Here is a 57671-nt window from a genome sequence, read left to right as displayed (position 1 = left end):
CATCGCCGATGCCGTGAACGCACCGGGATGGTCGGGCCAGCTGCTGTCGGTGCGCGTCAATGACTGGACCACCGAATGGACCTACGCCGACGTGGTGGAGGTTGTCTCTCGGGCCGGCCGCAATATTGACAACGTCCTGCTGCCCAAGGTGATAGACGCCTCGCATGTCACGGCGCTGGATCTGTTACTGACACAGGTCGAGCGATCACACGGACTTGAGGTGGGTGCGATCGGCATCCAGGCGCAGATCGAGAATGCCGAAGGGCTGACCAATATCGACGCCATCGCATCGGCAAGCCCACGTGTGCGGTCGTTGGTCTTCGGCCCGGCCGACTTCATGGCCAGCCTTGGCATGCGCACCCTGGTGGTCGGGGAGCAGCCTCCCGGCTATGACGGCGAGGCGTATCACCATGTGTTGATGACCATTCTGGTTGCCGCGCGGGCGCATGGAATCGACGCCATCGACGGCCCCTATCTCAAGGTGCGCGACGTCGCTGCCTTCCGGGTCGCGGCGAGCCGTTCGGCTGCGCTGGGCTTCGACGGGAAATGGGTGCTGCACCCGGCGCAGATCGAGGCGGGCAACGAGATCTTCAGCCCACGTCAGGAGGACTACGACAGGGCCGAGCTCATCCTGGACGCTTATGAGTGGCACACCTCGGTGGCGGGTGGCGCACGGGGTGCGGTGATGCTGGGAGACGAGATGATCGACGAGGCCAGCCGCAAGATGGCGCTGGTGATCGCGGGCAAGGGCCGCGCTGCGGGGATGGTGCGGCAGGCGCCGCCGTTCGAGCCCCCGGCGGGCTAGTGCGAGCTCGGGCTAGCCGCCCCCGGACGCGATGCCGATGACCATGATCAGCACCCAGAACACGATGACCGCGGCACCGATGACGATTCCGGCGATGGCCACGCCCTTGCCGTCCTGCGGCGAGGTCTTGAGCTGGTTGAGCGCGATGAATCCCATGATGACTCCGGCAATGGATCCGATTCCGCAGAAGACACCGACGATCGACGCGATCAATGATCCGATGGCCAGCGAGTTGGTGCCGCCGGTCTGTCCGTATGCGCCATATCCGTACGGGTCGGCGTAGCCGGGCGCCGGATATCCGGGATAACCACCGGCGGGATAACCGGGAGGCGGATATGCGCCCGGTTGTCCCGACTGATACGGGGGATAGGCCTGGCCGTATTGGGGATATGTCGGCGGTGCCGTTGGGTACGGCGGAGGCGCGGTGGGATAGGGGGTCGGGTAGGCAGGCGGATAGGCGGGATAAGACGGTGGAGCTCCGGGGGCCTCCCACGCCGGTGGAATGCTCGGCGGCAGCTGGCTGGCCGAGGAAACGGCATCGGCCGGCGGAGCGGACTTTTCCAGGGACGGGTATTCGTATCCGGACGAAGCGTCGGGGCCGGCGCCGGAGGATTCGTTACCCGGGGTAGTCATGGCGCAAACTTAGCGTATCGAGGTGGTTTCTGGCCGTGCTGCGGGTGGAAAGTCGCAGGTAGCGGTCAAAGGGGCACCAACTGTCGCAGTCGGGCGTTAAATAAGTGCTAGCTATGCATCACTGACTCTCCAGGAGGACCGAACTCGTGGGACAACCGCTCACACCCGGGCAACCACAGCGCTCGACGTCACCGCGTTCCCCATTGTCTTCGTCGTTGTCCTTGCCGACGCCGCCGAAAGGCTGGCCCATCGGTTCGTACCCGACATACGCGGAGGCGCAACGCGCCGTCGACTACTTGTCCGATCAGCAATTCCCGGTCGAGAACGTCACCATCGTCGGAGTGAATCTGATGCAGGTCGAGCGGGTGACCGGCCGATTGTCATGGCCCAAGGTGCTCGGCGGGGGCATGCTCAGCGGAGCCTGGCTGGGCTTGTTCATCGGCCTGGTGCTGGGGATGTTCAGTACAAATCTGGCCGGCTCACTCATCGTCGGACTCACCGTCGGGTTGGTCTTCGGATTGGTCACCGCCGCGGTGCCCTATGCGATGACGAGGGGCACAAGGGATTTCGCATCGACTATGCAGCTCGTCGCGGGACGATATGACGTGTTGTGCGAGCCTGCGCAGGCCGAATCCGCGCGCGACATGTTGGCCAAACTAGCTATCTAGACTCCGTCGGCTCGTGCCGGACGGTGCTGGCCGGCGACGTTGCCCGCGCTCTTGATGATGGGACGCGCGCACCGAACATGTTGCATGTCACCTGGTTTTAGCTCTACGGTTGCCGCGCGGGACGGGTGTGCCCGCCGTGCCGGCACACGGAAGTGCCGAGGCGCGTCAACGGACCAGGAGGCGGTCGTGTTGGAGTCGTCGGCCGGATGGTTCCGACGGAAGAGTGTGGCGCTGGGCTCGACCCTGCTGGCCGGCCTGACGCTGGCCTCGCTGACGGGATGCGCCCGCTCCGACGACGACATCGTCATCCGCTTCTACACGCCGGCCAGTGAGGCCGGGACCTTCACGGCCGCTGCGCAGCGATGCAACAAAGAACTGGGCGGCCGGTTCACCATCCGGCAAGTCAGCCTCCCGAAGCGGGCCGACGAGCAGCGGTTGCAGCTTGCCCGCCGATTGACGGGCAACGATCGCACCCTGGATCTGATGGGTATGGACGTGGTGTGGACCGCGGAGTTCGCCGAAGCAGGTTGGGCGCTGCCGCTTTCCGATGACCCGGCAGGCGTCACCGAGGCCAACGCGCAGCGCGACACTCTCGCGGGCCCGCTGGCGAGTGCCCGCTGGAAGGACAAGCTGTACGCCGCCCCTTTGAGCACCAACACCCAACTGCTCTGGTACCGCAAGGACCTGGTAGCCGAACCGCCCGAGACGTGGGATCAGACCGTGCAGGAAGCCGAGGGTTTCGCACGTTCGGGCGGGCCTAGTTGGATCGCGTTGCAGGGCAAGCAGTACGAAGGTCTGGTGGTGCTCTTCAACACCCTGCTGGCCAGCGCTGGCGGCTCTGTTCTGGCCGATGACGGCAAGACGGTTACCCTGACCGATACCCCGGAGCATCGCGCGGCCACGGTCACCGCATTGCGGATCATCAAATCGATCGCGACGGCAGACGGTGCGGACCCTTCCATCACCCAGACCGATGAGGGCACAGCGCGTTTGGCCTTGGAACAGGGTAAGGCCGCCTTCGAGGTCAATTGGCCGTTCGTGATGGCCAGCATGATGGAGAACGCAATCAAGGGCGGGGTGCCGTTCTTGCGTCTGGACCGGCGACCGGACCTGACCGGCGCGATCCGGGAAGCGGGGCGCTTTGAGCCGAGCGATGAGCAGTTCACCGCCGCATATGAGGCTGCCAGTGCTGCACTCGGTTTCGCCCCGTATCCAGCGGTAGTCGCCGGTCGGCCCGCCAAGGTCACCATTGGTGGACTGAACATCGCGGTCGCCAGGACAACGCGATATAAGGCGCAATCCTTCGAGGCGTTGAACTGCTTGCGCAGCCGGGAAAATCAAAAGGTGACGGCGATCGAGGGCGGCTTGCCCGCGGTGGACGCTTCCCTGTACGACGATCCCGAGTTCCAGGCCAAATACCCGGCGTACGCGATTATCCGCGATCAGCTCGCCAACGCAGCGGTGCGTCCGGCCTCGCCGTATTACCAAGCCATCTCGACGCGAGTTTCGGCGGCCTTGGCGCCGATCACCGCGATCGATCCCGAGCGTACCGCCGACTTGCTGACCGATCAGGTGCAGAAGGCCGTTGACGGACGGGGGCTGATCCCGTGAGTAATTCGGTGAACAACGCTGCCGCCTCCGACGGAAAGAAGGCCGAGCGCCGCCTCGGTCTGCTGCTCATCGCGCCCGCCGCGATTCTGATGCTCGCGGTTACCGCGTATCCCATCTGCTACGCGGTGTGGCTTAGCCTGCAGAAGTACAGCTTCGCCAGCCCGCAGGACCGCAAGTTCGTGTGGTTCGACAACTACGTCACGGTGCTGACCGACAGGTATTGGTGGAGCGCCTTGGTGGTCACACTGGTGATCACGGTGATTTCGGTGGTCATCGAGCTCGTGCTCGGGCTGACCCTCGCGCTGGTGATGCATCGGACGATCTTCGGCAAGGGTGTGGTGCGCACCGCCGTGCTGATCCCATACGGAATCGTCACCGTGGCAGCGTCATACAGCTGGTACTACGCATGGACGCCGGGCACCGGATATCTGGCGAATCTGCTTCCTTCGGGCAGCGCACCACTGACACAACAGATTCCATCGCTCGCGGTGGTGATCCTGGCCGAGGTGTGGAAGACCACACCGTTCATGGCACTGCTGTTGCTTGCGGGTTTGGCCTTGGTTCCCGACGATTTGTTGAAGGCCGCCCAGGTCGACGGCGCCAACGGCTGGAGCCGGCTGATCCGCGTCACCATCCCGATCATGAAACCCGCGATTCTCGTCGCGCTGCTGTTCCGCACGTTGGATGCCTTCCGGATCTTCGACAACATCTATGTGCTCACCGGTGGCAGCAACAACACGGGATCGGTGTCGATATTGGGGTACGACAATCTGTTCAAGGCATTCAATGTTGGGCTTGGCTCGGCGATCAGTGTCCTGATCTTCCTGTGTGTGGCCGTCATCGCCTTCATCTTCATCAAGGGGTTCGGCGCCTCGGCGCCGACGGCGGATGACGAGGGGGCAAGACGGTGACCCGCACGAAGCCGGCGCGTGTTCGGCAGTTGTCGGGGTGGGCGATCGCCGATGTATTGGTGCTCTGTTACGCGCTGGTACCGGTGCTGTGGGTGCTGAGCCTTTCGCTCAAACCCACCTCGACGGTCAAGGATGGCAAGTTCTTCCCGTGGCCGGTGACGCTTGATAACTACCGTGGCATCTTCAGCGGGAACGTGTTCACCTCGGCGTTGGTGAATTCCATCGGCATCGGGCTCATAGCGACGGTGATCGCCGTCAGCGTGGGCACCATGGCCGCCTACGCGGTGGCCCGGCTGGACTTCCCCGGGAAGAAGGCGCTTGTCGGTGCGGCTCTGCTCATCGCGATGTTCCCGCAGATCTCGCTGGTGACACCAATTTTCAATATTGAGCGCTCCGTCGGCCTGTTCGACACCTGGCCTGGGCTGATCATCCCGTACATCACCTTCGCGTTACCCCTGGCCATTTACACACTGTCCGCGTTCTTCCGCGAGATCCCTTGGGAATTAGAGAAGGCCGCCAAGATGGATGGCGCCACACCGGCACAGGCCTTCTGGAAGGTTATCGCCCCGTTGGCCACGCCGGGCATCGTCACGTCCGCGATCCTGGTGTTCATCTTCGCCTGGAACGACTTGCTGCTGGCGATCTCGCTGACGGCGACGGACCGTTCCATCACCGCCCCGGTCGCCATCGCGAACTTCACCGGCAGTTCGCAATTCGAGGAACCCACCGGATCGATTGCCGCGGGCGCCATCGTGATCACGGTGCCGATCGTCATTTTCGTGCTCATATTCCAACGACGGATCGTTGCCGGATTGACCTCCGGTGCAGTGAAGGGTTAGCGATGGCTGAGATTGTGCTCGACCAGGTGTCCAAGACGTACGCGGATGGCTCCGCGGCGGTACAGGACGTCAGCCTGAACATCGCCGATGGCGAGTTCATCATCCTGGTTGGGCCGTCGGGGTGCGGTAAGTCCACGACGTTGAACATGATTGCCGGACTTGAGGACATTTCCTCGGGTGAACTCACGATCGCCGGTGAGCGGGTCAATGAGAAGGCGCCCAAGGACCGCGATATCGCGATGGTCTTCCAGTCGTATGCGTTGTATCCCCACATGACGGTGCGTCAGAACATTGCCTTTCCGCTGACCCTGACCAAGATGAGCAAGGCCGATGTCAACGCCAAGGTTGAAGAGGCTGCGAAGATTCTGGATCTGTCCGACTATCTGGATCGCAAGCCCGCCAACCTCTCGGGCGGCCAGCGACAGCGAGTTGCGATGGGCCGTGCGATCGTTCGCAGCCCGAAGGCGTTCCTCATGGACGAGCCGTTGTCCAATCTCGATGCCAAACTGCGGGTGCAGATGCGCACCGAGATTGCGCGACTACAAAAGCGGTTGGGCACCACCACCGTGTACGTCACACACGATCAGACCGAGGCGATGACGCTCGGGGATCGAGTGGTGGTGCTGCGCGGCGGGAAGGTGCAACAGGTCGGCGCACCCCAGGAGCTGTACGACACACCGGCCAACTTGTTCGTGGCCGGTTTCATCGGTTCACCGGCCATGAATTTCTTTCCGGCGACGCTCACCGATATCGGGGTGCAGCTGCCCTTCGGCGAGGTGACACTCGAGGCGGGCGTGTACGCGAATGTTGCCGCCAAGAAGGCCGGCGTCCTCGGCGGCGACGTGATCGTGGGCATTCGGCCCGAGCAGTTCGAGGATGCCGCCTTGGTGGACACCTACAAGCGGATCACGGGGTTGACGCTCACGGTCAATGCCGATGTGGTGGAGTCGCTGGGTTCGGACAAATATGTGCATTTCACCACGGAGGGCGGCGCCGCCCATTCGGAAGAGCTGACTGAACTCGCTCAGGAGGCAGGGTCGGCCGGGGTAGGCGAGAACGAATTTGTGGCAAGGCTTTCGGCGGCGTCGAAGGTCGTGGAGGGGCGGCCGATCGAGCTGATCATCGACACGGGCAAGCTGGTGATCTTTGATGCCGTGTCCGGAGAGAATCTTTCCCTGGCCGCTGTCAGCGAGTGAGCAGTGCAGGAATGAACTCGGATGAAATTGTCCGCCGGGTGCGTGCGCATCTGTTCGGTCACTTCACCACTCTCGGTGCGGGGGAGCCCGATTCGGCCTCAGTCACCTTTCTGGGGTCAGAACCCTACGAGCTGCTGCGCTATGGTCCTGATGGCGCCGGTGTGTCGCATTTTGTGTCCGTGGGGGCATCGCGGTACTCGATGAGCGACCCGGGGGAGATGCTGACCTCGGACGAACTGGGACCGCGTGCCGAGGTGCTGATCAGCCTGCGTGGCAGCGTCTTTCCTGGCCTCGCTCGATCTCTTGCGGTGCTGGCCGCTTCGCCCGCGGTGGAAGGGCTGGTGCTCACCGAGGACGCGCTGGTCGATCTCGGTCAGCCACTCTGGGACGATCCGGGAAGGCAGGCGTACACCGCGGTACTGCTGCAAGCCGGCGACATCCCGGATCTTCCTTTGCCCGAACCGCTCTCGCCGGTGCGGTTTCTGGCAGCGGTGCCCATCACCGCTAACGAAGCGGCCTGGGTGCGGCTCAAGGGAGCCGATGCGTTGAGGGATGCGTGGCGACAGGCCGACATCGATGTGATGGACCCGTCTCGCGCTCACGCGCAGCCGTCGTAAGCCCGGTTTACAACCAGCGGTTGCGCCGCAATGTGCGGTACACGAATGTGCAGGCGCTCACCATGACCAGCAGCACCAGCGGGTAGCCCCACGGTTGATGCAGCTCCGGCATGAAGTCGAAGTTCATACCGTAGATCCCGGCGATCATGGTGGGTACGGAGACTATGGCGACCCAGGCGCTGATCTTGCGCATATCGGTGTTCTGCTGCATCGCCACCTTGCCGACCGCGGCGTTCACCAGGGAGGTGAGCATTTCGTCGTAGCTCGATATCTGGTCGGCGGCATGCGTCTGGTGATCCAGTACGTCACGCAGGTAACGGCGGACTTCCTTGGCGATGAGGTCGTTGTGGTCCTGGGTCAGCTTGCTCAGTGCCACCGACAGCGGGCTGATCGCCCGGCGCAGCTCCACCACCTCACGTTTGAGCATGTAGATGTGTTCGATATCGGTGGCTGACCGTGGCGAAAAGACGTTCTCCTCCATCGAGTCGATATCGTCTTCCACCAGGTCGGAGACCTCGAGGTAGGAGTCGACGACACGGTCGGCGATGGCGTGCATCACGGCGTACGGGCCCAGCCGCATGTGGTCGGGGTCGGCGTCCATCTGTGCGCGCACCTTCGCCAGGCCACTGTGGTCGCCGTGGCGCACGGTGACCACGAAGTCGCCGCCCACGAAGATCATGATCTCGCCGGTCTCCACGATCTCACGGGCCGTCGAAATCGATTCGTGCTCAACGTAATTGACAGTCTTCAGGACAAGGAAAAGAGTGTCGTCGTACCGCTCCAACTTGGGGCGGTTGTGCGCGTGCACCGCGTCTTCGACGGCCAGCCGGTGTAACCCGAACGGCCCCGCGACGGCTTCCATCTGATGTTCGTCGGGTTCATGCAGCCCTACCCAGACGAATCCGCGATCCAGCGAGCGCACCTTCTCCAGTGCGGCGGTGGGGGTGTACTTCCCCGGCAGGCGCACTCCGTCGACATAGACACCGCAATCGACGATGGCACGGGCGAGAGGGACTGGGATGCGTTTGGCATCCGGTAGGGGTGGGCGCGCACGTACGGGCGAACGCAACGACGACGGATTGACCGACGGAAATCGCGCCATGCTGTGGGCTCCCTGCTCGCAAATCAATTCTGCGGAACCGTTCCGCGCGATGGTAACCCGCGAACCTGTGGGATGGCCTGACACACTGGGATCGTGACATTCGATATCGCGGTGTTCACCTCAGTGTTCATTACCCTGGTGGTCATTATGGACCCCCCCGGGTGCGGTACCGGTTTTTTTGTCGCTGACGGGCCGACAGCCCGCCGCGGAACGACATCGCGCCGCCTGGCAGGCTCCGGCGGTATCGCTGACTGTCATCTCGATGTTCGCGATCGGCGGACAGGCGATCCTGACCTACTTACATATAGGTGTGCCCGCGCTGCAAGGCGCCGGGGGCCTGCTGCTGCTCATCACCGGCTTATCGCTCTTGATGGGCGGCGCTACCAGTCAGAACGCCGACAGCGGGGTCAATGTGGCTCTCGTCCCGCTCGGGACTCCACTGATGGCGGGGCCCGGGGCCATCGCGGCGACCATCATCGCGGTACGTCAGGCACAGGGACAGGTGGGTACCTATCTGGCCATCGGTGCCGCAATTCTGTGTGTTCACCTGGTGCTGTACCTGACGCTGCGTTTCTCAACGGTGCTGATCAGGGTGCTACGAGAGGGTGGAATCATGCTGTTGGCCCGAGTGGCCGGCCTGTTAGTGGCGGCCATCGCGGTGCAGATGATCGCCGAGTCGGTACGTGGATTCGTGGCGGGCGCGTAACGGGCCGCTCACAGTTCCAGAGTCGCCAGGAGTGACCTTCACGGCGGCCAGTAGTCTCACGCTGTGACCGCATCCGACGTTGTCGTGACAGATGAAGAGATTTTCGAAGCACATATCGATGGGAAGCTATCGGTAGAGCTCAAGTCGCCGCTGGACACCCAGCGTGCACTGTCGATCGCTTACACCCCGGGTGTCGCACAGGTGTCGCGGGCAATCGCCGCCGACCCGAGCCTGGCCAAGAAGTACACCTGGGCGCATCGACTCGTCGCGGTGGTGAGCGACGGCAGTGCGGTGCTGGGGCTCGGCGATATCGGTCCGTCGGCGTCGCTGCCCGTCATGGAGGGCAAGAGTGCTCTGTTCAAGACCTTCGCCGGGCTCAACTCCATTCCGATCGTGCTCGACACCAAGGATCCCGACGAGATCGTCGAGACGCTGATCCGACTGCGCCCCACCTTCGGTGCGGTCAATCTCGAAGACATTTCAGCCCCCCGCTGTTTCGAAATCGAACGCCGAGTGATCGAGGCGCTGGACTGCCCGGTGATGCACGACGACCAGCACGGCACCGCGATTGTGGTGCTTGCCGCACTCATGGGTGCCTCGCGGGTACTGGGCCGGGACCAGAAGTCGCTCAAGGTAGTGATTTCGGGTGCGGGTGCGGCCGGCGTCGCATGCGCCAACATCCTGCTGGCCGACGGCATCACCGACGTCACGGTGCTGGATTCGAAGGGCATCGTGCATTCCGGCCGCGATGACCTCAATGAGTTCAAGGTGGATCTTGCCGCGCGCACCAACCCGCGTGGTCTTACCGGTGGGCAGGCCGAGGCACTTGCGGGTGCCGATGTTTTCCTGGGTGTTTCGGCAGGAAAGGTCGACGAGTCGCTCATCGCTACCATGGCAGACCAGAGCATCGTGTTCGCGTGCTCCAACCCGGATCCCGAGATTCACCCACACGTGGCGGCCAAGTACGCGGCGATCGTCGCGACCGGACGCAGCGACTTCCCGAACCAGATCAACAACGTGCTGGCGTTCCCGGGAGTATTCCGCGGGGCGCTGGACGCCGAAGCCACCAAGATCACTGAGCGGATGAAAGTGGCTGCGGCCGAGGCAATCTTCTCGGTCGTGGAGCCCGATCTGGCGCCCAACAAGATTGTGCCCAGCCCGCTGGATCCGCGCGTCGGACCCGCTGTGGCCGCGGCGGTCCAGGCTGTTGCACACGAGGTCGATGAGCCCCGTGCGCGAAGAGAAGCAGACAACGTCTAGCCGTCGATGTCCAAGATTCGCGCGTGGACGGCGGCGCTGCTGGTTGCGGTGTCCGTTCTCGCCGCCTGTTCGGAAAACCATGGCCCCGCGCCGTATTTGACGGTGGTGACGCCGAACGATCCGCAGTATCGGGTGCTCGCGCACATCTATGCGGCGGTGGTGAAGGCGACCGGTATTGACACCAAGGTGCGTGAGAGTGCTGATCCGGTAGCGGAATTGGATACGGGCATCGCGAGCGTCGCACCGGGATTCACCGGCAGGCTGCTCCGCCAGTTCGCGCCGCAACACCGGCCCAGCGGGGACGAAGAGGTCACCTACAAGGCCATGATCGCCTCGCTGCCCGCCGGTGTGGCTGCTGCCGACTACGGGACGGCCGCGGATCGTCCGGCGCTGGCGGTCACGACATCCTCAGGCGCCTCGTCGAAACCGACGCTGAAGGCTTTGATTCGGCACTGCGATCAGCTGGCACGCAGCGGGCAGGTGGGCCAGGTTCCGGTACCGGTGCCGCGCATCGGGCCGTGTGAGACCGGTGTGCCCCGCCAGTTCGACAGTGCCGGTGAACTTTTCGCGGCGCTCAAACGTGGTGAGATCGCGGTCGCCTGGACCAGCACCGCCAATCCGAACCTGCCCGTCGACGGGGTTACTCTGCTCGATGACGAGTCGGAGTGGCTTCCCGCCAACAGCGTTGTGCCGTTGTACCGGCGAAATGAGCTGACCGAACCGCAAGTGTTGTCGCTCAACAAGGTTGCCGGCGAGCTGACCACCGGAGAGCTGGCGGCGATGACTCGAGAGGTCTCGAGCGGCGCAGATGCCGAGCGTGTGGTCGACAGGTGGCTCAACGATCACCAGATACTGGTGCGCTAGCCAGCGGTGTTGATGTGCTGGCTAGCGACGACGGTTGCGAACCGGGTTACGTGGTCGCCGAGTCTTCACACTCCTCGAACGCCGCCGACGAACCAACGCGCGGGAGACTCAGCCCCGGGGGAATCAAAGCCCAGGGCTTGCGCCCATGATTCCGGTCAGTCAAGGGTGAAACGTGCGCGTATCTCGATGTCGCTGGACTGTGTTTCGGTCACCCCGGTGTCTGCAGTCGCGTAGGCGCGGATTGGCCGGCCGGTGCCAGATTCCACGAATGTCAGTGGAGCGTGGCCATTTTGGAGATGCTCGTCACCCCACTGTGCGATCGCGATAACCACTGGCAGCAGACCCTCGCCGGCCGGGGTGAGCCGGTATTCATCCCGGACCCGGGCGCCAGGTTCGCGATAGGGGGCTCTACTGAGGCAGTGCGCCGATTCCAACTGCTTGAGGGCACGAGAGATCGCCGGCGCTGATGTGCCGATTCGCTCGACGAAGTCCTCGAAGCGGCTGGTTCCGTAGAAGCATTCCCGCAGCACGAGGAATGTGGTTTTGGTGCTGAGTAGGTCGAGCACCATTGCAACAGAACAGCGTTCGGCGCGCCACCGATCGCGGTCGGCGAGCTGCTCTTCAAATGTCATCGCCATACCTTCAGTGTAGCTAACGTTTGCGTTATCCAGAAGTATGTGATTGAGTCTGCCTAACGATTAGATTACTCAGATGGGACGGTGGCCATGGCCGCGAGTAGGGACAGTGTGGTGTTCGTGACGGGAAGCAGTCCTGGCCTCGGCGGGGCGTTGGTTGAAGAGGTCCAACGCTGCGGAGCCGCGACGGTCTACCCCACGGCGGTCGCCGCACATCCACTACGCCAGCCGCCGCCAATACTCCGAAGACGCCGCCGCTAACGCCCTCTACAGCCAAATGTCCTGACACTGGCCCAATCCGGCCAAGCTCGTCTTCAACCACAAAGGCGTCGCCGCCTGCCAGAACTGCCCAGAGGGCGACATGTCCCTCGGGGGCTGGCACTAGCAGCACACCGAAAATCGCTGCTTAGCAGTAACAGTCACATATCCGCTGAGCGCAGTGGGACCTAACCGAAAGGCGGGCAACGATGTTGCCGAATCCAATGCAGCTGGGCGCGAAGGCGTTGACGAAGGCGTGGATCCCGTTGGTCATTGTCATCGTGGTCCTGGTGGGAGGGTCTATGATCTGGCAGTTCCACGGTGTCTTCGGATCCGGTCGACAAGCCGGCGCTGCGAACAAGACCGACAACATTGTCGCGACGCTCCCGAAGACCTTGTCCTATCAAGTGTTCGGTCCGGCCCGTGTGACCGGAAGGGTTAGCTACGTCGACGAGCACAATGTGTCCCGAGAGGCGCAATTCGTTGAACTTCCGTGGACACACACCTTCACCACCACCGCCCCCAGCGCGTACGCCAACATCGTCGTTCAAGGCGACAGCGATTCACTGGGCTGCCGGATCACAGTCAACGGTGCCGTACGCGACGAAGTTACCGTGCACGGCCATGACGTCATGGCCTACTGCCTGGTGAAGGCCGCATGAGCCGCCAGCACAGCGCCGCCGCCCAAGGCCCTACGCCACTGATACCGCGACTCATCAAGGCCCTCGCGGTCCCGATCATCGTGCTCTGGCTGGGCGCGGCAGCAGCAGTCAGCCTGCTCGTACCTCAACTGGAAGAAGTGGGCAAACAGAACGCAGTGTCGCTGTCGCCGCAAGACGCGCCGTCGGTCATCGCCATGAAGCATATCGGCGAACGTTTCGGCGAATACACCTCGGACAGTGTCCTCATGGTCGTCCTCGAAAGCGACACCCGCCTCGGCGACGACGCACGCCGCTTCTACGACGGACTGGTAAAGACCCTTGACGACGACCGTGCCCACGTCGAACACGTCCTGAACTTCTGGGGCGAGCGCGTCAGCGCAGCCGGCTCCCAGAGCGAGGACGGCAGAGCGGCCTACGTGCAGCTCAATCTGACCGGAAACCAAGGCTCCACACAGGGAGAGAACTCCGTCCAGGCGGTCCGAGACATCGTGGCCAAGTCCAGTCCACCTCCTGGAATTCGTGTTCACGTCACTGGGCAGGCCGCACTCGTCGCCGACGCCGACGAAGCCGCGGACCGGTCGATGAAGCAGATCACCGTCATCACCGTGGTAGTCATCGCCGTGATGCTGCTCTTCGTCTACCGATCGATCGCCGCCACTGTCATCGGCCTGCTGGTCGTGCTTGTGGAAATGAGTACAGGGCGAGGCCTGGTGGCCGTCCTAGGGCATTTCCACGTCTATGGGTTGTCGGTGTTCGCGGTCAGTGTCCTGACCTCACTGGCCATCGCCGCGGGAACCGACTACTTCATCTTCCTGCTTGGGCGCTACCACGAGGCACGCAACAACGGCGAGGATCGCGAGACTGCTTACTACACCGCCTTCGAGGGTGTGTGGCATGTGATTCTGGGCTCAGGTCTGACCATCGTCGGCGCATTGCTGTGCCTACACGTCACCCGACTCAACTATTTCAACAGCTTGGCCATCCCCAGTGCGCTGGGGCTGGTGGTTGTGCTCGTCATGGCATTGACGTTCGCGCCCGCCGTGCTGGCACTGAGCATCAAATTCCGCCTGCTCGATCCCAAACGGCGTGCCCAGACACGCAGATGGCGGCGCATGGGGACCATCATCGTTCGTTGGCCCGGACCAGTCTTCGTCGTCGCCATGGTTATCTCTTTGGTCGGCATCGTCGCGTTGATCGGATACCGAACCAGCTACAACGACCGGGATTACCTGCCCTCGGACATCAGTTCGGTGGTAGCCCAAACCGCAGCCGAGAAGCATTTCACCTCTGCTCGGATGAAGCCTGACATTTTGATGCTCGATGCCGATCATGATCTGCGCAATCCGCGCGACATGCTCGTGCTGGAGAAAGTCGCCAAAAGCATCTTCCGCGTACCCGGGATCGCCCGCGTGCAAAGCATCACCCGCCCGCTGGGTTCGCCCATCGAACACGGATCTGTTCCCTTCCAGATGAGCACTCAAGGCGTCGCGAGCCGAGAACTGTTGCAGTTTATCGGCACTCGTCTCGGTGACGTCCTTACGATGACCGACCGTCTCACCGAGATGATCGCGATCCTGCAACGCATGCACGGCCTTACTGTGCAACTGTCGGATGCCACCCATGCGGCGCTCGGCTCGACACAAGACATGCAAGAAACGACGGCGAACCTTCGCGACCGCATCGCCGACTTCGATGATTTCTTCCGGCCAATCCGCAACTATTTCTACTGGGAACCCCATTGCGCCGACATTCCCGTGTGCTGGGCCATGCGCTCAGTGTTCGACGGATTGGACCAGATGGATCACCTGGCCGACAACACCAAGAGCTTGGCGGAGAACTTCGGCAAGATCGACGCGGTGGCGCCCCAGATCGCCGCCCAGATCCCGCCGCTGATCGCCATCACCACCAGCATCCGGGACCTGATGCTCACGTTGCACAGCACCTTCTCGGGGCTGCTCACTCAACTGGAGCGCACGACCGACACGGCCTCGGTCATGGGCCAGGCGTTCGACGACTCCAAAAATGACGACATGTTCTACCTGCCCCCGGAGGTGTTCACCAGCCCCGACTTTCAGACGGGGCTGGCGCTAATGGTCTCCCCGGACGGCCATGCCGCGCGCTTCGTCATTACCCATGACGTGGACCCGGCCACCACTGAAGGCATCGCCCACGTCGACCCGGTACTGCAGGCTGCCAAAGAAGCGGTGAAGGGAACCCCACTGGCTGGGGCGACATTCTCCCTGGGTGGCACCGCAGCCACCTACCGCGACATTCAGGAAGGGGCCTTCTACGACCTGCTCATTGCCGCCAGCGCAGCGATCATCCTCGTTTTCATCGTGATGCTGCTCATCACCCGCGTGTTCGTCGCATCGATCGTGATCGTCGGCACCGTCGTCCTCTCTCTTGCCGCGTCCTTCGGCATGTCGGTGCTGGTGTGGCAGTACATATTCGGCATCGAACTGCAGTGGCTCGTCATTGCTGTGGCCGTGATCGTTCTGCTCGCCGTGGGATCGGACTACAACCTGCTCGTCGTATCGCGATTCAAAGAAGAAATCAGCGGGGGACTCAACACCGGTCTTATCCGCGCCATGGGCGCCACCGGCGGCGTCGTCACCTCAGCGGGCCTGGTGTTCGCTTTCACCATGATCGCGATGGTCGCCAGCGACTTGACATCGATCGGCCAGATCGGCACCACCATCGGCCTGGGCCTGCTCTTCGACACATTCATCGTCCGCTCGCTGTTGACACCCTCAATCGCCGCACTGCTCGGCCGATGGTTCTGGTGGCCCATGAAAGTGCTGCCCGTCCGCAGTCACAGAGGATCAACCGCGCCCCAGCCCGAGCCGCAGCGACCGCACCACGAGACTCAGACGTGACGGGGCAAACCCGAGGTGGACCTCAACGGTTCACGGTGCTGGGTCGGCGCGAGTCTGGGTGGCGCTAGCCACGATCGGGGTCTGCGTTAGGCGGGTTGAGGGAAGGAGGCGTCAATCCCGAGGAACTGCAGCAGTGCCGCGACCTTGTCGTCGAGTCCGAGGCCGACCCGGGTCACCTCGCCGATTCCGAGGCTTCCGAACGCTGTGCTGGGCTGATCGAGGCTGAAGACGGCGTTGCCCTCGGAGTCGCTGAAGATCAGCACCCGCAGTGGGGCGTACAGCAGGGCGCGTGGGTCATGGCGGAACATGCTCTCGGCGATGACATGGTTGCCCAGCAGATATTCGACCGCCTTGGTTGTGTGGCCGGCCAACGACATCATCGCGGTCGCCTCGATGGTCGCGTATCGCATCAGCTGGTGCGGGGCCATTCTCTCGACCGCTGACTGTACGTCCGACCACGACCCGCCGGTCTCGATGATCCGCTGGAAGGGCTGGGCATCGAACGCCGGGGCAGCATGCTCAAGTCGAGATCTGAAGTCGTCGAATGGTATTGCAGTGGAGATGTCGAGTCGGGTCATGATGTGTGACGTTGTGTGCACTCCCGAATCACTCACGCCAACCTCCTCCACTAGTGGTTCGTTCAATGAAAGTAGTAGTTCCACCGTAGAGTTCGTCGTCGACGTGCCGGTATCTGTGATTGAAGAACACTTACTTGGGGCGGCTGCTGGGGCGACGCTTATTCGGCGGCCCCCTAGAATATCTTGCGTAGGATCCTCAGCGTCCGCTCGCTATAGGGAGGATAGATCAGCTGTAGGTCTGGGTGGAAGGTCTTGCGCAGCACCGATTTCCTGTGACTTAGTGCTTCGAATCCCCAGCGGCCGTGGTAGGCGCCCATGCCACTGGGGCCTACACCGCCAAACGGCAGCTGCGGCACCAGGCAGTGCATGGCAACATGATTGATCACTGCGCCGCCGGACGGAATCTCGTCTATCAGGCGCTCACCCACCGCTGCTGATTTCGTAAAATAGTACCCGGCAAGCGGTTTCGGCCGGGAGTTCACGAATGAAATCGCATCGTCGAGGCTTTCGTATGCCAGTACCGGAAGTATGGGTCCGAAGATTTCCTCCTGCATGACTGCATCACTGAGATCGGGGTCGACGATCACGGTCGGCTCGATCGACAACGTCGTCTCGGTGACCTGTCCGCCTGTCGCGATCGTGCCGCGAGTCTGCGCGAGATAGGCTGCCAGTCTTGCGAATTGGCGCTCGTTGACGATCCGGCGGCCGTCTGCGCCCCCGTCCCGCTCGAACCGCTCGATTGCCGCGACGATCTTGTCCACCAGCTGATCTCGGATACGGTAATCAGCCAGCACGTAGTCCGGGGCGATGCAGGTCTGCCCCGAGTTCGCGCACTTGACCCAGGCGATTCGGCGTGCCGCGATGTCCAGGTCGGCATCAGCAGTCACGACTACCGGGCTTTTACCGCCGAGTTCCAGGGTCACCGGAGTCAGCGTCGCCGCGGCGGCGGCCATGACCTTCTTTCCGATTTCGGGGCCGCCGGTGAACAGTACGTGGTCGAAACCCTGCGCCAGCAGCTCCTGGGTGACCAGGGCGTCGCCCTCGATCACGACGACCGCCTCGAAGTCCAGGTATTCGGGAACCAACCGTGCCAGCAGGGCCGACGTGGCCGGTGCCAGCTCGGAGGGCTTGAGCACCGCGCAGTTGCCTGCGGCCAGCGCACCCACCAGCGGCGAAAGAGTCAGGTACACGGGGTAATTCCATGGGCCGATGAGAAGAACGGTGCCGAGCGGCTCGTACTGCACCCAGGCCGAACCCGGATACTGCACCAGTGATAGCGACTGTCGCCGCCGGCGCATCCACCGGCGCAGGTGCTTCAGGGCGTACACGGCCTCACCTCTGGTGGACGATATGTCGCCGATCCAGCTTTCGGCCCGGCTACGTCCGAGATCACTAGCCAGCGCGGCGGCGATCTGATCTTCCTGCTCGTCCAGTAGCCGAATCAGATTCCGCAGCTGCTTCTCACGCCACGCGCGGTCTCGGGTGCGGCCCGAGGCGAACTCGCGGCGAAGTTGTGCCACGGCATCGGGGATGTCGGGCACATTGGAGACCGCTGGGGTGGTAGTCGGTGTAGACATCTGTTACCTCCGAGAAGTTCCGTGCCGTCTCGGGCGACAGAATTGGACCGTGAATGAGCTGTTTCGTGCACGCAGTTCTGGCAGGAGAGACCCTGTGGTGCAGGGAAGTTCGCGCATGCGCTGGCTCAGGCGTCGTAGTCGACTGAGACAGCCGCCGTAGTGGGATGCGACTGGCAGGTCAGTATGAAGCCCGCCTCGACCTCGGCTGTGTTGAGTGCAAAATTTTGCTCCATCGATACTGCACCCAATGTGATCTTGGCTTTGCACGTGCCGCATGCGCCGCCAAGACAGGCGTACGGCGCGTCAATGTTGTTTTTCAGCGCGGATTCGAGAACGGTTTCGCCAGAGGTGAGTTGCACGGTGTGATCGGCCCCGGACACAGTGACGGTCACTTCGGAATTGGGGAAGTCACCGAGGTCTGTGGGTCGGCTCGTGGTGCGGAACAGCTCAAGGCGTATCCGTTCACTCGGCACCCCAACGGTCGCGAGGTCGTCGCGCATTGTGGTGACGAGATCGCTTGGGCCGCACAGGTACCACCGATCGATCGACGGGGGGTCGACGCCGAGCAGCCGTTGAATCATCGCCAGGTCGATGTGGCCGCGAAGAGAGGCGGGGTGGTGCGCGTCGGCGGAGCGGATGCGGAAGATGCGTAACCGGTCTGCGTATCGTGATTCGAGTTCATCAAGTTCGGTGGCGAACATGGTCGACTCGGCGGTTCGGTTGCCGTAGAACAGCGTGAAGCGGCTCTCGGTCTCGATCTCCATCGTGGTGCGCAGGAGCGACAGGATGGGCGTGATGCCGCTGCCCGCCGCTACGGCGACGTAGTCGCGGCGTGCCAGTGGATCAAGCGGTGCGCCGAAGCTGCCCGTGGGTGTCATCAGCTCCAGAACGTCACCGGCTCGCAGTGTTTCCACCGCGAAGGTCGAGAAAATCCCACCGGCGATGTGCCGCACTGCGATCGCGAGCTCACCCGATGTGGCCGAGACGCAAATCGAGTAGTTTCGCCGCACCTGCTGGCCACCGATGCGATGCCGGATGGTCAGATGTTGTCCCGCCTGGAATTGGAACTGATCGCTGAGGTGATCGGGAACGTCGAAGGTGACTTTGACGCTGTCTGGTGTCAGAGACTCAACGCTTTTGACGGGGATCCGGTGAGCATTGGCATGGCGTGCCGCCGAGGTCCGCGGCATTCGGACCGGGAGCAGTGTGGCGAGTTTGCCGTTGAGCCGTTTCCACTGGTGGTACTGCGTGGCATCGAGCTGCTGCCCGAAGACAGTGCTTATTGCGGCATCCCGCTCGAGGTAGGCGGCCTCGTTGCGTCGCCAGGCCGCGACGTAACGGTAGAAGGGCACTGAGGGGTGCAGGTGGTGCACCAGGTGGTAGTTCTGCGACAACAGCAACGGCGTCAGGATCCACTCGGCGCCGACGCGGTTACGGGTCGCCCGATAGCGGTTCTCGCGCTGGGTGTCCTCCAGGTCGTGGTGGGGTAACCAGTCGAACCACCACGCCAGCACAAACATGGCGACCCGCTCGGGAATCAGATAGATCACCGCGAGCATCCACAGATGCCCGGCAAAGGCGGCCCACACGATCACCGACACCGACACAATCATCAAGGCCCCGGTTTCCAGAACCTCAGCGTGTGGGCGCCGCCGCACATGACGCACCAGAAAACTGATGTACGGCAAGTCCATCGCAGGGAAGCGGGCGGGCAATTGCCACCAGGGCGCGGCGCTGACCCAGTGATCGGGATCAGACGCACCGTCATTGGTGTTGCGGTGGTGCTCGATATGGATGAACGCGAACGACTTGAACGAGATCAAAGGCGAGACGAAGAACATCGCCACGCGGCCAAAGACCACATTGACCCAGCGATGCGAGCTGATCGAATAATGCGAAGCGTCGTGCAGCACCGTGAACAGGACAAAGATGGCCGCAGAGCTTGCGGCGATGGTCACGATCGCCGGCAAAGCGTCAGTGAGGGCGGCCCAGGTGGACACCCCGAAAACCGCCAACGCCAACGTGAAGATGCCGACTATCGGCCAGGACAGCGCCGGTACCTGCTCTCCCGAATCAGGCAGGGCATAGTGCGGGGCTGCCGCCGGCAATTCGGGTTGTTGAGTCGTCTGAGTCGTCACTGACTACTCCTTCGCGCTTTAGGGTGCCTCGCAACCTACAAACGGCTGGTATCGGTCAACAAGACCCTCGCAGCCCTCTGCGGTGTGCTGTGAGCACATTCCGGCGCGGCAAGGCTCCGGTCAGTGAGGCGATGACTCGCGCAGCACCGAGGCCCCCAGCACGTCGCAGACGAGCAGGGCCGCATGCAGTTCGGCGATATTGGCCGTCGCGGGCCGTCCCCGGCGCTCTTCAGCACGGCGCACTCTTTGCAGGACGGTGTTGCGGTGGATTCCCAAGGTGCGTGCTGCGGTTGTCAGGCCGCCTTGGGCATCCAGAACAGCCAGCAATGCGTCACGCTCGCCCCGTTCTTTCGCGTCGTCCCGCGCGAGATCGCCAAGCTGGGCGGCAACGAAGGCCCTCGCCGCATCCAGGTCGCGAGAGATGGCGTCCACCAACGCAACATCGCTGAACTCAGTGATCGATGGCGCAGCACGCCCAGACAATTCGATGACCCGACGAGTACGTAGCGCCTCCACGTGTGAGGCGCGGAAGCCTACAACTCCCGGATGCGGCGAGCCCACGGCAACGTGTACGTTTTCGCATTCACTGGCAAGCTCCGTCGCCTTGGCCGTGAGTGAAGGCCTCGCATCCCCCGTGATCGACGCCCATCCCCACACCGAGAGGGGGCCATCCGGCAGCACGAGCGAGTGACTCGCGCCAAGGAACCTACCGACCTGTCGAGCGAATTTCTCAAGGTCGACATCGCGGTCGTCGACCCAGCACACAAAACCGATCTGCTTACCGGTGAGCCAGTGGCCAAGCACACGTTCGGAGCGGGCAAGGTCGACACGTTCCCCAGCCAGCAGGGCCCGCACGACATCGGCGCGCTCGGCTCTTGCCTGATTCTGGCGTCGGTCAAGCTCGGCGACGTACTCGGCGGCTACGAGACTGGAGATGCGGTCGATGTAGTGAAACCCGAATCGCTCCAGATCGACAAATGTCCTAAGCGCGACGGCAGGGTCCGCGACCCGGTCAGTGATCGAATCGGAAAGTCTCTCGGTGAAGAACTCATGACCGAGCCGATAGAACCGCAGCATCACATCGACGCTGTGCCCCCGTGATGCCATGGCTCGCGCGTGTTCGAGCGCCGTCACCGGCGCCTCGACAGCCGCAATGTCGATCCCGTAGCGGACCATCGAAAGTACTGCTTCAAGATTCGACGAGCACGACCCCAGTGTCAGGCCGAGAAGCTCCGAATCGCCACCGATTTCCGGGATCCGGTCAACCAAGTACGTGAGCATGTCGTCTGCCAGGCTGGACGTATTCGCCAGCAGAGATGCAGCGACGGTCCTTCCAGCGACCGCGCCGTCAGCCGGCTCCACCACGTCCATATCTGCACACTAACGCCCGGCTAACCGCCACAGCAGGAACATGGGGAAGCGCTATGGATGCACCTCCATGGGTCACAACATGCTGGACGGCGATCACCACGTTACGTAGCAGGCCTATGGGGATACGCACAGTCTGCGGGCCTACGGAGGGGCGAGTGTGCCTGGATTTCCGAGTCACTTCTCGATCATGGGCACCACGGTGGAATCCGCCTGGCGCAGTCGTACATTCAACCTCGCGAACTATCGATTTTGAGCCCTAGGCCCCAAATCCCGGAACTCCGGTGGTGGTGCCGTCGAGCGGGTCTGCGAGTCCCTGACCTGCCATGACGATGTCAGCAACCAGATTGTGACTTGACCCGAATATTTGACACGTGGTACCCAAATGTCACTATGGCGATCCCTCTGGGCCCCAATGTTGCGGCCACAGCACCTGTACGTCGTGACGAGTTATACCCGGGTGACCAGCCCGGATTACGGTTGCCGGGCGGAGTGGAGGGTTGGGCGCGGCCCGAGCTGTCCTCCGTCGTTCGGGCCTTTGACTGGATGTTCACCAAGTACCGTCTGGGTGGCGGTGGTCTGAGTGTCTACGTGGACGGTGAACCGGCCTTGGACATCTGGGCGGGCGCGGCGGCAGCGGGGCAGGGCTGGACGCGAGACACCGGCGCCCTCGTCTTCTCGGCGTCGAAGGGCATCGCCGCCACCGTCATTCACCGTCTGGTTGACCGGGGATTGTTGTCCTATGACGCACCGGTCGCGCGCTACTGGCCGGAGTTCGGGGCCAATGGCAAGTCGTCCATCACCGTGCGCCAGGTGCTCGATCACCGGGCCGGTCTTTCCCGGCTCGACGGGATCGCTTACCACGCAGAGGAAATCGTCGATCACGAGCTGATGGAGCAGCGCCTTGCCGCGGCCTCCGTCGATAGGTTCTACGGTAAGCGTGCCTACCACGCACTGACCTTCGGATGGCTGCTCGCGGGACTGGCACGGGCGGTCACCGGTAGGGATATGCGTGAGCTGTTCCGGACCGAGATCGCCGAACCGCTCGGGGTCGACGGGATTCATCTCGGACGTCCGCCGCGCACCTCGCCGACCAAGGCCGCCTCGATGTACCCCTTCCTGGACCCGGTGGCGAATATGCCCGTGGTGGGCCGGGTGCTGCCGACGGTCATACGTGCCATCGATCGCCTTCCCGGTTTCGAGGGTGCCATCGGCACAATGTACGAGCCGGGAATGGAGCGGATTCTCGCCGACGACGGCACGCTGAATTCGGCTCTGTACGACATGCAGGCTCCCGCCGCCAACGCGATTGCCACGGCGCCCGCGCTCGCCAAGATGTACGCCGCCCTGGCGGGTGGTGGCAGTGTCGACGGCAATGAGTTCCTTTCGCCGGAAACTGTTGCCGGGCTTGCTCGTAAGACCAATCTGACCATCGACCGCACCATTGTGTTCCCGATGGGGATGCATCTGGGGTACATGTCGCTGCCCATGAACGGATTCCGCGGCGGTTTCGGCCACATCGGCCTCGGTGGCTCGATGGGATGGGCCGATCCGAAGCGCAAGATCGCCGTTGGCTTCGCACATAACCGGCTGCCACTGACCATGGCGCTCGACCAGATCTCGTTTGCGTTCCTGTGGCCTCAGATCGTCAAGGCGGTCGGCTGAGGAAGTGCTCGGGTCGTGAAGGGCCCCCAATCGGTGACCGTTGATTGGGTACCTGTCTGATATCTGCTCGACCAGCCTTGTTCTAATGCCAAGTACCTGGTACTCAGTGTTACTTATGGCACAACCTCTTGGCTTCGATGACGCGGCCGCCGAACCGTCGCAACCCACGTCCCTTCCGTTCGCCTACCCGCCGCTGGAACGCGGTATGGAGCTGCCGCCGGGGGTGAATGGCTGGGCCCGCCCCGAGTTTGGAGGTGTGGTGCGGATCTTCTCGCTTGCCTTCACCAAATACCGCGTCGGCGGTGGCGCCATCTGTGTGTACGTAGACGGCGAACCGGTACTCGATCTGTGGGCCGGGCTGGCGCAGCTGGGGCAGCAGTGGACGCGTGATACCGCGGCGAATATCTTCTCGGCATCCAAGGGGGTCACCGCCACGATCATCCACAGGCTGGTGGATCGCGGCCTGTTGGACTATTCCGCGCCGGTGTCGCAGTACTGGCCCGAGTTCGCCGCCCATGGCAAGGGCGCGATCACGGTCGACGAGATCCTGTCCCACACCGCCGGGTTGTCGCGGCTTACGGGTATCGCGCGCAGCTATGAGGAGATGTTCGATCCGGATTTGATGGCGGACCGGCTGGCCGCGGCACCGGTCGATAGGTACTTCGGTAAACCGGCGTATCACGCGTTGTCCATAGGCTGGCTGATGGGCCGGTTGGCCAAGGCCGTCACCGGCAAAGACCTCGAAGAGCTGTATCGCACCGAACTCGCCGAACCGCTCGGGGTTGACGGCATCTATCTTGGGCGTCCGCCCATCGGCTCACCTTCCGGGTCTGCTGCCCTCACACCGTATTTGGACCGGGTCGCAAGGTCCGGCTTTATTCGCCGGACGGCCCCGCCGGTGATGGGGATGCTGGACAAGGTTCCCGGAGGCAAGGGGGCCGCGTCGACGTTGTATAGACCCGGCGCCGAGATGCTGCTGGCCGATGATGGGCATGCTAGCGCGGCGGTGATGGATCTGCGATGCGGGGCGGGCAGCGCCTGCTGTACCGCACCGGCGCTGGCCAAGCTCTACTCCGCCCTGGCGGGCGACGGCAGCGTGGACGGGATACGTTTGCTCTCACCGGAAATCGCCACGGGCCTCGGTCGCAAGAACAGCTACCGGATGGATCACACGCTGGGGCTACCGATGGGCTGGCACCGCGGGTATCACTCCCTGGTGGCGCCGATGATCGGTGGGGGATTTGGGCACATCGGGCTCGGTGGCTCCTTCGGGTGGGCCGATCAGAAGCGCAACATCTCGGTGGCGATTGTGCACAATCGGCTTCCCAGCACGATGGTCTTCGATCAGACCATCATCGGAACCTTCCTGCCGTCGATCATTCGCGCAGCGCGATAGCGCGAATGATCGACCCGGGGAAGCTACTTCTTCGTGGGCTTGGGTAGCACGTAGCGTGTGACCAGGGAGAAGATGTCCTGGTAGCGCGCTCCGGTGACCCGAACGATCACATCGAGGATCTTGGCGTCGGGGCCAACGAGCACGCGGGGCTTCTTCTTGCGCACGGCGGTGAGGATGATGCGTGCGGCGGCTTCGGGGCTGGTGTTCGCCAGGTACTTGTCGAACAACGCGGCCCCGGCCTTGACGTCGTAGCCCTCCGCGGCAGTGGAGTTGCGTGCGATGGCGGTCTTGATGCCGCCGGGGTGCACGCAGGTGACCGCGACGGGTTTCTTGCCGATGATCATCTCCTGGCGCAGCGACTCGGTGAACCCGCGTACCGCGAATTTGGCTGAGTTGTAGGCACTTTGGCCTGGCATGGACAGTACGCCGAACAGGCTGGAGACGTTGACGACGTGGCCGTCGCCGGAGGCGACCAGGTGCGGCAGGAAGGCCTTGGTGCCGTTGACCACGCCCCAGAAGTCGACGTCGATGATTCGTTCGATGTCCTTGAAGTGGCTTTCCTCTACCTCGCCCTGATACGCGATGCCGGCGTTGTTGTAGATCTGGTTGACCTTGCCGAAGTGCTCCTTGACGGCATCGGCATACAGCAGGAAGGCTTCGCGCTCAACAACATTGAGGCGATCGGAGCGGACCTCTGCGCCGAGGGCCTTGACCTGGCGTTCGGTTTCGGCCAGACCTTCCGCGTCGACATCGCTGATGGCCAACTTGGCGCCCGAGCGTGCGAGTTCCACCGCCAGCGCGCGTCCGATTCCCGAACCTGCGCCGGTCACCACGGCGACCTTGCCGTTGAAGCCTTCCATAGATGTCTCCTTGTTAGACGACTGTCAAATAGTCAGAGTAGTGGGTCAGCTGGAACGTTTGGGCATCAGGAACCGCTCGCCGAGTAGGAACAGATCCTGGTATCGCGAGCCCGTCAATCGGACCAAGACGTCAATCACCTTGGCATCCGGTCCGACGAGTACGCGCGGCTTCTTCTTGCGGACGGCGGTGAGGATGATGCGTGCCGCCGCCTGCGGGCTGGTTCGTGCGAGCAGATCGAACAACTTCGCGAATTCGGCATGGTCATAGCCCTCGGCCACCGTGGCGTTGCGGGCCACATTGGTCTTGATACCGCCGGGATGCACGCAGGTGACTGCGACAGGCTTCTTGCCGGTGATCATCTCTTGGCGGAGAGACTCGGTGAACCCGCGTACCGCGAATTTCGCTGCGTTGTAGGCACTTTGGCCCGGGCATGCCATGATGCCGAAGATGCTGGAGACGTTGACGACGTGGCCGTCGCCGGAGGCGACCAGGTGCGGCAGGAAGGCTTTGGTGCCGTTGACCACACCCCAGTAGTCGACGTCGATGATTCGTTCGATGTCCTTGAACTCGCTGATCTCGAAGTCGCCGTGGAAATCGATGCCGGCGTTGTTGTAGATCTGATTGACCTTGCCGAAGTGCTCCTTGACGACGTCGGCGTAGAGCAGGAAGGCTTCGCGCTCAGCGACGTTGAGGCGATCGGAGCGGACCTCTGCACCGAGGGCCTTGATCTGGCGTTCGGTTTCGGCCAGGCCCTCGTTGTCGATGTCGCTGATGGCCACCTTGGCGCCCGAGCGTGCCAGTTCCACCGCCAGTGCGCGCCCGATGCCCGATCCCGCGCCGGTTACCACGGCGACCTTGCCGTTAAAGCCGTCCATGAGCACTCCTGACAGATTTACGTTGTGAGGCTGACGTCAATCAGTGAGGGTAATGGATGGCGGCACCGCATGGTCAGGGCGGCCGCAGGCGCTCAGGTCTTGAGGCCGACACAGATCCAGTCGACGGAGATCAGGGGCGGCGTGATCGGCCGCGCCACCGGACGGTGCACGACGACATCAAACCCGGCGCGGGAGAACAGTCGCTCCATCTCGGCGGCCGTAGGGAAGTGTGCGGGTCCGCGTGCGCCGGTTCCGCGTCCCAGCCAGCGGCGCTTCCTCGGGCAGATAGTGGCGACGGATGCCATGCCGCCGGGGACGAGTACGCGGTAGAACTCCGCCAGCGCGGCAGGCTGGTCGAAGAAGTGAAATGCCGACGTAGTGACCACCGCATCGAGGGTGCCGTCGTCGAACGGGAGTTGTTCTGCGGGTGCCTTCTTCCACTGCACCTCGGTGGATCGAACCCGTGCCTTGGCGAGCATGCCATCGGACATGTCGACGCCGAAAACGGATGCCGGGCTCAGCTCGGCCTGGATACGTGACGCCAATATTCCTGTGCCGCAAGCGATATCTACGATGTGCTGGGCATTGTGCTCGCGTAGCTGCCTGATGGTGTCGTCTTGGGCAGGGCTGTAAACGTGGCGCTGCACGAGCGGGAAGTTGTAGACCTTCGACATCATGGTCCAGTACCGCGTGACCAGCTCATTGAGCGAGCGCCGTGGGGCGATAGCAGTCATCTGTGAAACCTAGGAGCGGTGCGGGAGGAAAGTCCGTGACTCGGCCCGATCTTTGTGAAAGATACGAGGCCCGTGCCCGAAAGCTATGACGGGCCCCAATAACCCGCGTGCCGTCCGATGAACCTTCGAGCAAACCTCCGAACTCATGTGCGGGACGGTAGGGTGCGCAGGGGTCTCGCAGATCGGGTTCGTGAGGGTACGGGTATTCCACGGTGCAGTGGGAGAAGGTTGGAGTCCGCTGATGACGGCGTCGCTCAGTGATCGGTTCATGCGCAAGCTGCCGGAGACGGTGCGCCATGCTGTGGACTGCTTCGCCGCCGAGGTGCCGTACTACGGAATGCTTCCCCGAGAAGTTCTCGACGGCGAGATCACCGAGTTCACCAAGCAGAATTTTCGGATTTTCGTCCGAGTCCTCCTGGAGTCGCGACCGCCTACCGAAGACGAATTAGCAGGGCCGATCCTGGCGGCGTCACGGCGGGCGCAGGAGGATATTCCGCTGGCGGCGCTCTTGGCCGCGTACAGCGTCGCCGCGCGGGTCGGCATCGAGACCCTCCGGGACCTGGCGGCCCCCGACGAGACCGGCGAGGTGCTAGCGGTCAGCGTGCAGCTGCAGCGGTATCTGCAGTTGATGGTGCCCGCGGTCACCACCGCGTATCTGGAAGAGCGCCAAGGCCTTCATGGTGCGACGACGGAGGCTCGCCGCGACCTTTTTGATGCGTTAGTCAAGGGGACACCGTGGATGGAGGCTGCCGAGCGTGCCAGCGTCACGCTGGCGCTGTCCTATGACGTGCTGTTCCTGTACATGCCGGAGCCGGCGGGGAACAGTGTGGTGGCTCGGCGGCGCGCCCACCGCGTGCAGGACATCGTCGATCTATATGCCCGTGAGCCCGTGCTCACCTCTTTGGACGGCCGCGGGGGCATCATCTTGCTGCCCGCCGTGGGCACGGTGGAATCGCTGCTGCCACTGTTCTCTGAGGTGGCAGGGGCGCCTGTCACGCTCGGCGTGTCCGATGCGGCCGATCCCGGTGAGATTGCGGCGGCCGCCGAGGAAGCACGTGAATTGGCGCTGCTTGCGCTGAGACTCGGCCGGGCACCCGGCGCCTACCGGCTGCCGGATGTGCTCATGGAGTACCAGATCACCCGCCCCGGTAGGGCGCGTGACCTACTCGCCGCGACTGTCCAGCCACTGGCGCCACACCCGCATCTGCAGCAGGCGCTCAGTGCGTATCTGCAGCATGAGCACGGGCGACAGCTTGCGGCCAAATCGCTGCATGTGCATCCGAACACCCTTGACTACAGACTGCGGCGGGTCGCCGAGCTCACCGGCCTGGATCCCGCACAGCCGTCGGCCGCGCGCACTCTCGCGGCAGCGCTACTGGCAGTGAAGGCGCGCTGACTTCGGTTCAGAGCCGCCCGGCAAGGAGCTTCACGAATGCCACAACCTGTCGGACGTACATGGTCAGGGCGCGTGGTGAGAGGACCGTTGACACCACCGTTCGGATATCGGGTCGCGTCGGTAATGTCTTGCCGCGCATACGCTCATCCAGCCAGCCGAGCGCATCATGGCCGCCGGACAGCAGCAAAAAGATCCGCTCGCTGGCCCGGTCGCGCCGGTAAGTGACATGTGCGCCACCGGCGATGTAGTCCTCGGCGAGTTGGTCGGTGCTGGAAACCGGCAGGAGTACGTCGTGGATCGAGTGGTAGAGGTAAATCGGCGCGGTGGGGGTGCGCAGCCCCAGCGTCATCGCGTCGGTAAGGGCGGCGATCTCCGGTGTGTCCATCACCTCTTCGAGGGGACGGTCGAAGATTCTGTTGAAGTTGAGAAATGGCCAGTACAGCAGAGCCTGGATGACAGTAAGGCGCTCGGCCTTCTCGACCATCCGGCGGCCTCTCTTGGTGAGGTGCTTCTGCAGGAAGTCTTGGATAGAGGGGCTTACCCGCATCATGGCCGCCAGCACGATGATGATGAGCCCCGAAGCGTACTGGCCGCTGAGATGGTGCATGAGGGGGCCGGGTTGCGGGGCGGGCGCGCCGATCAAGGCCCCCACGAGATTGAGTTCGGGCGCGTACTCGCCGGCGAGTTCGGCGGCCCAGGCGGTTGCGTTGCCACCGGCCGAGTAACCCCATACTGCTGTCGGAGTCTGGATGGACAGCTGCGGAATGCCGTCCTCGCCGGATGCGGCAATCGTGGCGCGCAGCCCGTCGAGCACGTGATAGCCGGGTTGTTTGGGCGCCATCCAGAGGCCCTTTGGTCCCTCGTGGTCGCTGATGGTCACTATCCACCCTCGTTGGAGTGCGGCCACTGCCAGCAGAAACTCGTTTTGTGACTGGTTGATACCGAAGGTCCGATGCTGCAGGTAATAGGAGGGGAATCTCTTGGGGGTGACGGCGTCGATCGCACTCTGGAAGGCAAGCAGCGGCGCCGCCACTGTCGCCTTTTTTGGGACGAGCACCGTTGTCACGGTCGTCTCGGGGGCCCCATGTAAGTCGGTGCTGCGATAGAGCACCTGCCATGCGTGCAGCTTCAGGGGAATGAGTCCAAACAACCCGATCCGAACTCGCCTGCGTCGTAAGGGTGTACCGGGTGCGGTTTTGTCCCAGCCCTCGGGTGGAACAAAGAAGGGGTCGTCCGGGGACGGCAGCGGCTTATCGAGTTGCATCGGCCAGGCCTCGATCGACTGAGTCGCCGGGGTCGACGTGGGCGCAGTGCCGGCAGTCATCTGGCTCCTGTCCTTGTTCTAGTCGCTCTCATCTTTCCTGGGGGAACGTGATCGGTAGTCGTGACGCCCATAGAAGTATCAGAGGATTCGCGCAGCGTATTCAACAAGAATGATCCGTGGTGACGAATCGGCACCGAATCGGGTTTAGCCACTAAGGCGCCAGTTTGACCTTGGGGTTCATCACCGATTAGGCAAACGGGCGAAGTCAACCTCGCGACTGTGTTCAGAATACACGGGCTGCCATCGTTGCTGACCAGGCCATTACCGGCCGACAATGTCGTCGTCGAAATTGAACGCCGAGTCGGTTTTTGGTTAAGTTCTCGCGACAATGGGTCGGCCATTGTTACGGTATTTACAGACGGCCGAGGAACAGCTTCAGGATTCCCCATTGCCAGTGCAGCTGGCTCCGCACCGCGAGGCGGGTCAGCGATGTCGAGAGCACGGTCCTCACGTCCGGTGTCGACGGCAATGGCTTGCCCTCCAATCGCGCGGCCAACCATCCGAGGGCGTCGCTGCCGCCGAGCATCGCCAGCAGAATATGTTCGGTGCTCCGGTCGCGTCGGTAGGTGACATGAGTGCCGCCCGCGATGTAGGCCTGCGCCAGCTGATCGGAGGCAGCAATCGGAAGTAGCTGGTCGCGGACGGCGTGGTACAGGTAGACCGGCGCGCTGGGTGCGCGTTGCCCCAGGCGCATCTCTTCGGTGACGCTGCTGATCTCGGCCGCCTTCATCAATTCTTCGATGGGCCGATCGACGAGCGTGTCAAAGTTCTTGAACGGCCACCGCAGGACCGATTCCGCGAGACTGACCTCTGCCGCCTTGGCGATGATCTGGCGACCGCGGCGGGTCAGGTGCCCATCGAGGAACGTGAGTGTGCCCGGGTGCGCCCGCGTCATCGCAGCTAGCACCGGCAGGATTAGTCCGGAGGCGAATTTGCCGCTGTGCTTTCGCACGAGCGCGCCGGGCTGGGCCGCGGGAGCGCCGAGCAGCGCTCCGGCGACATTGAGTTCCGGGGCGTAGACGGGCGCCATCTCGGCGGCCCAGGTGCTCGCTGTCCCGCCTCCGGAATACCCCCAGAGTCCGACCGGGGCATTGGCCGGGAGCCGGGGTATGCCATCTGCGCCTCCGGCATTCAGGGTTGCGCGCACACCATCGAGGACGTGATACCCCGGTTGTCTGGCCACCATCCATAGTCCTTGCGGCCCTTCGTGATCGCTCACCGAAACCACCCAGCCTCGCGCAAGTGCGGCCACCATGAGCAACAGTTCGTTCTGGGCCTGATTGAGGCCGAACGTTCGGGGAAGCAGGCCATAGGAGGGGAAGGCTCGTGGAGACACCGCGTCGATGGCGCACTGATAGGCCAGGACCGGTGACGTCTCCCGGGCATCGCGGGGCACCAGCACTGTTGTCACCGTGGTCTCGGGTGCGCCGTGGAGATCGGTGGTGCGGTAGAGCAGGTGCCACGCCTGCAAGCGCAGGGGGACGATGCCGAACAAGGCGATACGAATCCTCCTGCGCCGCAATATGCTTCCTGGCAGCGTGTCCTCCCAGCCGGGCGGGGGGAGGAAGAAAGGATCCTCGGGCGAGGGTCTGGGCTTGCCATGAAGCGGTGGCCATTCCTCGACAGGCAGCGTGATCGGTTCGATTGCGGGTGCGGGCTTGGCCGTCATGGGTGCAGCGTATTCAACACGCGCGCAACGAGGCAGGAGTCCGGGAATGAATCAGGCCCACCCCCTAAGGGGTGGGCCTGACGTTGGGTTCGCTCACTCCTACTCGGATGTAGGAGCGAACGCCTCGTCGATGATCTCCTGCTGCTCGACGGCATGCACCTTCGAGGAACCGGAGGACGGTGCCGACATGGCCCGGCGCGAGATCTTGGTCAGGCCGGTGAGGCGTGGTACCACCTCGGGCAGGTTCAAGCCGAAGGTCGGCCACGCGCCCTGGTTCGCAGGCTCTTCCTGCACCCAGATGTACTGGGTACCATCCGGATACCGGCCGAGGGTCTCCTCCAGTCGGTAGCGGGGGATGGGGTACAGCTGCTCGATGCGCACAATCGCAACATCGTCGCGCTTGTCGGCATTCTTACGAGCCAGCAGGTCGTAGTACAGCTTTCCGCTGGTCAGCAGGATGCGGCGGACCTTGCTGCGATCGCCGACGCCATCCTCATAACTGGCCTCTTCGAGAACCGAGCGGAACTTGCGGTCGGTGAAGTCCTTGATATCGCTGACCGCGGCCTTGTTGCGCAGCATGGACTTTGGCGTGAACACCACCATCGGCCGGGTGATGCCGTCCAGAGCGTGCCGACGCAACAGGTGGAAGTAGTTGGCGGGTGTGGACGGCATCGCCACCGTCATCGACCCCTCGGCGCACAGCTGCAGGAACCGTTCGATACGGCCCGAGGTGTGATCGGGGCCCTGCCCCTCGTGGCCGTGGGGGAGCAGCAATACCACCTCGGAAAGCTGGCCCCATTTGGCCTCGCCGGAGGAGATGAACTCGTCGATGATCGACTGCGCACCGTTGACGAAGTCGCCGAACTGCGCCTCCCACAACACCATTGCGTCGGGGTTGCCCACCGAATAGCCGTACTCGAAGCCGACGGCAGCGTATTCGGACAGTGATGAGTCATGCACCACAAGACGTCCGCCGGTGGGGTTGCCCTCGGCGTCGACGCCGACCAGCTTCAGCGGACTGAACTCATCGCCGTTGTGCCGGTCGATGATCACGGCGTGGCGCTGGGTAAAGGTGCCACGCTTGGAGTCCTGGCCCGTGAGCCGCACCACCTTGCCCTCGGCGACGAGAGTGCCAAGGGCAAGTAGCTCGCCGAAGGCCCAATCCACCTTGCCCTCGTAGGCCATTTCGCGGCGCTTCTCGAGCACCGGCTTGACCCGCGGGTGCACGGTGAAGTCCTCCGGCACCGACAGGAAGGCGTCGCCGATGCGCTGGAGCAGTGCCTTGTCGACGGCGGTGACCAATTTCTGCGGCAGCTGCTGGTCCTCTTCCACCGACTCGCTCGGCCGCTGCTGGTACTTCTCCAGATCGCGGACCTCGTTGAACACCCGCTCCAGCTGGCCCTGGTAGTCGCGCAGGGCGTCCTCGGCTTCCTTCATCGAGATATCGCCGCGGCCGATAAGGGATTCGGTGTAGGTCTTGCGTACACCGCGTTTGGTGTCGATGACCTCGTACATCTGCGGGTTGGTCATCGAGGGGTCGTCGCCCTCGTTGTGGCCGCGCCGGCGGTAGCAGACGAGGTCGATGACGACGTCCTTGTTGAACTTCTGCCGGAAGTCCACGGCGAGTCGCGACACCCAAACACACGCCTCGGGGTCGTCCCCGTTGACGTGGAAGATCGGCGCCCCGATCATTTTCGCGACGTCGGTGCAGTACTCGCTGGATCGCGAATGCTCCGGTGCGGTGGTGAAACCGATCTGGTTGTTGACCACGATGTGAATGGTGCCGCCGGTCCGGTAGCCGGGGAGGTTGGCGAGGTTCAGGGTTTCGGCCACCACGCCCTGTCCGGCGAATGCCGCGTCACCGTGCAGCATGAGTGGCACCACGGTGAAGCGGCCGCCGTCGGTGCCGACGTCGAGGACGTCCTGTTTGGCCCGCACCAGACCTTCCAGCACCGGGTCCACGGCCTCCAGGTGCGAGGGGTTGGCCGTCAGCGACACCTCGATGTCGTTGTCGCCGAACATCTGGATATAGGTGCCGGAGGCGCCCAGGTGGTACTTCACGTCACCGGAGCCGTGCGCGAGGGCTGGGTTCAGGTTGCCCTCGAACTCGGTGAAGATCTGCGAGTACGGCTTGCCGACGATGTTCGCCAGCACGTTGAGGCGTCCGCGGTGCGGCATGCCGATGACCACCTCGTCGAGGCCGTGCTCTGCACTCTGGTCGATGACGGCATCCATCATCGGGATGACGCCCTCGGCGCCCTCCAGTGAGAACCGCTTCTGTCCAACGTATTTGGTGGCCAAAAAGGTCTCGAAAGCCTCGGCGGCATTGAGCTTGGAAAGGATGTACTTCTGCTCGGCCACGGTGGGCTTATCGTGCTTGACCTCTATGCGTTCCTGTAGCCACTTCTGCTGCTCGGGCTCCAGGATGTGGGTGTATTCCACGGCGGCGTGCCGGCAGTACGCGTCGCGCAGTACCGAGAGCACGTCGCGCAGCTTCATGTACTCCTGACCCTTGAACCCCGACACCTTGAACTCGCGGTCCAGGTCCCACAGGGTCAGACCGTGGGTGAGTACATCCAGATCGGGGTGGCTGCGGAAACGGGTCTTGTCCAGGCGCAGCGGATCGGTATCCGCCATCAAATGGCCCCGGTTGCGGTATGCCGCAATCAGTTCCAGCACCCGAGCGTTCTTGTCGACGATCGAGTCGGGGTTGTCGATGCGCCAGCGCACCGGCTCGTAGGGGATGCCCAGCTCAAAGAAGATATCGTCGAAGAAGTCGTCGGAGAGCAGCAGCTGATGCACCGTGCGCAGGAAATCGCCGGATTCGGCACCCTGGATGATGCGGTGGTCGTAGGTGGACGTCAGCGTCATGAGCTTGCCGATGCCCAGATCGGAGATGCGCTCCTCGCTGGCGCCCTGGAACTCCGCGGGGTACTCCAGTGCGCCTGCACCGACGATGGCACCCTGACCGCGCATGAGGCGCGGCACCGAGTGCACGGTGCCGATGGTGCCCGGATTGGTCAGCGAGATCGTGACCCCGGAGAAGTCCTCGGCCGTCAACTTGCCGTCCCGCGCGCGCCGCACGATGTCCTCGTAGGCGGTGATGAACTGGCCGAAAGCCATTGTCTCGCAGCCCTTGATGGCGGCCACGACAAGGGTGCGGTTACCGTCTTTGCCGGGCAGGTCGATGGCCAGGCCCAGGTTGATGTGAGCGGGCGTTACGGCCGTGGGCTTCCCGTCCACCTCGGCGAAATGCCGGTTCATGTTGGGGAAGTCCTTGACGGCCTGGACGATGGCGTAGCCCAGCAGGTGCGTGAAGGAGATCTTGCCGCCGCGGGTGCGCTTGAGGTGGTTGTTGATGACGATGCGGTTGTCGATCATCAATTTGGCGGGGATGGCCCGGACGCTGGTGGCGGTCGGGATCTCCAGGGAGGCCGACATGTTCTTGACGACGGCCGCGGCGGCGCCGCGCAGTACCTGACTCTCGTCACCTTCCGCTGATGGCACCGGCGGAAGCGCAGGCTTCTGGGCAGCGACTGGTGCAGCTGCCGGGGCCGCCGCGGGTTTCACAGGCGCAGCGGCGGGCGCGGGTGTCGGGGCCGTACGTGCGGCAGGTGCAGCGGCTTGGCCGTTGGTGGCGTCGGTCGCGGGCTCGGCCACGTAGTCGGCGAGAAATTCGTGCCAGCTGGAGTCCACCGAGGACGGGTCTTCCTTGAATCGCTGGTACATCTCCTCGACCAGCCATTCGTTCTGCCCGAATTGGGGATTTGAACCGTTCACGGCAGTCTTCGCCTCGCTCCGTCTCGTTCGATATTCAGTCCGTTTAGCGACCGGTACCAGGCTAACGCGTCGCCAACGGGGGTGAGGTGTCACGGTGACATGACAGAGGCGACATCATCGGCGCCGCTGATGGCGGAAGGGTGGCCGCACCGTGAACAGCCACCCCTCTGCGTTGCTAGCTCTTGGGTGCGACAAGGCGTAACTGCACCGGCCATACGCTCGGGGGCGGCCCAAAGGCATGACGTGCGTTGGAGATTATCCGTTTGCCGATAAAGCGATTACCGCCGGCGCCGATGACGGCGCCGATCCCGGCCGGCAACAGCTTGCCGAACGCCATCGCACCGCGTTTGAGTGCGAACTTCTTGGTGAACCGCTTGAGCAGGGTGGCGTTGAGATGGCTGAGCGCGGGTACCGGCAGCGTCGAGGTGGCCTCGGCCAGCCAGCCTCCTCCGACCGTGCGGTCCTTGCCCAGCACATCCGAGACCGTCGTCTCACCGTCCTCACCCAGCAGGACCGCGAGGACCAGCGTGTGCCGGTGTTCGATCTTGGCAAGCTCGACGTCGTGCACCGCTGCCAGCGCGAGGGTGAACAGCGAGGTCGCCTCGAGGAACAGCACAGCCTCCCCGGCGGTGGCGGACAATGCGGCCAGAGTGCCTACTCCGGGGAATGCGGCAGCGGCGCCGACCGCCGCACCGCTGCCCATCACAGTCGCCAGATACCGCTTCTCCAACATCGTGATGATCTCGCCGGGTGCAGCGCTGGGGTGGGAGGTGCGTAACTTCTGGACATAGGCTCGGACCGCGGGTTCCTGAACCTTGGTGCTCTGGTCCAGGATGAACGAAAGAAGCTTGCCGGAGGCTCCGAGTTTGGTTTCCCTGCCCTTGCCGCCGCCCTTGCCGCCCAAAGCGAGCTGCCGCTGCGGTTCGGTGATGCGTGTGCTCATCGGTGTTCCTTCAGTGCGGTGGGCTGGATGGGTCCACATTGTTGTGAGCGAAGATTTGTTCTCACAGTAGTGAAGACGAATGACGAGCGCTTTTCGTTCCTTAAGGGGTAGCCCGGCGGGGTGTGTTTCCGGTAACTGGCAAGCTGTCGTTCGTCGACGGCCGTCAGTTGCGTACGGCACACGGCACGGCAGATCTTTTGATCTGGGGGAAGTGCTCGCATCGTCCCTGGGCATGAAATCGGTGAGATGCAGCTCACATTTGTTAGGAAAGGGAAGGTTTTGCCGCGTGCGTGCGCTGAAGACTGAGGTGACTGCTGCCCGGAGCGAGACGACCACGGATAAACCGGCGGATGCTCAGGCACCGGCTGGTTCGATCGTGGCCCCCACTACCCGCCTGGGCAGGGCGTGGCTCATCACCGTATTGGGTGCGATGGTTGCCCTCGGGCCGCTGACCATCGACATGTACCTCCCGGCCTTGCCCGATATCGGGACGGATCTGCACGTCAACTCGACCCTCACCCAGCTGACGCTGACCGGAACGCTGGTGGGGTTGGGGCTAGGGCAGCTCCTGGTGGGCCCGCTGTCGGACTCGCTCGGCAGGCGCCTGCCGTTGATCGCGGGAGCGGCCCTGCATATCGCGGCGTCACTGGCCATCACCATCGCTCCGAACATCGTGGTGCTAGGTGTGTTGCGGGCGATCGAAGGGGTGGGTGCCGCGGCGGCGATGGTTGTGGCGATGGCCGTGGTTCGTGACCTCTACACCGATAAGGCGGCAGCCACCGTGATCTCCCGGCTCACGCTGGTGATCGGGATCGCGCCAATCCTGGCCCCGTCGCTGGGTGCGGCCGTGCTGGTGCATGGCTCATGGCAGAGCGTGTTCGCCGCGCTGTCGTGTTTGGGGGTTCTGCTCCTCATCCTTGCTGTCGTGGCACTACCGGAGACATTGCCTCCGAGCGCGCGGCGCCCGCTGCGGGTGAGGGCAATCCTGCAGACCTATCGCGATCTGCTGCGCGACAAGGTTTTCGTGGTCTTGGTGCTTGTTGCCGGGTTGTCGTTGTCGGGTCTGTTCGCCTACATCTCGGGTGCGTCGTTCGTGCTGCAGGGCCAATACGGCATGAATCAGCAGGTATTCGCCATCGTATTCGGCGCGGGCGCCGTTGCTTTTGTCGCAGCCTCACAGTTGAACGTGGTGCTGCTCAAGCGATTCGAACCGCAGCAGATCGTGCAGTGGTGCCTGTCACTGGCCCTGATTCCGGCGCTGGTGCTGCTGGTACTGGCCGGCCTCGGTATCGGTGGGCTCGTCGGCTTCGTGGCTCCGGTGTGGGCACTGATGGCGTTCATGGGATTCGTCATTCCCAACGCGCCGGCCTTGGCCTTGTCTCGCCATGGCGAGGCGGCCGGCACCTCGGCGGCGGTGCTCGGTGCCTCGCAGTTCGGCGTGGGAGCGGTGATCGCGCCGTTGGTGGGGGCGCTGGGCAATAACGCACTCGCCGTGGCCGTCGTCATGATGATCGGGGTTGTGCTGGCTCTGGCGGGGCTGGCCGTCGTGAGAAATCGTGTCACCAGCTGAACCACGACGAGATTCCGTAGCCGTGCAGTCTGAATATCCCCGACCGTGGACGACGTTGTGGGTGGTGCTGTTCGGCCTGTTCATGATCCTGCTCGACTCGACGATCGTGTCGGTCGCCAATCCCGCCATCAAGACCGCTTTCGGTGCCGACTATTCGGCGACGGTGTGGGTCACGAGTGCCTATCTGTTGGGCTACGCGGTGCCGCTGCTGATCACCGGGCGACTCGGCGACCAGTTCGGGCCGAGGTCCATGTACTTGGCGGGGCTGGTGGTCTTTACCGCCGCCTCGCTGTGGTGTGGGCTCGCCGGATCGATCGGTTGGCTCATCGCGGCGCGGGTGGTGCAAGGAGTCGGGGCGGCGATGCTGACTCCGCAGACGCTCACCGTGGTGCAACGTGTGTTCCCGCCGCAGCGGCGCGGGACGGCGATGGGAGTGTGGGGCGCGGTGGCCGGTATCGCGACGCTGGTCGGCCCGGTCGCAGGCGGCCTGTTGGTCGATGGTTGGGGTTGGCAGTGGATCTTCTACGTCAACGTCCCGGTGGGCGTGCTGGGAATGATCCTGGGCGCCATCTACATTCCGCGCATGCCCACGCATCCACATCGAATGGATCTCTTGGGTATGACGCTCTCGGCTGTGGGCATGTTCGCATTCGTCTTCGCGCTGCAGGAAGGGGAGAGCTTCCACTGGGCGCCGGGGGTATGGGGGATCATGGCCGCCGGTGTGGCGGCCCTGGGCGTGTTCGTGTGGTGGCAGTCGGCGAATCGGGGTGAACCGCTGATTCCATTGCGGCTGTTCGCGGACCGTAACTTCTCGCTCGCCGGCGTGGGCATTGCCTCGATGAGCTTTTGCGTTATCTCCACCGGCCTGCCGATGATGTTCTATACACAACTGGCGCTCGGATTTTCGCCGACCAAAGCGGCGCTGACGCAGGCGCCTACAGCGATCGTGAGCGGGATCTTGGCGCCGGTGGCCGGCTGGCTTGTCGACCGGGTGCGTCCGTCGGTGTTGATCGGCGGTGGCATCGCGACGATGATCGCCTCGACGTTGTGGTGGACGGCGATGATGCGGCCGGAGACACAGATGTGGCAGCTCATGCTGCCCGCGGCGGGTATCGGTGCGGCCATGGCATGCATCTGGGGACCCTTGGCCACCACCGCGACGCGGAACCTGCCTTCCGCGGTGGCCGGCGCCGGGTCCGGCGTCTACAACACGCTGCGGCAGGTTGGAGGAGTGGTGGGCAGCTCCGCGATGGGGGCGTTGATGACAGCGCGGCTGGCGTCGAATATGCCCGCAATGTCGTCCTCTCCAGTCGATGCCACGCCAGACGGCGTGCTGCCGCCCGGGTTGCGCGCACCGTTCTCGACGGCGATGTCTCAGTCGATGCTGCTGGGTGTCGCTGCGCTGGTGCTCGGTTTGGTGGCGGCACTGTTCATGCGGCCGACCGGTTCACAGGTACGTGCCGTGTCCCTCGATCACGCTGTCGCCGTCGAAGATTAAGACCTCGTTGACGAGGCCGCCCTTGTGGTTTCGGTAGTTGATGACGACAGCCCTTGCGCCCACGTAGGTGCCGACGGGCTCGAAGTGCAGATCCGGGTTGCGGGTGAGGGCTTCGGCCCAGTAGTCGCGGATCGCCTTCTTGCCCCGAAAGATGCCCCCGGTCTCTGGCGCTATTTCGGCGCCATAGGCGGAGGTAAAGACCGCGTCCTCGTGGAAATGCGCCAGCACCGCCTCGATGTCGTGTGCGTTCCACGCCGCGTACCACTCCCGGCTGAACTTCTCGGGATCGACGGTGAGCGTCATGACTCTCGCCCGGCAGTGCCGCTTCCCTCCAGGCCGCGTCCGAACAACACCGCGGGGTTCAGGAACCCGGTGGGATCGAAGGCTGCCTTGACGGCCCGCATAGCGGCAATGTCGCCCGGGGTACGGGCCATGCCGAGGTAGTCGCGTTTGATTGTGCCGACTCCGTGCTCTGAGCTGACATTGCCGCCCAGCTCGGCGATGAGCGTCATCATGGGCTGATACAACGCGGTGGAGTCGGGGCAGCGCAACACATTTAAGTGCAGATTGCCCTCCCCGACATGGCCGAACAAGACAGGTATCGCGTCGGGGACCTTCTCCGCGATCAGTGCGGTGGCACGTCGCTCGAACTCGCCGATGTGTGTCAGCGGCAGTGCCACATCGAATTTCAGCGGCGGCCCGTAGGTTCCCAGCGCCTCGGCGATGGATTCGCGTACCTGCCAAAGGCGGTCACGGGAGTTGGCATCCAAACCGACGGCAGCCCGCTCGGCCACGCCGGCGGCGTCGAGTGCTTCGGCTAGATCTTCGGTGGGGTCGCTATCGCGGGCGAGTTCGATGAGCAGCAGCCATGGATTGTCCACGGGGCTTGGAATGCCCAACCTGGCGTCCATGAGCTCCAGTGCGGCAATTCCGCTGAGATCACGGAAGATCCGGCTCGACTCGACCAGCTGATCCAGGTGGTCGAACCCGGTGATCGCCGCGACGCTGTGTTTCGGGACCGGATGCAGGCGCAGTTCGAGTGCGGTGATGACGCCGAGGGTGCCCTCGGCGCCGACGAACAGGCCGGTGAGGTCGTAGCCCGTGTTATCGGCACGAACATCACTGTGGCGCTGCATGATTGATCCGTCGGGGAGGGCGACCTGCACGCCGATGACCTGCTCGCGCATATTGCCGTAACGCACCGTGCGCAGGCCGCCGGCGTTGGTGGATGCCATGCCACCCAGAGTGGCCGAGTCGCGTGAGCCGATGTCGACGCCGAATTGCAGGTTCTCCTTGGCGGCGGCTTGTTGTAACGCTGCCAGGGTGACACCTGATCCGGCGCGGATCCGGCGCTCGACGGCGTCGATGGCGCCGATCTCGGTGAGCCGCTCGGTGGATAACAGTACGTCCTCATGCTCGGGAACGGTCCCGGCGACCATCGACGTGCGGCCGCCCTGGGTGGTGACGGGGTGGCCGTGCGCCTTGCAAGCCTTCAAGATTGCGCCGACTTCCGCGGCGGAGCCGGGGCGGATCAGGATGCTCGCGGTACCGCGGTAGCGGCCGGTGTGGTCGATCGTACGACCGGCCAGCACGTCGGTATCGGTGCTGACGTACCGATCGCCGACTATCTGGACGAGGTCATCCACAAGCGAAGACATGGACCTCAGTGTGGCACGGCGTCATTGGTCCGGTCTGGACTTAGGGCCAAGAACGCCCCGAGCTCGACAAGCCCGTCGGGGGTGGCCGGCAGATATTCGGTCAGTGCCGGCGACCTTACGATCACCGCCTGGAACTTCGCTCGGCTGATCGCCACGTTCAGCCGGTTCCTGTTCAGCAGGAACGACATACCGCGCGGCACGTCATCGACGGCCGAGGCGGTCATCGACACGAACACAACCGGGGCCTGGCGCCCCTGGAACTTGTCCACGGTTCCCACCAGCACCTCGCCCAGCCCGCCAGCGGCCAGCGCGGCCCGCAACGCCAACACCTGCGCGTTGTACGGAGCCACCACCAGCACGTCGGACTGCGCCAGCGGCCGTGTGCCGGATTCGTCGGTCCAGTCCGCCCCGATCAGTCCGGTGATCTCCGTGGCGATCGCCTCGGCTTCCTGTGGACTGCTGGTCGCATTCCCCTCATGATCAACCAGCAGCGTCCGTACCCCGGGTTCTTGTCCGGCCAAGGTGCGCGCCGGTGCCGCGGACTCAAGTTCACCGTCGTAGGAAAGTTCCGAAACCCGTTGGCATAGGGCGGGATGCATCCTGTACGAGCGCTCCAAGAAGTATCCGCGGCCGACGGGTAGCGCGCCATGACCTTCCACGAGCCAGCCCAGCGCGGAGGTGTCCACCGGCTCCGGATGCACACCTTGCGACACCTGCGGCAGCTGCTGCGGATCGCCGAGCAGCAGCAGGTTCTGCGCTCCCCGTGCCACCGCAAGCGTGTTCGCCAGGCTGAACTGGCCGGCCTCATCGATGACCAGCAGGCGTAGTACCCCATCGGCGACGCGGGTGGTGTTCGCGAAATCCCAAGCAGTGCCACCGATGACGGCGCCCTCGTCGGCGTGGGATGCGATGAAGCCCGCATAGTCGTTATCTCGAATCTGAGTCCACGCGGCATCACCGCTGTACGGCGATGCCTTCTTGGCGACCCGCTCGGGCGGTACCCCCGCCGCGACTACCTGGTCCAGGAGGTGCTCCACGACGGCATGAGACTGCGCCACCACGCCAACAAGCCAGCCCTGCCTCACTACCAGTTCGGCGATGACGCGGGCCGCGGTGAAGGTTTTTCCGGTACCCGGCGGGCCGTGTACGGCCAGGTATGACGAGTCCAGATTCCGTAGTGCGGAGGTGATGGCCCCGGCATATCCACCGTCACCCACGGCTGGCAGTGACACACCACGGGGATTGCGGCGCAACAGAATATCGAGAGACGCGGTATGGGGTAGCGCGGGAAGGCCATGGGCAACGCTCGCGGCGACCTGCTCTATCGCGGCCTCCAGTGCCTTTGTCATCACCGGTGCGCCCGGCGCAAGAGCCATGGGCATCTCCGAGAACACCTCGCCGTTCTTCGGCGTAAGCTCTTGGATTGTCACGTCCACGGGGACACCGCCGGATTCGGTGATCTCCACTACCGTCGCCGAGCCGGCCGCCCGCCGATCGGGATCCCCGTCTCCGAGCCCGGCCGGCGCGGGCGGCTCATAGAGCGCGTAGACGCTGGCATCGAGCACACCCCCGGCGAGGTCACCCGTCAGTTTCACGTGTCGTCGCAGCTTGCGCTGGCTACCGGATTTATGCCAGTCCTCGACCAGCTCGGCGCCCTCGACGATGAAAACTCCGGCGGTATCTGCCCATTCGTCGACAGGGTTATTCAATCTGTCGAAGTGGCTCCACCAGAATGGTTTTCGCTCGCGTGTGTGATAGCCGCGTGCTGCCGACACCATGGCCGCCGCAGTTTGTTCGGCGCTGCGATCGGCCGGACCGCAATCCCCCACGAATGCTGCCAGTGCCATGTCAATCTCATCGGGCTCCGGCTCATCCTTGTCACCGGCAGCAGCGGGGGAGGACAGGTGGGTAATGCCGTGTTCAAAAGCCCGCACCAGCAGCCAATCCCGGAGCTTGCGGGTAGAGGCGCAGTCATAGCGGTTGTACTCGGCGATGGAGTCCAGTACCTCCTGCGCCACGGGGTCGCCGCTGTCGCGCAGCGCGCAATAGCGCGCGTATTCGTTGATCGAATCCACCGCGGTGGTGACGTCCCCAGAGCGCTTTCCGGATTCGATGAACAGCGGCTCTAACGCCTTGAGCCCGTAACCGCTGGAACCGGAGCGAATACTTTTGCGCACCACGGGATAGAGGTCGACCAGTACATTGTCGCGCAGCAGCTGGTCGAGCTGTTCCTCGCCGGCGCCGTACCGGCCGGCCAGGCGCAGCAGTGCAGTCTTCTCGTACGCCGCGTAGTGGTAGACGTGCATCCCCGGATACCGGCGGCGGCGTTTGGCCACCAGATCCAGGAAGGTGATCAGGGCCTTTCGTTCGCCGTGGCGATCGTGAGCCCAGATCGGCCGGAATTTCTCATTGCCGGACCGGTCGTACTCGAGCACGCCGAACAGGTACTCCAGCCCCCACTGCACGCCGTCCTCTGTCCACAGCGGGTCGCCTTCGAAGTCGAAAAATATGTCTCCGGGATTCGGGGCGGGCATTGTGCCCAGCGGGATCGGATCGGCCACCTCGAACTGTGGTGTGCCACTGTCACGTTGGCGGACCTGCAACTCGGCCTGCGCCACCAATTGCTGCAGGCTGCGCGCCGACATATCGGCGACGGGGCCGGGACCGGCGGCAAGCTCCGCGACAGTGCCCACCCCGGCTTCCAGTAGTGCCGCCCGCTGACTGATCCGCATGCCCGCGACTAGCAGCAAGTCATCGGTGCGCTCGACCTCCGGCTCGCACACGGGACAACGGAAGCAGGCGCGGATGTGCTCATCGGACCAATGCGCCGGAACACCGCCCGCCAGATGGCGATCGAGCAAGTTCTGCAATTGGATTCGCCGCTGGCGATACACGCCGACCAGGTCGGCCACGGGATAGTCAACGGCCGAACGGTTGCCCAGTATCAGCCGCACCTCCGGGGACACCGGTACACCCGTCGCCGTCAAACTGTCGGCGTAGGCCGCCAGCTGCAGCAAGGCCGTCACCTTGGCGCTGCGGGCCAGCTTCGTGTCACAGACGCGGTATGTCTGATTCTCCCGGACCACGAAGTCCGCGAAACCGACGAACCGGCCGTCGAACATCGCGGCCTGGTACACCACCGGGTGGCCGTCGTCTAATGCCCGCTTCGTAGCAGCGGCGACCGCATGGAGTCCGTCGAGCGTGAAGGTGGGAGGGAAGGGAATACCGGCCACCCCGGAACCGAAGCGCTTCCGCAGCTCGGCAAGGTAGTAGGCCTCGTGGGCGTCCCCCAAAGCCGCGGTGCGCGCCAGTAGTTCATCATCACGAGGGGGTGCCGGCCCCCATCCGAGCTTGGCGTCGAACGCCCGCAACAGGGCGTATTCACAGCGAGCAGCGGAGGCGAGATCCGAAGCGCTGTAGACGACCTGGCCGTCGAGGACGAACACCCGCTCACTGTAGGTGTTAGCACCGACGAAGATGCCCTACTGTGCGGCCTGTTGCACCTTTTCCACGCCAGATCCATTCCAGCGGAAAGACACCACACTCTCCAGACCGGGGATGCCGTTGGAGAAATTGAGCACCACGGTGTCCAGGGTGCTCGCCGACAGATCGATGGCGTTGTATCCGTAGGTGTCTGGGACGCCATGCGAGATCACGCCGCCCAGGTGGAAGAACACCGCCCGGGTGGCCGAATCCGCCGTGTGCGTGGCTCTGCTGTCAGTGGTGACGATGACCGCAGACAATGGGGCGCACTTGTTGTAGTTACCCGCCACGGGCACCGGATTCCACGTGGCCTCGCTATTGGGGGCCGGCGGTAGCAGCGCGATGGCCGCCCCGACGGCGGGATCCTTCAGGTTGACTGCGCAGTCGTCCTTGGTCGAGGGAGGGGGCTTGGGCTTGTGGGCCGATCCCACCGGCTCGGGAGCCGGTGAGGGGGACGCAATGGTGTTGGTTGGCGTCTTGGACACCGTGCTGTCGCCACCGGTGCATGCGCAGGCAAGTGCCATTACGGCCGGCAGTACAGTCAGCGCGGCCACCAAATCCATCCTTCGCACGGCCCCGCACACTACCGATATTTACCGAAGATGCCGTGGAGGCGGGAGTTGAGCGCGGTAGCGCCTAGACTTCTTGACGCCATGACCTCTACAGATATCCCTACGCCCGACACCGGCGATTCGACTGCACCACGCGCGGATGACGCCGTCACCTTCGCGGACCTACAGATTGCCCCCGAGGTGCTGCGTGCGGTGTCCGACGTGGGGTATGAAACACCCTCGGCGATCCAGGCCGCCACCATCCCACCGCTGCTTGCAGGCTCGGACGTGGTGGGCCTGGCGCAGACCGGCACCGGGAAGACGGCGGCGTTTGCCATCCCGATCCTCTCGAAAATCGACCTGACCTCGAAGAACACTCAGGCGCTTGTGCTCGCGCCCACCCGCGAGCTGGCCCTGCAGGTTGCCGAGGCTTTCGGCCGATACGGGTCGCATCTGCCCCGGCTGAACGTGCTGCCCATCTACGGCGGCCAGTCGTATGTGGTCCAGCTGTCGGGCCTCAAGAGAGGCGCCCATGTTGTGGTCGGCACGCCCGGGCGTGTCATCGATCACCTGGAGCGCGGCACGCTCGATCTGTCGCACCTGGATTACCTGGTGCTGGACGAGGCCGACGAGATGCTCACCATGGGCTTCGCCGAGGATGTCGAACGCATCCTGGCCGACACTCCCGAGTACAAGCAGGTGGCCCTGTTCTCGGCGACTATGCCCACGACCATTCGCCGGCTGACCAAGAAGTATCTGCACGATCCGGTCGAGATCAAGGTCGAGGCGAAGACCTCGACCGCCGAGAACATCACCCAGCGCTTCATCCAGGTGGCCGGGCCGCGCAAGATGGACGCGCTCACCCGGATCCTCGAGGTCGAGACCTTTGAGGCGATGATCGTGTTCGTCAGGACCAAACAGGCCACCGAGGAGGTGGCAGACAAGCTCAAGGCGCGCGGGTTTGCGGCGGCGGCGATCAATGGTGATATCAACCAGTCGCAGCGCGAGCGGACCATCAATGCGCTCAAGAGCGGTGCCATCGACATTCTGGTCGCCACCGACGTCGCCGCGCGTGGTCTGGACGTCGAGCGCATCTCGCATGTGCTCAACTACGACATCCCGCACGACACCGAGTCGTATGTGCACCGCATCGGACGTACCGGTCGCGCAGGCCGCTCGGGTACGGCGGTGTTGTTCGTGTCTCCGCGTGAGCGCCATCTGCTCAAGGCCATCGAGAAGGCCACCGGTGCCAGGCTTGCAGAGGAGGCGCTGCCGTCGGTCGACGATGTCAATGCCCAGCGGGTGACGAAGTTCCGCGATGCCATCACGGCTGCGCTCGCGGCACCGGAGATCGAGCTTTTCCGCAGGCTTGTCGAGGACTACGAACGCGATAACGACGTGCCGGTGGCCGATATCGCGGCAGCGCTGGCGGTGCTGTCCCGTGACGGCGAGCAGTTCCTGCTCAAGCCCGATCCGCCCCGCGATCCGCGCCAAGAGCGCGGGGAGCGCCCCGAGCGTGGCCCCCGCGAGCCACGCGGCCACACTCCCGGCCTGGCGACGTATCGCATCGCCGTCGGCAAGCGGCACAAGGTGATGCCCGGTGCCATCGTGGGTGCGATAGCGAATGAAGGCGGTTTGCATCGCAGCGACTTCGGGCACATCACGATCCGCCCCGATCACTCACTTGTTGAGCTGCCCGCCAAGCTGTCGCCCAAGACACTGAAGGCACTGGAGAGCACCCGGATCTCGGGTGTGCTCATTGAGCTGCGCCCCGCAGACGGTGCCGACGCTGCGCGGCCCGCCCGTAAGTTCACGGATCGCAAACGCCCGGACCACAAGCACACAGACCACAAGCACACGGACCACAAACGGTCGGAGGCGAAGCGTCCCAAGCGGTCCCCCAAGAAACCATGACGGCGGTCCCCGCGACTGACAGTGCCCCCGTCGTCCACGGACCTGGACGTGTCGCTGCGCTCACGGGTATCCGGGCGGTGGCCGCGACCCTCGTGGTGGCCACCCACGCGGCCTACAGCACCGGGAATTATGTCGTGGACGGTGTGTCGCCGTGGCGGGCCTATCTGCACCTGATGCAGTCCCGTTTGGAGATCGGTGTACCGATCTTCTTTGTGTTGTCGGGTTTTCTGCTGTTCCTGCCGTGGGTGCGCGCGGCCGCCGACGGTACTGCCTCGCCTTCGGTGAAACGCTATGCCTGGCACAGGTTTCGTCGCATCATGCCGGCCTACTGGATTCTGGTGGCCATCGCGTACATCTGGTATCACATCCGGGATCAGTATCCGAACCCCGGACACACCTGGCTGGGCCTGCTCCGAAACCTCACGCTCACCCAGATCTACACCTCCAACTACGGATATCGCTATATCCACCAAGGCATGACGCAGATCTGGAGCCTCGCCGTCGAGGCGGCGTTCTATGTCGCCTTGCCCTTCTTGGCGTGGCTGCTGATCAAGAAACTCTGTGGGGGACAGTGGCGTCCGGTGCGCCTGCTGGCGGGTCTGGGCGGTTTGGTCCTGGTGACTCCGGGGTGGATGACCTTGGTGTACACCGTCAGCGTCTTTCCCGACGGTGCGAAGCTGTGGCTTCCGGCCTACCTTTCGTGGTTCGTGGGCGGCATGATTCTGTCCGTACTCGCCGTCATGGGTGTGCGTTGCTACGCGTTGGTGACGGTGCCGCTCGCGCTCATCTGCTACCTCATCGTGTCAACTCGGATAGCGGGAGACCCGACCACCTCGCCGTGGGCGCTGCCCCAAGCACTGACGAAATCGATCTTCTACGTGGTGATTGCAACATTGCTGGTCGCGCCCGCCGGGTTGGGTGACACCGGCTGGTACGTCAGGTTCCTCGCCTCGCGGCCCATGGTGTGGCTGGGCGAGATTTCCTATGAGCTGTTCCTCATCCACATGATCCTGATGGAGATCGTGATGGTTGATCTGCTGCACTACCACGTCTACACGGGATCGGTGGTGATCGTGTTCCTGGTGACGATGGTGGTCAGCGTGCCTGCTTCGTGGCTGATCCACCGGGCCGCGCAGATGCTGCTGGTGTGGGGTTCGCGTCTGCGGACATCAGGGGCGCGACGAACTCCGTGATCAGGGTCCGTTCGTCCTCGGGGTTGTCCTCGGGGTAGGAAAGCAACGAGATAATCACCCGGACATACCATTTGGCTCGCAGATGGGATTCGGAGTCCGCCACCGTGCCGTTGACAAACGCCGAGACCATGGCGTTGAGGACCTCCGAGTGCAAGGCCAGTGAACCGCCGACGTATTCGCCGGGCCGGAACCAGGCCGATAGCGCCGGGTTGGCACGGACCAAGTCAAGGCTGGTGAGTACGGCCCTGACCAGACGCTCCGTCGGATCATCGATGTCGGCGACCGCTGCCGTGACTTGCCCGGTGATGGTTCTGGCCTCGCGGTGCACATAGGCGATATGCAGCGCCTCGCGATTCTCGAAATACCGGTACAGCGTCGCCCGGGAACAGCCCGCGGCCTTGGCGATCTCGTTCATACCGACGGCAACGACACCGTCGCGCACGAACAGCTCGGCCGCCGCGTCGAGAATTTTCTCCGCTGCGGCCGATGTCCTCGTCTCGGCCAACCAACTCATGCTGGTTCACGCTCTTCGCGCAAGCGCCTCATCGCAAGATCATCGCACGCGGATGGGTACCGTCAGGGGCCTTCGCACATACGAGCCGCCGGCCCAGGTGACCCCGTCGAGGTCAACCTCGAAATCCGGTATGCGGCTGAGCAGTTCCTCAAGAGCTACTCGTGACTGCATACGTGCGGCGGCGGCTCCCAAACAGTGATGATTTCCGTGGCTGAAGGTGAGGAGCTTGCCCGGGTTCCGGAGAATGTCCAATTCGCCTGCATCGTCACCATATTCGCGTTCATCACGGTTCGCACTGCCGTACAGCAACAGTGCGCGCCGCCCCGCCGGGATGGTGGTGTCGCCAAAGGTGACGTCGCGGGTCGCGGTGCGCGCCAGACCCTGCACCGGAGACGTCAAGCGCAGGAACTCCTCCACGGCTCCCGGGATGAGCGACGGGTCGTCAATCAACTTCTGGCGCTGGTCAGGGTTCTGCTGCAGCAGTTGTACTGCACCACCGAGCATTCCGGTGGTGGTGTCATTGCCACCCGTGACCATCGTGAACGCGAAGCCGAGTATCTGGAGCGTCCCACTGATATCTCCGTCGGCGCCGACTCCTGCGGCAACCAGGTGCGAGACGGTGTCATCTTCGGGTTCGGCACGCCGCCGTTCGATGAGTCCGGAGAAGTACATCATCAGTTCACCAATGGTCTGAGCGACGTCACCCTGCATGGCCTCGATGTCGATGGCGCCGCCGGCCGCCGCCGCGACGATGCCGTCGGTCCAGATGTCGAACTGTGCGCGGTCCTCTTCGGGCACCCCGAGATAGTGCGCGACGACCATCGAGGGCAGCGGCTTGAACAGCTCGACGACGATATCGCCCTCGCCACGTTCCTTGAGGCGCTCCAGACGCTCCACCACGAACTCGCGCACCTTGGGCTCGACGGCGATGACCTGCCGCGGCGTGAACCCACGGGAGACGAGCTTGCGGAAGTTCGTATGCGTGGGCGGATCCTGCATGACCATGGGCGGGTTGTCGCCCATGCCTGTCTTCTCCAGATCGCCGTACGTGACGGTGAGGCCCCGAGCCGACGAGAACGTCTCCCAGTCCCGAGCGGCGTCATAGACGTCGGCATGCCGGGTGAGCACGTAATAGTCGTCGTCCGGGGCGTGCTCGGGCACGACATGGTGCACCGGGTCGTGGTCACGAAGCGCCGTGTACATCGGCCATGGATTGGTCCAGTTGTCGGAGGCTCCGGGGATATAACGCGGCATAACTGCGCGAGACATATCGATCGACATGTCTTATGTGTAAGGCATGTCACCTAAAGTGTCAACACCCGGCAGGGAACTAGATAAGCGTGCCGGGGTTGAGGATGCCGTCGGGGTCGAGTGCCTGCTTGATCCGGCGGTTGACCTCCAGTACCTCTGGGCCGACCTGACTGCCCAGCCATGGCTTCTTGAGCCGTCCGACACCGTGCTCGCCGGTGATGGTGCCGCCCAGCGAGATCGCCAGGTTCATGATCTCGCCGAATGCGGCGTGGGCGCGCTGCGACTCATCGGCATCGTTGGAATCATGCACGATTAAGGGATGGGTGTTGCCGTCACCGGCGTGTGCGATCACCGAGATGAGCAACCGGTGTTGGGTCGCAATGGCTTCCACGCCCTCCACCAGCTCGGCCAGCTTGGGCAGTGGGACGCCAACGTCTTCGAGCAGCAGTGGACCCTTTGCCTCAACCGCGGGGATCGCGAATCGTCGTGCCGCGACGAATGCCTCACCCTCTTCCTGGTCGTCGGTGGAAAAGACTTCGGCGGCATGGTGATCGGTGAAGATTTGTGCGATGAGCTCGGCATCCTCGGCGGAGGTTTTACCGCGCTCATCCGAGCGGGCGACGAGCATGGCGGCGGCCTTGCGGTCCAGCCCCATTCTCAGCTTGTCTTCCACCGCGTTGATCGCCACCGCATCCATGAACTCCAGCATCGATGGCCGGATGTGCGCGGTGATCGCGAGCACCGCGTCGGCCGCCTCGGTCACGGAATTGAATGTCGCCACCACGGTGCACGGCGGCGGTTGCGGGGGGAGCAGGCGCAGCGTGACCTCGGTGATGACGCCGAGGGCGCCCTCGCTGCCGACGAATAGTTTTGTAAGGCTGAGCCCAGCAACATCTTTCAGTCGTGGTCCACCGAGCCTCAGAATGGTCCCGTCCGCCAGGACGACGTGCATACCCAGGACGTAATCGGTGGTCACTCCGTACTTGACGCAACACAGTCCGCCGGCGTTGGTCGCGATATTGCCGCCGATGCTGCAGATCTCGAAGGACGACGGGTCCGGCGGGTACCACAGGCCGTATTCGGCGGCGGTGGCCTTGACTTCCGCGTTGAGAGCCCCGGGCTGGGCGATCGCCACACGGGTGGTGGTGTCGATGGTGATGGCGCGCATTCGTTCGGTTGACAGCACGATGGCGCCGTCCTGGGCGGTGGAGCCACCGGATAGTCCGGTGCCTGCGCCGCGGGGAACGACGGGGATGTGATGCGTGCTGGCCCATTTCAGGGTCGTGGACACCTCTTCGGTGCTGCGCGGACGCACCACCGCCAGGGGTGTTCCGGCATTCGGATCGAAGGCGCGGTCCTGTCGATAGGAGGCGGTGATATCCGGATCGGTGATGACCGCGCCCTCGCCGAGAGTGGTCGCGAGCTCGTTGAGGGCGGTTTGGCTCATATCATTCGTGCCGTCGCGCCGGCGTCGATCGGCAGCACCGTGCCGGTGATGTGTGAGCTGGCTTCGTGGGCCAGGAACAAGACGGCGCGGGTGACCTCCTCGGGCTTGAGGAAGGGTGCGTATTGCAGGTGCAGCGATGCGAAGACGGATTCGACATCCTTGAGCGTCGGCTTTTCCAGGTCAGGTCGCATGGTGCCGAACACGAAATCATTTTGGGTCATCGGGGTGTCGATATTGCCCGGCGCGACGGCGTTGACAGTGATGCCGTAGCCGACGAGGTCATGCGCGGCGACCTTGGTCAGCCCGATGACACCCCACTTCGACGAGACATAGGAGGCCTGCGCCCATGTCGCACTGTGCCCGAGCATTGAGGAGACCGTGATGATGCGACCATAGTTCCGCTTGATCATGCCGGGCGCCACGGCGGCGATGGTGTTGAAGGTGCCGGTGAGGTTGGTGCCGATCACCTCGTCCCACTGCGCGGATTCCACCTCGGGCAACAGTGCGATGGTGCTGATGCCGGCGTTGGTGATGGCGATATCGATTCCGCCGAGTGAGTCCTCGGTTTCGGCGACGAATGACTCCAGCGCGGCGCGGTCCTTCACATCAATCTTGGCCGAGATGCACTGGCGCCCCGTCTTTTCGACCATGGCGACCGTCTGGGCGAGATCGTCCTCGGTAGCCAGCGGGTACCCGACGACATCACTGTTCTCGCAGCGATCACAGATCGCGATATCGGCGCCCGCCTCGGCGAGCGCCAGGGCGTGCGAACGGCCCATGCCGCGTGCGCCGCCGGTGATCAGTGCAGTTCTTCCCTCGAAATCAGCCACGGAGCCGACCCTACCGATTTGGAGCCTTGTGGGGCCGCTGTTCCTCCTGGTCCAACTCTCGCAAGACGGGCATCCGAGTGCTGGCGACGGCGATGAGGAGCATGGGTACACCGATGATCGTCAGGGTTGAGGCCACGCCGAACTTGTCGGCGATGGGCCCGGCGAGCATGAATCCGAGCGGTCCCGCGCAGTACGCGGTGGACGTCATGACTCCTACCACCCGGCCGCGCATGTGTTCGGGGGAGCGGGTCTGCATTACATAGTTGGCGATTGGTGCCACTGGCCCGTAGATGAAGCCCAGGCACGCTCCAAGTACCAGCAGTACCGCAATCGGCGGGAGGAGCGACATGCCCAGTGTGGTGAGACCGGCGGTGAAGGTGGCGCACAGCATGATGGTGCGGCGTTGGACATGGCGCACCATGGTGGCGTACCCGAGAGCTCCGAGCAGCCCGCCGACAGAGATCGCCATGAGTATCCAGCCGAGCTGCTGGGGTGTCCCGGCATCGCTGAAATGCTTGGGCAGCAGCACACTTTCGATCGGCAGGTACAGCGCCGTGATGGCCATGTCGACGAGTGCCAAGGTACGCAGGATCTTGACGTTCCAGACGAACTTCAATCCTTCGACCACACCGCTGATGACGCCGGTGGGCTTGGTTTCGGCGGCAGGTTTCCCGCTGCCTTCGACCTTGAGGAAGGCGATCGCCACAACGGACACGGCGAACGTCGACGCGGTGGCCCACATGGTGTTGACGCCGCCGATGGAGGCGATCAGCAGACCGCCCAGACCTGGACCCACGATGTATGCGACGTTGAATACCGCTTCGTACATGCTGTTCATCCGATCGAGCGACCAGCCGGCGGCCTCCGCTGCGGCAGGCAACATCGATTCGCGAGCGGTGATTCCGGCGGGGTCGAAGACGGCGCCGAGTGCGGCCAGGGCCGCGAGCAGCGGCACGCTGAGTCCGGTCGTCATGGCCAGAATCGGTATGGCCGAGACGGATAACAACGACAGGACATCGGAGATGATCGACATCTTGCGTCGTCCGAAGAAGTCGACTGCGGTTCCCGAGATCAGGGTGGAGAAGACCAGCGGCAGGGTTCCGGCGGCGGCGACGATCGCGGCGTCCGCAGCGGATCCGGTGCGCTGTAGCACCAGCCAGGGGAGCGCAACGATCGAGACACCGTTGCCGATGGCGGCCACAACGGATGCGAAGAGCAACAGGAGGACCGGCCGGCGATTCACCTGATCGATTGTCGGCGAATCCGCCGTCGGAGTGGACATGTCGGCCGAAACGTATCAGCGGGTAGTGCGGGTGGTCGAGTGATTTTCTGCTAGTTGGCTTGCACTGCCTCGCGGACGATGCGGGCTGTGGATTCCAGGTCGGGATCGCGGCGGACCATGAATCCCTTTGCGAAGGCAAGTTTGTCGCCTCCGCGTCGTGGCACCACGTGCAGGTGCGCGTGCATGACCGTCTGGAACGCGACGCGGCCGTCATTGAGGGCCAGGTTGGTGCCGTCGCTCTGTAGCTCCGAGCCTCGGATGGCGTTGGCGATCCGCTGGCCTACGGTCATGATGGCGGCGGCATCATCGGGCTTCAGGTCCGTGAGGTCCTGTGCATGGGTCTTCGGGATCACCAGCGTGTGCCCGCGGGTAATGGGTCGGATATCGAGGAAGGCGAGAGTCGTCTCGTCCTCGTATACGCGGAAGGAGGGCGACTCGCCGGCGACAATGGCGCAGAAGACACACGACATGAGCACACCGTAGCGGGTCCGCGGCGAATTCACTTCTGTCACAGCTGTTTCAGGGCGAGGTTAGTTGTCGGTGGGTGTGGTTAGTATTCGAACATGTGTTCGGCCGGGGTGTTGGAGGCGGCGGTTGATGCCTTCTGCGCCGACACGTTCGATGGGTTGACCGCCGCTGAGGCGTTGACGGTGCTGGCACGTTTGGAGGTGGTGCAGCGCCGGCTGTCTTATAGCGGGTTGGGGCTGGTTCCGAAGGTGACGTCTCAGGCCTCGCCGGTGGAGTTGGGTGGCACCTCGCATGCGGACGTTTTGTCGCGGCGGTTGCATATCAGTAGAAGCGCGGCGCGGCGCAGGATCGGCGATGCCGAGCAGTTGGCGCCGCGGAAGGCGTTGACCGGGGAAGAGTTGGCGCCGCAGCTGCCGAATGTGGCCGCCGCCCTTGGCCGCGGCGAGGTCGGTGAGGAGCATGTGCGGATCATTCGGCAGTTCTTCGATCGGCTGCCGGTGGTGGTGGATGCACCGACCCGCCAGGCCGCCGAACAACAGCTGGCCGCGATGGCCGTTCAGTTTCGGCCCGAGGCGCTGCGGGCCGGGGCCGAGCAGATGATGGCGCTACTCAACCCCGATGGTGAGTTTTCCGAGGTGGATCGGGCCCGGCGCCGGGGTGTGACGATCGGGCAGCAAGGATTCGACGGCATGTCACCGATTAGCGGCCTGTTGGATCCGGAAACCCGCGCCTATCTGGATGCGGTGTTCGCCAAACTCGCCGCACCCGGCATGTGCAACCCGAACGATCAATCACCGGTTGTGGATGGGGAACCGGCGCCCGAGGCTGCCGAACACGATCACCGAACCTCAGCCCAACGCAACCACGACGCGCTACGCACCAGCCTGCGCACCACCCTGACCACCGGACAACTGGGTTCGCACCACGGTCTACCGGTCACCGTCGTGGTGACGACAACACTTCGTGAGTTGCAATCGGCCGCCGGGATCGCGGTCACCGGCGCCGGCACCCGGCTACCGATGCGCGACCTGATCCGCATGGCCACCCACGCCCACCACTACCTGAGCATCTTCAACGATGACGGCCGCCCGCTGTATCTGGGACGTTCTAAACGCATCGCCACCACCGATCAGCGCATCGTGCTGCACGCCAGGGACCGCGGCTGCACCCACCCCGGCTGCACCGTGCCCGGATACCTCTGCCAGGTCCACCACATCACCGAATGGGCCGATGATGGCCCCACCGACATCGACAACCTCACCTACGCCTGCGGACCCCACCACCGCCTCCTCAACCACGGCTGGACCACCCGAAAACACACCAACGGCACCACCGAATGGATACCCCCACCACAGCTTGGCCTGGGTGAGGTAGTTACCAATACGGACCGCCGGTCAGACGCGCTCTATTCTCCTTTGCTGTAAAGGTTTTGGTGTGGGTGTTTGGTTCCACGTCGAGTTCCCCACGGGGCAAATAGTTTTCGCGCGGCGCAAGGCAGCCTCTGCGCCTTTGCCCACTCGCGGGATCGTCGTAAATGGGTACCCTCGGGGTGGTGTCAGACCTAGCAATCCAATTGTCCGAGTCCGGCAGAGATTGGCTGATCCACAAGCCGATTGACATCGCCGTCTACGTCGCCTTGGCGCTTGCGGTGAGATACCTGTTTCACCGGGCGATCGACCGTTTAGTCCAGGGCGCGAAACGGACCGACCAGGCGGAGGCTCGCCGCCGGTGGTCGCTCTTCACGCGCCGTGCATCTAATCGGGCGGAAGACGACGCTCTCGAAGAGACCGAGCGGCGGCCACCGTCCGTACGCACCTTGCGCGGACGCGCTCAAGACCCGGCCCGCGACGCGCGCCGACGCAAACGCCGAGCGCAGCGCGCACAGACCCTTGGCTCCGTTCTCAAGTCAGCCGTCTCGTTTCTCGTACTCGTCTGGGTGGTCCTGCAGTCGCTTGCGATCCTCGGAGTGAACGTGGCCCCTTTCATCGCATCTGCCGGGATCGTCGGCGTCGCACTCGGCTTTGGTGCGCAAAACCTGGTGCGGGACTTCATAACCGGCATATTCATGCTGTTCGAAGACCAATACGGCGTGGGTGACGTCGTGGACGTCGGTGATGCGGTAGGGACCGTCGAAAGTGTCGGTCTGCGGATCACTACGGTGCGCGACCTGCATGGCACCCTCTGGTACGTACGCAACGGAGGGATCGCGCGGGTGGCCAATTTCAGCCAGGACTATGCGGTTGCGTTTCTGCAGGTGCCGGTTGCCTACAGCGCCGATGTAGATGTGGCCTGCAGGGTGGCACTCGAGGCCGCGCAGGAGGCGGTCGCTGATGATGGGCTACGGAACGATGTCATCGGAGCTCCCGAGATGTTGGGGGTGGACGGCATCACCGCCGATGCCATCAGCCTGCGGTTGACGGTGGCCGTACGTGCCAACGCGCAGTGGGCCGTGGAGCGCGAGCTGCGCCGCCGCATCCTCATCGCATTCGACGAGAACGGCATCCGTCCGCTCTACCTGGATGGACTGGCGCGCTCGGCCGATGAGACTCTGGAGAAGTCGAACCGGTGACCACCGCAGATGCGCAGTACGCTGGTGATATGGCTGGTAAGGAAATCGACAAGCAGCGGGCAAATGCCGCGCTGGCGGTGATCCGTCAGCACCCGGGTATGGCGCTGTTCGTGGCTGCCCCGGTGCTGGCTGTTCTCGGCGCCGTGTGGTGGATCGCCGGTCTGGGGTGGGCGCTGGTCCTCGCAGTGGTCATCGTGCTCGCCGGCGGTGCCGCGCTCGTCATGCGCCGCAGCTGACGTAGCGTCCGACGCTCTCGCACTGTTCGCTCTAGGCGAACACCCCGGTGTCTGTAAGCGTGTAATTTTGTAATCATGAAACGAGATCAACAGTCCGACGCCTCCGACGCCGCGGACTGGTTCGCCGGGCGCCTGCCCGGCAGCTGGTTCGGTGGCGATCCCGAGGTCGTCGTGGACCGCGAAGAGATCACCGTCATCGGCCGGTTGCCCGCCGATGAGGATGACAAAGAGAGCGAGGCACACGCTGCGGGCCGGGCTTCTCGCTTCCGGGAAGAGACCCGCTCGCATCGAATGCGCATCGCCGACGAGGCGCAGGCCCGGTACGGGCGGAAGGTCTCCTGGGGGGTCGATGTGGGCACCGAGGCAGAGCCCGAGCGAATCCTGTTCACGCACATCGCTGTTCCGGTGATGACGCGGCTGAGGCAGCCGGAGCGTCAGGTGCTCGATACCCTGGTCGAGGCCGGAGTCGCTCGCTCCCGCGCCGACGCGCTGGCGTGGGCGGTACGGCTCGTCGGCGAACATGCCGAGGACTGGCTGGACAAGTTACGTGGCGCCATGACGGAGGTTCGGGATCTACGGACGCAAGGTCCGCAGCTCTAGGCCTGCGTCATCGCGAAGTATGCGCCGCGGCGCGCCAGTAGTTCGGTGTGGGTGCCGCTCTCGGCGACACTCCCGCCGTCCATGACGACGATGCGATCCGCATCGCGAATGGTGGAAAGCCTATGGGCGATAATGAAACTCGTCCTGTCTCGGCGCAGCTCGGCCATGGCCCGCTGGATCCGCAGCTCGGTGCGGGTATCCACCGAACTCGTCGCCTCGTCAAGAATCAGCAGCTGCGGGCGTGCCAGAAACGCCCGGGCGATGGTGATCAACTGCTTCTCTCCGGCGCTGATGTTCTCACCGTCGTCGGCGATCCTGGTGTCGTAGCCGTCGGGAAGCGTGCGCACAAATCGGTCCACGTATGCCGCACGCGCGGCCTCGCGAACCTCGTCTTCGGACGCCTCGGGTCGCCCATAGGCAATGTTTTCGGCAATGGTGCCGCCGAAAAGCCAGGTGTCCTGCAGCACCATCCCCATCCGAGACCGCAGATCATGTCGGCTCATCGTCGAGATATCAATGCCGTCAAGCAGTATCCGGCCGGAGTCGACGTCGTAGAAACGCATCAACAGGTTCACCAGGGTGGTCTTTCCGGCCCCGGTCGGCCCGACGATCGCCACCGTATGCCCCGGGTCGACGCGCAGCGACAGCCCATCGATCACC

General features: G+C 63.8%; 47 protein-coding genes and 1 pseudogene (2 of these 48 only partly in view). 23 read left to right on the top strand and 25 right to left on the bottom strand.

Annotated features, from left to right (window positions below; translation table 11 throughout):
• A protein-coding gene (locus tag AC5Y5C_RS18660) for an HpcH/HpaI aldolase/citrate lyase family protein (RefSeq protein WP_499975131.1) crosses the window boundary here: on the top strand, positions 1-805 show its 3' portion. The gene continues 149 nt to the left of window position 1, outside the view; the window shows 805 of its 954 coding nt (coding positions 150-954); its start codon lies beyond the left edge, outside the window; the stop codon is at positions 803-805.
• 12 nt (positions 806-817) lie between these two features.
• On the opposite strand, the gene AC5Y5C_RS18655 is transcribed toward AC5Y5C_RS18660, so the two are convergent.
• Positions 818-1438, bottom strand: coding sequence for a DUF4190 domain-containing protein (locus AC5Y5C_RS18655; protein ID WP_499975129.1), 621 nt, complete (start codon positions 1436-1438; stop codon positions 818-820).
• A 203-nt stretch (positions 1439-1641) separates the two neighbouring features.
• Here AC5Y5C_RS18655 and AC5Y5C_RS18650 point away from each other — a divergent pair, with 203 nt between their 5' ends.
• The 6 genes from AC5Y5C_RS18650 (at position 1642) to AC5Y5C_RS18625 (ending at position 7280) form a co-directional block, all read left to right on the top strand.
• Positions 1642-2106 (top strand): YflT domain-containing protein, encoded by a 465-nt coding sequence (locus AC5Y5C_RS18650; RefSeq protein ID WP_499976045.1) that lies wholly within the window; start codon positions 1642-1644, stop codon positions 2104-2106.
• Positions 2107-2292: 186 nt separating this feature from the next.
• Entirely contained in the window at positions 2293-3717 is a 1425-nt protein-coding gene (locus tag AC5Y5C_RS18645) for an extracellular solute-binding protein (RefSeq protein WP_499975127.1), read from the top strand.
• The gene (locus AC5Y5C_RS18640) at positions 3714-4628 is read left to right on the top strand and encodes a carbohydrate ABC transporter permease (RefSeq protein WP_499975125.1); all 915 of its coding nucleotides are present in this window, start codon (positions 3714-3716) and stop codon (positions 4626-4628) included. The genes AC5Y5C_RS18645 and AC5Y5C_RS18640 overlap by 4 nt, the downstream gene beginning before the upstream one ends.
• 29 nt (positions 4629-4657) lie before the next feature.
• On the top strand, positions 4658-5467 hold the full coding sequence (locus AC5Y5C_RS18635) for a carbohydrate ABC transporter permease (RefSeq protein WP_499976041.1): 810 nt from the start codon (positions 4658-4660) through the stop codon (positions 5465-5467).
• A gap of 2 nt (positions 5468-5469) precedes the next feature.
• Positions 5470-6663: an ABC transporter ATP-binding protein gene (locus tag AC5Y5C_RS18630; protein WP_499975123.1), complete on the top strand. Its 1194-nt coding sequence runs from the start codon at positions 5470-5472 to the stop codon at positions 6661-6663.
• Positions 6664-6674: 11 nt separating this feature from the next.
• Entirely contained in the window at positions 6675-7280 is a 606-nt protein-coding gene (locus AC5Y5C_RS18625) for a suppressor of fused domain protein (RefSeq protein ID WP_499975122.1), read from the top strand.
• A gap of 7 nt (positions 7281-7287) precedes the next feature.
• Here the strand turns inward: AC5Y5C_RS18625 and corA are convergent, their stop codons facing one another.
• Positions 7288-8382, bottom strand: a complete 1095-nt coding sequence (gene corA, locus AC5Y5C_RS18620) for a magnesium/cobalt transporter CorA (RefSeq protein ID WP_499975120.1) — start codon at positions 8380-8382, stop codon at positions 7288-7290.
• Positions 8383-8475: 93 nt separating this feature from the next.
• On the opposite strand from corA, the pseudogene AC5Y5C_RS18615 reads away from it, so the two are divergent.
• The 3 genes and pseudogenes from AC5Y5C_RS18615 to AC5Y5C_RS18605 all read left to right on the top strand — a co-directional run bounded on the left by AC5Y5C_RS18615 (position 8476) and on the right by AC5Y5C_RS18605 (position 11212).
• Positions 8476-9088: pseudogene (locus AC5Y5C_RS18615) on the top strand (MarC family protein).
• A gap of 63 nt (positions 9089-9151) precedes the next feature.
• On the top strand, positions 9152-10348 hold the full coding sequence (locus AC5Y5C_RS18610; protein WP_499975118.1) for an NAD(P)-dependent malic enzyme: 1197 nt from the start codon (positions 9152-9154) through the stop codon (positions 10346-10348).
• 6 nt (positions 10349-10354) lie between these two features.
• Positions 10355-11212 carry a glycine betaine ABC transporter substrate-binding protein gene (locus AC5Y5C_RS18605; protein WP_499975116.1) on the top strand — a complete coding sequence of 286 codons (858 nt, stop codon included), beginning with the start codon at positions 10355-10357 and terminating at the stop codon, positions 11210-11212.
• Positions 11213-11367: 155 nt separating this feature from the next.
• Here AC5Y5C_RS18605 and AC5Y5C_RS18600 read toward each other — a convergent pair whose 3' ends face one another.
• Positions 11368-11844: a winged helix-turn-helix transcriptional regulator gene (locus AC5Y5C_RS18600; RefSeq protein ID WP_499976039.1), complete on the bottom strand. Its 477-nt coding sequence runs from the start codon at positions 11842-11844 to the stop codon at positions 11368-11370.
• A 470-nt stretch (positions 11845-12314) separates the two neighbouring features.
• Here AC5Y5C_RS18600 and AC5Y5C_RS18595 point away from each other — a divergent pair, with 470 nt between their 5' ends.
• Entirely contained in the window at positions 12315-12767 is a 453-nt protein-coding gene (locus AC5Y5C_RS18595; protein ID WP_499975113.1) for an MmpS family transport accessory protein, read from the top strand.
• Complete coding sequence (locus AC5Y5C_RS18590; RefSeq protein WP_499975111.1) at positions 12764-15643, top strand: MMPL/RND family transporter; 2880 nt, start codon at positions 12764-12766, stop codon at positions 15641-15643. The genes AC5Y5C_RS18595 and AC5Y5C_RS18590 overlap by 4 nt, the downstream gene beginning before the upstream one ends.
• An 86-nt stretch (positions 15644-15729) precedes the next feature.
• Here the strand turns inward: AC5Y5C_RS18590 and AC5Y5C_RS18585 are convergent, their stop codons facing one another.
• The 4 genes from AC5Y5C_RS18585 to AC5Y5C_RS18570 all read right to left on the bottom strand — a co-directional run bounded on the left by AC5Y5C_RS18585 (position 15730) and on the right by AC5Y5C_RS18570 (position 21307).
• Positions 15730-16257 carry a DUF302 domain-containing protein gene (locus AC5Y5C_RS18585; RefSeq protein WP_499975110.1) on the bottom strand — a complete coding sequence of 176 codons (528 nt, stop codon included), beginning with the start codon at positions 16255-16257 and terminating at the stop codon, positions 15730-15732.
• A gap of 137 nt (positions 16258-16394) precedes the next feature.
• Positions 16395-17798 carry an aldehyde dehydrogenase family protein gene (locus AC5Y5C_RS18580; protein WP_499975108.1) on the bottom strand — a complete coding sequence of 468 codons (1404 nt, stop codon included), beginning with the start codon at positions 17796-17798 and terminating at the stop codon, positions 16395-16397.
• Between the two features lie 125 nt (positions 17799-17923).
• Positions 17924-19936, bottom strand: a complete 2013-nt coding sequence (locus AC5Y5C_RS18575; protein WP_499975105.1) for a fatty acid desaturase — start codon at positions 19934-19936, stop codon at positions 17924-17926.
• A gap of 120 nt (positions 19937-20056) precedes the next feature.
• Positions 20057-21307 carry a PucR family transcriptional regulator gene (locus tag AC5Y5C_RS18570; RefSeq protein WP_499975103.1) on the bottom strand — a complete coding sequence of 417 codons (1251 nt, stop codon included), beginning with the start codon at positions 21305-21307 and terminating at the stop codon, positions 20057-20059.
• A gap of 390 nt (positions 21308-21697) precedes the next feature.
• Here AC5Y5C_RS18570 and AC5Y5C_RS18565 point away from each other — a divergent pair, with 390 nt between their 5' ends.
• Both AC5Y5C_RS18565 and AC5Y5C_RS18560 read left to right on the top strand, forming a co-directional pair.
• A complete protein-coding gene (locus AC5Y5C_RS18565; protein WP_499975101.1) occupies positions 21698-22969 on the top strand; it encodes a serine hydrolase domain-containing protein in 1272 nt (423 codons plus the stop codon).
• Positions 22970-23084: 115 nt separating this feature from the next.
• Positions 23085-24365: a serine hydrolase domain-containing protein gene (locus tag AC5Y5C_RS18560; RefSeq protein ID WP_499975099.1), complete on the top strand. Its 1281-nt coding sequence runs from the start codon at positions 23085-23087 to the stop codon at positions 24363-24365.
• Positions 24366-24388: 23 nt separating this feature from the next.
• On the opposite strand, the gene AC5Y5C_RS18555 is transcribed toward AC5Y5C_RS18560, so the two are convergent.
• The 3 genes from AC5Y5C_RS18555 to AC5Y5C_RS18545 form a co-directional block, all read right to left on the bottom strand.
• Positions 24389-25225 (bottom strand): SDR family NAD(P)-dependent oxidoreductase, encoded by an 837-nt coding sequence (locus AC5Y5C_RS18555; protein ID WP_499975097.1) that lies wholly within the window; start codon positions 25223-25225, stop codon positions 24389-24391.
• A gap of 45 nt (positions 25226-25270) precedes the next feature.
• Positions 25271-26101 carry an SDR family NAD(P)-dependent oxidoreductase gene (locus AC5Y5C_RS18550; protein WP_499975095.1) on the bottom strand — a complete coding sequence of 277 codons (831 nt, stop codon included), beginning with the start codon at positions 26099-26101 and terminating at the stop codon, positions 25271-25273.
• Positions 26102-26193: 92 nt separating this feature from the next.
• Positions 26194-26835 carry a class I SAM-dependent methyltransferase gene (locus tag AC5Y5C_RS18545; RefSeq protein ID WP_499975091.1) on the bottom strand — a complete coding sequence of 214 codons (642 nt, stop codon included), beginning with the start codon at positions 26833-26835 and terminating at the stop codon, positions 26194-26196.
• A 241-nt stretch (positions 26836-27076) separates the two neighbouring features.
• Between AC5Y5C_RS18545 and AC5Y5C_RS18540 the strand changes: the two genes are divergently transcribed.
• A complete protein-coding gene (locus AC5Y5C_RS18540) occupies positions 27077-28231 on the top strand; it encodes a PucR family transcriptional regulator (protein ID WP_499975089.1) in 1155 nt (384 codons plus the stop codon).
• 7 nt (positions 28232-28238) lie between these two features.
• Here AC5Y5C_RS18540 and AC5Y5C_RS18535 read toward each other — a convergent pair whose 3' ends face one another.
• The 4 genes from AC5Y5C_RS18535 to AC5Y5C_RS18520 all read right to left on the bottom strand — a co-directional run bounded on the left by AC5Y5C_RS18535 (position 28239) and on the right by AC5Y5C_RS18520 (position 35947).
• Entirely contained in the window at positions 28239-29555 is a 1317-nt protein-coding gene (locus AC5Y5C_RS18535) for a lipase family protein (RefSeq protein WP_499975086.1), read from the bottom strand.
• 352 nt (positions 29556-29907) lie between these two features.
• Positions 29908-31224 carry a lipase family protein gene (locus AC5Y5C_RS18530; RefSeq protein WP_499975084.1) on the bottom strand — a complete coding sequence of 439 codons (1317 nt, stop codon included), beginning with the start codon at positions 31222-31224 and terminating at the stop codon, positions 29908-29910.
• Between the two features lie 99 nt (positions 31225-31323).
• Complete coding sequence (locus AC5Y5C_RS18525; RefSeq protein ID WP_499975082.1) at positions 31324-35004, bottom strand: multifunctional oxoglutarate decarboxylase/oxoglutarate dehydrogenase thiamine pyrophosphate-binding subunit/dihydrolipoyllysine-residue succinyltransferase subunit; 3681 nt, start codon at positions 35002-35004, stop codon at positions 31324-31326.
• A 175-nt stretch (positions 35005-35179) separates the two neighbouring features.
• Entirely contained in the window at positions 35180-35947 is a 768-nt protein-coding gene (locus AC5Y5C_RS18520) for a hypothetical protein (protein ID WP_499975081.1), read from the bottom strand.
• A gap of 286 nt (positions 35948-36233) precedes the next feature.
• Here AC5Y5C_RS18520 and AC5Y5C_RS18515 point away from each other — a divergent pair, with 286 nt between their 5' ends.
• Both AC5Y5C_RS18515 and AC5Y5C_RS18510 read left to right on the top strand, forming a co-directional pair.
• Positions 36234-37517: a Bcr/CflA family efflux MFS transporter gene (locus tag AC5Y5C_RS18515; protein WP_499975078.1), complete on the top strand. Its 1284-nt coding sequence runs from the start codon at positions 36234-36236 to the stop codon at positions 37515-37517.
• A 22-nt stretch (positions 37518-37539) separates the two neighbouring features.
• A complete protein-coding gene (locus AC5Y5C_RS18510) occupies positions 37540-39015 on the top strand; it encodes a DHA2 family efflux MFS transporter permease subunit (protein ID WP_499975075.1) in 1476 nt (491 codons plus the stop codon).
• Here the strand turns inward: AC5Y5C_RS18510 and AC5Y5C_RS18505 are convergent.
• From AC5Y5C_RS18505 to AC5Y5C_RS18490, 4 genes are read right to left on the bottom strand one after another with little or no spacing between them, the layout of a single operon-like run.
• Positions 38965-39318, bottom strand: coding sequence for a nuclear transport factor 2 family protein (locus AC5Y5C_RS18505; protein WP_499975072.1), 354 nt, complete (start codon positions 39316-39318; stop codon positions 38965-38967). The two genes, AC5Y5C_RS18510 and AC5Y5C_RS18505, sit on opposite strands and share 51 nt — an antisense overlap.
• The gene (locus tag AC5Y5C_RS18500) at positions 39315-40673 is read right to left on the bottom strand and encodes an FAD-binding oxidoreductase (protein WP_499975068.1); all 1359 of its coding nucleotides are present in this window, start codon (positions 40671-40673) and stop codon (positions 39315-39317) included. Before AC5Y5C_RS18500 ends, AC5Y5C_RS18505 begins: the two co-directional genes overlap by 4 nt.
• Positions 40674-40678: 5 nt before the next feature.
• Positions 40679-44119: a TM0106 family RecB-like putative nuclease gene (locus AC5Y5C_RS18495; protein ID WP_499975064.1), complete on the bottom strand. Its 3441-nt coding sequence runs from the start codon at positions 44117-44119 to the stop codon at positions 40679-40681.
• Positions 44120-44155: 36 nt separating this feature from the next.
• Positions 44156-44719, bottom strand: a complete 564-nt coding sequence (locus tag AC5Y5C_RS18490; protein WP_499976037.1) for an LppP/LprE family lipoprotein — start codon at positions 44717-44719, stop codon at positions 44156-44158.
• A 90-nt stretch (positions 44720-44809) separates the two neighbouring features.
• Here AC5Y5C_RS18490 and AC5Y5C_RS18485 point away from each other — a divergent pair, with 90 nt between their 5' ends.
• Positions 44810-46621, top strand: a complete 1812-nt coding sequence (locus tag AC5Y5C_RS18485; protein WP_499975061.1) for a DEAD/DEAH box helicase — start codon at positions 44810-44812, stop codon at positions 46619-46621.
• Entirely contained in the window at positions 46618-47814 is a 1197-nt protein-coding gene (locus tag AC5Y5C_RS18480) for an acyltransferase family protein (RefSeq protein ID WP_499975059.1), read from the top strand. Before AC5Y5C_RS18485 ends, AC5Y5C_RS18480 begins: the two co-directional genes overlap by 4 nt.
• Here the strand turns inward: AC5Y5C_RS18480 and AC5Y5C_RS18475 are convergent.
• The 6 genes from AC5Y5C_RS18475 to AC5Y5C_RS18450 are packed head-to-tail and all read right to left on the bottom strand — an operon-like array spanning position 47717 to position 53608.
• Positions 47717-48328, bottom strand: coding sequence for a TetR/AcrR family transcriptional regulator (locus AC5Y5C_RS18475; protein WP_499975056.1), 612 nt, complete (start codon positions 48326-48328; stop codon positions 47717-47719). The two genes, AC5Y5C_RS18480 and AC5Y5C_RS18475, sit on opposite strands and share 98 nt — an antisense overlap.
• 39 nt (positions 48329-48367) lie before the next feature.
• A complete protein-coding gene (locus AC5Y5C_RS18470) occupies positions 48368-49609 on the bottom strand; it encodes a cytochrome P450 (RefSeq protein ID WP_499975054.1) in 1242 nt (413 codons plus the stop codon).
• A gap of 49 nt (positions 49610-49658) precedes the next feature.
• The gene (locus AC5Y5C_RS18465) at positions 49659-51026 is read right to left on the bottom strand and encodes an FAD-binding oxidoreductase (protein ID WP_499975052.1); all 1368 of its coding nucleotides are present in this window, start codon (positions 51024-51026) and stop codon (positions 49659-49661) included.
• The gene (locus AC5Y5C_RS18460; protein WP_499975050.1) at positions 51023-51856 is read right to left on the bottom strand and encodes a mycofactocin-coupled SDR family oxidoreductase; all 834 of its coding nucleotides are present in this window, start codon (positions 51854-51856) and stop codon (positions 51023-51025) included. Before AC5Y5C_RS18460 ends, AC5Y5C_RS18465 begins: the two co-directional genes overlap by 4 nt.
• Before the next feature lie 10 nt (positions 51857-51866).
• Positions 51867-53138 carry an MFS transporter gene (locus AC5Y5C_RS18455; protein ID WP_499975047.1) on the bottom strand — a complete coding sequence of 424 codons (1272 nt, stop codon included), beginning with the start codon at positions 53136-53138 and terminating at the stop codon, positions 51867-51869.
• Positions 53139-53188: 50 nt separating this feature from the next.
• Positions 53189-53608, bottom strand: coding sequence for an HIT family protein (locus AC5Y5C_RS18450; protein WP_499975045.1), 420 nt, complete (start codon positions 53606-53608; stop codon positions 53189-53191).
• A gap of 93 nt (positions 53609-53701) precedes the next feature.
• On the opposite strand from AC5Y5C_RS18450, the gene AC5Y5C_RS18445 reads away from it, so the two are divergent.
• From AC5Y5C_RS18445 to abmR, 4 genes are all read left to right on the top strand, one after another.
• Positions 53702-55030: an HNH endonuclease signature motif containing protein gene (locus tag AC5Y5C_RS18445; protein WP_499975043.1), complete on the top strand. Its 1329-nt coding sequence runs from the start codon at positions 53702-53704 to the stop codon at positions 55028-55030.
• A 110-nt stretch (positions 55031-55140) separates the two neighbouring features.
• The gene (locus tag AC5Y5C_RS18440; RefSeq protein ID WP_499975040.1) at positions 55141-56175 is read left to right on the top strand and encodes a mechanosensitive ion channel family protein; all 1035 of its coding nucleotides are present in this window, start codon (positions 55141-55143) and stop codon (positions 56173-56175) included.
• Between the two features lie 29 nt (positions 56176-56204).
• The gene (locus tag AC5Y5C_RS18435) at positions 56205-56411 is read left to right on the top strand and encodes a hypothetical protein (RefSeq protein WP_499975036.1); all 207 of its coding nucleotides are present in this window, start codon (positions 56205-56207) and stop codon (positions 56409-56411) included.
• A gap of 75 nt (positions 56412-56486) precedes the next feature.
• On the top strand, positions 56487-57011 hold the full coding sequence (gene abmR, locus AC5Y5C_RS18430) for an ATP-binding transcription factor AbmR (RefSeq protein WP_499975033.1): 525 nt from the start codon (positions 56487-56489) through the stop codon (positions 57009-57011).
• Here the strand turns inward: abmR and AC5Y5C_RS18425 are convergent.
• Positions 57008-57671 carry the end of an ABC transporter ATP-binding protein gene (locus tag AC5Y5C_RS18425; RefSeq protein ID WP_499975029.1) on the bottom strand. The gene runs 1232 nt beyond the window's last position, so the window shows 664 of its 1896 coding nt (coding positions 1233-1896); the start codon falls outside the window, past its right edge — the gene reads right to left on this strand; its stop codon occupies positions 57008-57010. The genes abmR and AC5Y5C_RS18425 overlap by 4 nt on opposite strands.

Source organism: Mycobacterium sp. NGS15, assembly GCF_059813245.1.
The sequence above is the reverse complement of the archived record's forward strand: the minus strand, read 5'-3'. Positions and strand labels throughout refer to the sequence as shown.

Excerpts from the sequence above, each read along its gene's own strand:
- AC5Y5C_RS18655 (WP_499975129.1), bottom strand. The coding sequence starts at position 1,438 with ATGACTACCCCGGGTAACGAATCCTCCGGCGCCGGCCCCGACGCTTCG.
- AC5Y5C_RS18630 (WP_499975123.1), top strand. The coding sequence starts at position 5,470 with ATGGCTGAGATTGTGCTCGACCAGGTGTCCAAGACGTACGCGGATGGC.
- AC5Y5C_RS18625 (WP_499975122.1), top strand. The coding sequence starts at position 6,675 with ATGAACTCGGATGAAATTGTCCGCCGGGTGCGTGCGCATCTGTTCGGT.
- corA (WP_499975120.1), bottom strand. The coding sequence starts at position 8,382 with ATGGCGCGATTTCCGTCGGTCAATCCGTCGTCGTTGCGTTCGCCCGTA.
- AC5Y5C_RS18605 (WP_499975116.1), top strand. The coding sequence starts at position 10,355 with ATGTCCAAGATTCGCGCGTGGACGGCGGCGCTGCTGGTTGCGGTGTCC.
- AC5Y5C_RS18600 (WP_499976039.1), bottom strand. The coding sequence starts at position 11,844 with ATGACATTTGAAGAGCAGCTCGCCGACCGCGATCGGTGGCGCGCCGAA.
- AC5Y5C_RS18595 (WP_499975113.1), top strand. The coding sequence starts at position 12,315 with ATGTTGCCGAATCCAATGCAGCTGGGCGCGAAGGCGTTGACGAAGGCG.
- AC5Y5C_RS18590 (WP_499975111.1), top strand. The coding sequence starts at position 12,764 with ATGAGCCGCCAGCACAGCGCCGCCGCCCAAGGCCCTACGCCACTGATA.
- AC5Y5C_RS18580 (WP_499975108.1), bottom strand. The coding sequence starts at position 17,798 with ATGTCTACACCGACTACCACCCCAGCGGTCTCCAATGTGCCCGACATC.
- AC5Y5C_RS18570 (WP_499975103.1), bottom strand. The coding sequence starts at position 21,307 with ATGGACGTGGTGGAGCCGGCTGACGGCGCGGTCGCTGGAAGGACCGTC.
- AC5Y5C_RS18565 (WP_499975101.1), top strand. The coding sequence starts at position 21,698 with ATGGCGATCCCTCTGGGCCCCAATGTTGCGGCCACAGCACCTGTACGT.
- AC5Y5C_RS18560 (WP_499975099.1), top strand. The coding sequence starts at position 23,085 with ATGGCACAACCTCTTGGCTTCGATGACGCGGCCGCCGAACCGTCGCAA.
- AC5Y5C_RS18555 (WP_499975097.1), bottom strand. The coding sequence starts at position 25,225 with ATGGAAGGCTTCAACGGCAAGGTCGCCGTGGTGACCGGCGCAGGTTCG.
- AC5Y5C_RS18550 (WP_499975095.1), bottom strand. The coding sequence starts at position 26,101 with ATGGACGGCTTTAACGGCAAGGTCGCCGTGGTAACCGGCGCGGGATCG.
- AC5Y5C_RS18545 (WP_499975091.1), bottom strand. The coding sequence starts at position 26,835 with ATGACTGCTATCGCCCCACGGCGCTCGCTCAATGAGCTGGTCACGCGG.
- AC5Y5C_RS18540 (WP_499975089.1), top strand. The coding sequence starts at position 27,077 with ATGACGGCGTCGCTCAGTGATCGGTTCATGCGCAAGCTGCCGGAGACG.
- AC5Y5C_RS18535 (WP_499975086.1), bottom strand. The coding sequence starts at position 29,555 with ATGACTGCCGGCACTGCGCCCACGTCGACCCCGGCGACTCAGTCGATC.
- AC5Y5C_RS18530 (WP_499975084.1), bottom strand. The coding sequence starts at position 31,224 with ATGACGGCCAAGCCCGCACCCGCAATCGAACCGATCACGCTGCCTGTC.
- AC5Y5C_RS18520 (WP_499975081.1), bottom strand. The coding sequence starts at position 35,947 with ATGAGCACACGCATCACCGAACCGCAGCGGCAGCTCGCTTTGGGCGGC.
- AC5Y5C_RS18505 (WP_499975072.1), bottom strand. The coding sequence starts at position 39,318 with ATGACGCTCACCGTCGATCCCGAGAAGTTCAGCCGGGAGTGGTACGCG.
- AC5Y5C_RS18500 (WP_499975068.1), bottom strand. The coding sequence starts at position 40,673 with ATGTCTTCGCTTGTGGATGACCTCGTCCAGATAGTCGGCGATCGGTAC.
- AC5Y5C_RS18490 (WP_499976037.1), bottom strand. The coding sequence starts at position 44,719 with ATGGATTTGGTGGCCGCGCTGACTGTACTGCCGGCCGTAATGGCACTT.
- AC5Y5C_RS18485 (WP_499975061.1), top strand. The coding sequence starts at position 44,810 with ATGACCTCTACAGATATCCCTACGCCCGACACCGGCGATTCGACTGCA.
- AC5Y5C_RS18480 (WP_499975059.1), top strand. The coding sequence starts at position 46,618 with ATGACGGCGGTCCCCGCGACTGACAGTGCCCCCGTCGTCCACGGACCT.
- AC5Y5C_RS18475 (WP_499975056.1), bottom strand. The coding sequence starts at position 48,328 with ATGAGTTGGTTGGCCGAGACGAGGACATCGGCCGCAGCGGAGAAAATT.
- AC5Y5C_RS18470 (WP_499975054.1), bottom strand. The coding sequence starts at position 49,609 with ATGTCGATCGATATGTCTCGCGCAGTTATGCCGCGTTATATCCCCGGA.
- AC5Y5C_RS18465 (WP_499975052.1), bottom strand. The coding sequence starts at position 51,026 with ATGAGCCAAACCGCCCTCAACGAGCTCGCGACCACTCTCGGCGAGGGC.
- AC5Y5C_RS18455 (WP_499975047.1), bottom strand. The coding sequence starts at position 53,138 with ATGTCCACTCCGACGGCGGATTCGCCGACAATCGATCAGGTGAATCGC.
- AC5Y5C_RS18450 (WP_499975045.1), bottom strand. The coding sequence starts at position 53,608 with ATGTCGTGTGTCTTCTGCGCCATTGTCGCCGGCGAGTCGCCCTCCTTC.
- AC5Y5C_RS18445 (WP_499975043.1), top strand. The coding sequence starts at position 53,702 with ATGTGTTCGGCCGGGGTGTTGGAGGCGGCGGTTGATGCCTTCTGCGCC.
- AC5Y5C_RS18440 (WP_499975040.1), top strand. The coding sequence starts at position 55,141 with ATGGGTACCCTCGGGGTGGTGTCAGACCTAGCAATCCAATTGTCCGAG.
- AC5Y5C_RS18435 (WP_499975036.1), top strand. The coding sequence starts at position 56,205 with ATGGCTGGTAAGGAAATCGACAAGCAGCGGGCAAATGCCGCGCTGGCG.
- abmR (WP_499975033.1), top strand. The coding sequence starts at position 56,487 with ATGAAACGAGATCAACAGTCCGACGCCTCCGACGCCGCGGACTGGTTC.